At 41.2% G+C, this 57,671-nt stretch carries 50 protein-coding genes, 20 tRNA genes and 3 rRNA genes (1 of these 73 running past the window's edge); 3 read left to right on the top strand and 70 right to left on the bottom strand.

What is annotated here, in order from left to right; translation table 11 throughout:
* The 6 genes from RIN70_RS00365 to RIN70_RS00340 form a co-directional block, all read right to left on the bottom strand.
* Nucleotides 1–1,076 carry the 5' portion of an SIS domain-containing protein gene (locus RIN70_RS00365; protein ID WP_313790593.1) on the bottom strand. The gene continues 94 nt to the left of window position 1, outside the view, so 1,076 of the gene's 1,170 nt are visible here — the first part of the coding sequence; it begins with the start codon at nt 1,074–1,076; its stop codon lies beyond the left edge, outside the window.
* 82 nt (nt 1,077–1,158) lie between these two features.
* Nucleotides 1,159–1,563 carry a PTS sugar transporter subunit IIA gene (locus tag RIN70_RS00360; protein ID WP_003002366.1) on the bottom strand — a complete coding sequence of 135 codons (405 nt, stop codon included), beginning with the start codon at nt 1,561–1,563 and terminating at the stop codon, nt 1,159–1,161.
* An 11-nt stretch (nt 1,564–1,574) separates the two neighbouring features.
* A complete protein-coding gene (locus tag RIN70_RS00355; protein WP_023920055.1) occupies nt 1,575–2,393 on the bottom strand; it encodes a PTS system mannose/fructose/sorbose family transporter subunit IID in 819 nt (272 codons plus the stop codon).
* Nucleotides 2,380–3,294, bottom strand: a complete 915-nt coding sequence (locus RIN70_RS00350) for a PTS mannose/fructose/sorbose/N-acetylgalactosamine transporter subunit IIC (RefSeq protein WP_049483971.1) — start codon at nt 3,292–3,294, stop codon at nt 2,380–2,382. The genes RIN70_RS00355 and RIN70_RS00350 overlap by 14 nt, the downstream gene beginning before the upstream one ends.
* 26 nt (nt 3,295–3,320) lie before the next feature.
* Nucleotides 3,321–3,797 carry a PTS sugar transporter subunit IIB gene (locus tag RIN70_RS00345; RefSeq protein WP_003009322.1) on the bottom strand — a complete coding sequence of 159 codons (477 nt, stop codon included), beginning with the start codon at nt 3,795–3,797 and terminating at the stop codon, nt 3,321–3,323.
* The gene (locus RIN70_RS00340; RefSeq protein WP_049483972.1) at nt 3,794–5,581 is read right to left on the bottom strand and encodes a glycoside hydrolase family 35 protein; all 1,788 of its coding nucleotides are present in this window, start codon (nt 5,579–5,581) and stop codon (nt 3,794–3,796) included. The genes RIN70_RS00345 and RIN70_RS00340 overlap by 4 nt, the downstream gene beginning before the upstream one ends.
* 132 nt (nt 5,582–5,713) lie before the next feature.
* On the opposite strand from RIN70_RS00340, the gene RIN70_RS00335 reads away from it, so the two are divergent.
* Complete coding sequence (locus tag RIN70_RS00335; RefSeq protein WP_070594681.1) at nt 5,714–6,430, top strand: GntR family transcriptional regulator; 717 nt, start codon at nt 5,714–5,716, stop codon at nt 6,428–6,430.
* Nucleotides 6,431–6,764: 334 nt separating this feature from the next.
* On the opposite strand, the gene purB is transcribed toward RIN70_RS00335, so the two are convergent.
* The 8 genes from purB to purD form a co-directional block, all read right to left on the bottom strand.
* The gene (purB, locus tag RIN70_RS00330) at nt 6,765–8,063 is read right to left on the bottom strand and encodes an adenylosuccinate lyase (protein ID WP_313790592.1); all 1,299 of its coding nucleotides are present in this window, start codon (nt 8,061–8,063) and stop codon (nt 6,765–6,767) included.
* Nucleotides 8,060–9,589 carry a hypothetical protein gene (locus RIN70_RS00325; RefSeq protein WP_221161400.1) on the bottom strand — a complete coding sequence of 510 codons (1,530 nt, stop codon included), beginning with the start codon at nt 9,587–9,589 and terminating at the stop codon, nt 8,060–8,062. Before RIN70_RS00325 ends, purB begins: the two co-directional genes overlap by 4 nt.
* Nucleotides 9,590–9,713: 124 nt before the next feature.
* Nucleotides 9,714–9,941, bottom strand: coding sequence for a phosphoribosylaminoimidazole carboxylase (locus tag RIN70_RS00320; RefSeq protein WP_313790591.1), 228 nt, complete (start codon nt 9,939–9,941; stop codon nt 9,714–9,716).
* A 9-nt stretch (nt 9,942–9,950) separates the two neighbouring features.
* A complete protein-coding gene (locus RIN70_RS00315) occupies nt 9,951–10,901 on the bottom strand; it encodes a ketopantoate reductase family protein (RefSeq protein ID WP_313790590.1) in 951 nt (316 codons plus the stop codon).
* A gap of 97 nt (nt 10,902–10,998) precedes the next feature.
* Nucleotides 10,999–11,262 (bottom strand): hypothetical protein, encoded by a 264-nt coding sequence (locus RIN70_RS00310; RefSeq protein ID WP_002931759.1) that lies wholly within the window; start codon nt 11,260–11,262, stop codon nt 10,999–11,001.
* Between the two features lies 1 nt (nt 11,263).
* Nucleotides 11,264–12,355 (bottom strand): 5-(carboxyamino)imidazole ribonucleotide synthase, encoded by a 1,092-nt coding sequence (gene purK / locus RIN70_RS00305; protein WP_313790589.1) that lies wholly within the window; start codon nt 12,353–12,355, stop codon nt 11,264–11,266.
* On the bottom strand, nt 12,342–12,833 hold the full coding sequence (purE, locus tag RIN70_RS00300) for a 5-(carboxyamino)imidazole ribonucleotide mutase (protein ID WP_313790588.1): 492 nt from the start codon (nt 12,831–12,833) through the stop codon (nt 12,342–12,344). Before purE ends, purK begins: the two co-directional genes overlap by 14 nt.
* Nucleotides 12,834–13,017: 184 nt before the next feature.
* Nucleotides 13,018–14,280 carry a phosphoribosylamine--glycine ligase gene (gene purD / locus RIN70_RS00295; protein ID WP_313790587.1) on the bottom strand — a complete coding sequence of 421 codons (1,263 nt, stop codon included), beginning with the start codon at nt 14,278–14,280 and terminating at the stop codon, nt 13,018–13,020.
* 184 nt (nt 14,281–14,464) lie between these two features.
* On the opposite strand from purD, the gene RIN70_RS00290 reads away from it, so the two are divergent.
* Nucleotides 14,465–15,478, top strand: a complete 1,014-nt coding sequence (locus RIN70_RS00290) for a GBS Bsp-like repeat-containing protein (protein ID WP_313790586.1) — start codon at nt 14,465–14,467, stop codon at nt 15,476–15,478.
* A gap of 51 nt (nt 15,479–15,529) precedes the next feature.
* On the opposite strand, the gene purH is transcribed toward RIN70_RS00290, so the two are convergent.
* The 53 genes from purH to ychF all read right to left on the bottom strand — a co-directional run bounded on the left by purH (nt 15,530) and on the right by ychF (nt 54,102).
* Complete coding sequence (gene purH / locus RIN70_RS00285) at nt 15,530–17,077, bottom strand: bifunctional phosphoribosylaminoimidazolecarboxamide formyltransferase/IMP cyclohydrolase (RefSeq protein WP_313790585.1); 1,548 nt, start codon at nt 17,075–17,077, stop codon at nt 15,530–15,532.
* A gap of 1 nt (nt 17,078) precedes the next feature.
* On the bottom strand, nt 17,079–17,543 hold the full coding sequence (locus RIN70_RS00280; protein WP_313790584.1) for a GNAT family N-acetyltransferase: 465 nt from the start codon (nt 17,541–17,543) through the stop codon (nt 17,079–17,081).
* A 43-nt stretch (nt 17,544–17,586) separates the two neighbouring features.
* Nucleotides 17,587–18,138, bottom strand: coding sequence for a phosphoribosylglycinamide formyltransferase (purN, locus tag RIN70_RS00275; RefSeq protein ID WP_313790583.1), 552 nt, complete (start codon nt 18,136–18,138; stop codon nt 17,587–17,589).
* Nucleotides 18,135–19,157: a phosphoribosylformylglycinamidine cyclo-ligase gene (purM, locus tag RIN70_RS00270; protein ID WP_313790767.1), complete on the bottom strand. Its 1,023-nt coding sequence runs from the start codon at nt 19,155–19,157 to the stop codon at nt 18,135–18,137. Before purM ends, purN begins: the two co-directional genes overlap by 4 nt.
* Before the next feature lie 30 nt (nt 19,158–19,187).
* Nucleotides 19,188–20,627, bottom strand: a complete 1,440-nt coding sequence (gene purF / locus RIN70_RS00265; RefSeq protein WP_313790582.1) for an amidophosphoribosyltransferase — start codon at nt 20,625–20,627, stop codon at nt 19,188–19,190.
* Between the two features lie 12 nt (nt 20,628–20,639).
* Nucleotides 20,640–24,365: a phosphoribosylformylglycinamidine synthase gene (locus RIN70_RS00260; RefSeq protein ID WP_313790581.1), complete on the bottom strand. Its 3,726-nt coding sequence runs from the start codon at nt 24,363–24,365 to the stop codon at nt 20,640–20,642.
* Between the two features lie 63 nt (nt 24,366–24,428).
* Nucleotides 24,429–25,136 carry a phosphoribosylaminoimidazolesuccinocarboxamide synthase gene (purC, locus tag RIN70_RS00255; RefSeq protein WP_049475212.1) on the bottom strand — a complete coding sequence of 236 codons (708 nt, stop codon included), beginning with the start codon at nt 25,134–25,136 and terminating at the stop codon, nt 24,429–24,431.
* Between the two features lie 150 nt (nt 25,137–25,286).
* Nucleotides 25,287–25,535 carry an acyl carrier protein gene (locus RIN70_RS00250; RefSeq protein ID WP_024054589.1) on the bottom strand — a complete coding sequence of 83 codons (249 nt, stop codon included), beginning with the start codon at nt 25,533–25,535 and terminating at the stop codon, nt 25,287–25,289.
* A 3-nt stretch (nt 25,536–25,538) separates the two neighbouring features.
* Complete coding sequence (gene plsX, locus RIN70_RS00245; protein WP_003009280.1) at nt 25,539–26,534, bottom strand: phosphate acyltransferase PlsX; 996 nt, start codon at nt 26,532–26,534, stop codon at nt 25,539–25,541.
* On the bottom strand, nt 26,531–27,310 hold the full coding sequence (gene recO / locus RIN70_RS00240; RefSeq protein WP_049490644.1) for a DNA repair protein RecO: 780 nt from the start codon (nt 27,308–27,310) through the stop codon (nt 26,531–26,533). Before recO ends, plsX begins: the two co-directional genes overlap by 4 nt.
* Complete coding sequence (locus RIN70_RS00235) at nt 27,294–28,475, bottom strand: pyridoxal phosphate-dependent aminotransferase (RefSeq protein ID WP_070594692.1); 1,182 nt, start codon at nt 28,473–28,475, stop codon at nt 27,294–27,296. The genes recO and RIN70_RS00235 overlap by 17 nt, the downstream gene beginning before the upstream one ends.
* 154 nt (nt 28,476–28,629) lie before the next feature.
* Entirely contained in the window at nt 28,630–29,478 is an 849-nt protein-coding gene (gene srtB / locus RIN70_RS00230) for a class B sortase, LPKTxAVK-specific (RefSeq protein ID WP_070594693.1), read from the bottom strand.
* 88 nt (nt 29,479–29,566) lie between these two features.
* Nucleotides 29,567–30,172, bottom strand: a complete 606-nt coding sequence (abpA, locus tag RIN70_RS00225; protein WP_070666592.1) for an amylase-binding adhesin AbpA — start codon at nt 30,170–30,172, stop codon at nt 29,567–29,569.
* A gap of 246 nt (nt 30,173–30,418) precedes the next feature.
* Nucleotides 30,419–31,093, bottom strand: a complete 675-nt coding sequence (locus RIN70_RS00220) for a hypothetical protein (protein ID WP_254728422.1) — start codon at nt 31,091–31,093, stop codon at nt 30,419–30,421.
* Between the two features lie 215 nt (nt 31,094–31,308).
* Nucleotides 31,309–31,449 (bottom strand): hypothetical protein, encoded by a 141-nt coding sequence (locus RIN70_RS00215; protein ID WP_173018797.1) that lies wholly within the window; start codon nt 31,447–31,449, stop codon nt 31,309–31,311.
* Nucleotides 31,450–31,498: 49 nt separating this feature from the next.
* Entirely contained in the window at nt 31,499–32,473 is a 975-nt protein-coding gene (locus RIN70_RS00210; protein WP_049490632.1) for a ribose-phosphate diphosphokinase, read from the bottom strand.
* A 178-nt stretch (nt 32,474–32,651) separates the two neighbouring features.
* Nucleotides 32,652–33,893 (bottom strand): peptidoglycan hydrolase PcsB, encoded by a 1,242-nt coding sequence (gene pcsB, locus RIN70_RS00205; protein WP_070594695.1) that lies wholly within the window; start codon nt 33,891–33,893, stop codon nt 32,652–32,654.
* A 93-nt stretch (nt 33,894–33,986) separates the two neighbouring features.
* On the bottom strand, nt 33,987–34,487 hold the full coding sequence (gene mreD, locus RIN70_RS00200; protein ID WP_313790580.1) for a rod shape-determining protein MreD: 501 nt from the start codon (nt 34,485–34,487) through the stop codon (nt 33,987–33,989).
* 1 nt (nt 34,488) lies between these two features.
* On the bottom strand, nt 34,489–35,307 hold the full coding sequence (gene mreC, locus RIN70_RS00195; RefSeq protein ID WP_070594696.1) for a rod shape-determining protein MreC: 819 nt from the start codon (nt 35,305–35,307) through the stop codon (nt 34,489–34,491).
* Between the two features lie 61 nt (nt 35,308–35,368).
* A tRNA-Ser gene (locus RIN70_RS00190) sits at nt 35,369–35,456 on the bottom strand.
* A gap of 4 nt (nt 35,457–35,460) precedes the next feature.
* Nucleotides 35,461–35,534, bottom strand: a tRNA-Ile gene (locus RIN70_RS00185).
* Between the two features lie 33 nt (nt 35,535–35,567).
* Nucleotides 35,568–35,638 (bottom strand) — tRNA-Gly (locus RIN70_RS00180).
* Nucleotides 35,639–35,654: 16 nt separating this feature from the next.
* A tRNA-Phe gene (locus RIN70_RS00175) sits at nt 35,655–35,727 on the bottom strand.
* A 3-nt stretch (nt 35,728–35,730) separates the two neighbouring features.
* Nucleotides 35,731–35,804 (bottom strand) — tRNA-Met (locus RIN70_RS00170).
* Nucleotides 35,805–35,813: 9 nt separating this feature from the next.
* Nucleotides 35,814–35,903: transfer RNA gene (locus RIN70_RS00165), tRNA-Ser, on the bottom strand.
* Between the two features lie 10 nt (nt 35,904–35,913).
* Nucleotides 35,914–35,987, bottom strand: a tRNA-Ile gene (locus tag RIN70_RS00160).
* A gap of 16 nt (nt 35,988–36,003) precedes the next feature.
* Nucleotides 36,004–36,077, bottom strand: a tRNA-Met gene (locus tag RIN70_RS00155).
* Nucleotides 36,078–36,083: 6 nt separating this feature from the next.
* A tRNA-Pro gene (locus RIN70_RS00150) sits at nt 36,084–36,157 on the bottom strand.
* A 19-nt stretch (nt 36,158–36,176) separates the two neighbouring features.
* Nucleotides 36,177–36,250, bottom strand: a tRNA-Arg gene (locus RIN70_RS00145).
* Between the two features lie 36 nt (nt 36,251–36,286).
* Nucleotides 36,287–36,360, bottom strand: a tRNA-Arg gene (locus RIN70_RS00140).
* Nucleotides 36,361–36,379: 19 nt separating this feature from the next.
* Nucleotides 36,380–36,465: transfer RNA gene (locus RIN70_RS00135), tRNA-Leu, on the bottom strand.
* Nucleotides 36,466–36,472: 7 nt separating this feature from the next.
* Nucleotides 36,473–36,544, bottom strand: a tRNA-Gly gene (locus RIN70_RS00130).
* 23 nt (nt 36,545–36,567) lie between these two features.
* Nucleotides 36,568–36,640 (bottom strand) — tRNA-Thr (locus RIN70_RS00125).
* A gap of 17 nt (nt 36,641–36,657) precedes the next feature.
* Nucleotides 36,658–36,739 (bottom strand) — tRNA-Leu (locus RIN70_RS00120).
* A 6-nt stretch (nt 36,740–36,745) separates the two neighbouring features.
* A tRNA-Lys gene (locus RIN70_RS00115) sits at nt 36,746–36,818 on the bottom strand.
* A gap of 24 nt (nt 36,819–36,842) precedes the next feature.
* Nucleotides 36,843–36,915, bottom strand: a tRNA-Asp gene (locus RIN70_RS00110).
* Between the two features lie 2 nt (nt 36,916–36,917).
* A tRNA-Val gene (locus tag RIN70_RS00105) sits at nt 36,918–36,990 on the bottom strand.
* A 34-nt stretch (nt 36,991–37,024) separates the two neighbouring features.
* Nucleotides 37,025–37,140 (bottom strand): 5S ribosomal RNA (gene rrf, locus RIN70_RS00100).
* A 79-nt stretch (nt 37,141–37,219) separates the two neighbouring features.
* Nucleotides 37,220–40,120, bottom strand: a 23S ribosomal RNA gene (locus RIN70_RS00095).
* A gap of 123 nt (nt 40,121–40,243) precedes the next feature.
* Nucleotides 40,244–40,316: transfer RNA gene (locus RIN70_RS00090), tRNA-Ala, on the bottom strand.
* A 53-nt stretch (nt 40,317–40,369) separates the two neighbouring features.
* Nucleotides 40,370–41,917 (bottom strand): 16S ribosomal RNA (locus tag RIN70_RS00085).
* The 16S, 23S and 5S rRNA genes sit together here with 19 tRNA genes alongside, the layout of an rRNA operon.
* A 243-nt stretch (nt 41,918–42,160) precedes the next feature.
* Entirely contained in the window at nt 42,161–42,640 is a 480-nt protein-coding gene (locus RIN70_RS00080; RefSeq protein ID WP_003009261.1) for a sigma-70 family RNA polymerase sigma factor, read from the bottom strand.
* A 155-nt stretch (nt 42,641–42,795) separates the two neighbouring features.
* Nucleotides 42,796–42,867 (bottom strand) — tRNA-Glu (locus RIN70_RS00075).
* 91 nt (nt 42,868–42,958) lie between these two features.
* Nucleotides 42,959–44,932, bottom strand: a complete 1,974-nt coding sequence (ftsH, locus tag RIN70_RS00070) for an ATP-dependent zinc metalloprotease FtsH (RefSeq protein WP_049473251.1) — start codon at nt 44,930–44,932, stop codon at nt 42,959–42,961.
* Nucleotides 44,933–44,942: 10 nt separating this feature from the next.
* Entirely contained in the window at nt 44,943–45,485 is a 543-nt protein-coding gene (gene hpt, locus RIN70_RS00065; RefSeq protein ID WP_003018402.1) for a hypoxanthine phosphoribosyltransferase, read from the bottom strand.
* A 4-nt stretch (nt 45,486–45,489) separates the two neighbouring features.
* Complete coding sequence (gene tilS / locus RIN70_RS00060) at nt 45,490–46,764, bottom strand: tRNA lysidine(34) synthetase TilS (RefSeq protein WP_272144719.1); 1,275 nt, start codon at nt 46,762–46,764, stop codon at nt 45,490–45,492.
* Entirely contained in the window at nt 46,764–48,029 is a 1,266-nt protein-coding gene (locus RIN70_RS00055) for a serine hydrolase (RefSeq protein ID WP_390897816.1), read from the bottom strand. Before RIN70_RS00055 ends, tilS begins: the two co-directional genes overlap by 1 nt.
* Nucleotides 48,022–48,150, bottom strand: a complete 129-nt coding sequence (locus RIN70_RS00050; protein WP_003009253.1) for an SP_0009 family protein — start codon at nt 48,148–48,150, stop codon at nt 48,022–48,024. Before RIN70_RS00050 ends, RIN70_RS00055 begins: the two co-directional genes overlap by 8 nt.
* A 3-nt stretch (nt 48,151–48,153) precedes the next feature.
* Nucleotides 48,154–48,522 carry an FtsB family cell division protein gene (locus tag RIN70_RS00045; RefSeq protein ID WP_003009251.1) on the bottom strand — a complete coding sequence of 123 codons (369 nt, stop codon included), beginning with the start codon at nt 48,520–48,522 and terminating at the stop codon, nt 48,154–48,156.
* Nucleotides 48,515–48,781, bottom strand: a complete 267-nt coding sequence (locus RIN70_RS00040) for an RNA-binding S4 domain-containing protein (protein ID WP_003002258.1) — start codon at nt 48,779–48,781, stop codon at nt 48,515–48,517. Before RIN70_RS00040 ends, RIN70_RS00045 begins: the two co-directional genes overlap by 8 nt.
* Nucleotides 48,782–48,849: 68 nt before the next feature.
* Nucleotides 48,850–52,344 carry a transcription-repair coupling factor gene (gene mfd / locus RIN70_RS00035; protein WP_024056450.1) on the bottom strand — a complete coding sequence of 1,165 codons (3,495 nt, stop codon included), beginning with the start codon at nt 52,342–52,344 and terminating at the stop codon, nt 48,850–48,852.
* A gap of 4 nt (nt 52,345–52,348) precedes the next feature.
* On the bottom strand, nt 52,349–52,918 hold the full coding sequence (gene pth, locus RIN70_RS00030; RefSeq protein ID WP_003009246.1) for an aminoacyl-tRNA hydrolase: 570 nt from the start codon (nt 52,916–52,918) through the stop codon (nt 52,349–52,351).
* A gap of 68 nt (nt 52,919–52,986) precedes the next feature.
* Nucleotides 52,987–54,102, bottom strand: coding sequence for a redox-regulated ATPase YchF (gene ychF, locus RIN70_RS00025; protein WP_003010773.1), 1,116 nt, complete (start codon nt 54,100–54,102; stop codon nt 52,987–52,989).
* 177 nt (nt 54,103–54,279) lie between these two features.
* On the opposite strand from ychF, the gene RIN70_RS00020 reads away from it, so the two are divergent.
* Nucleotides 54,280–54,777: a DUF1307 domain-containing protein gene (locus tag RIN70_RS00020; protein ID WP_031574824.1), complete on the top strand. Its 498-nt coding sequence runs from the start codon at nt 54,280–54,282 to the stop codon at nt 54,775–54,777.
* A 35-nt stretch (nt 54,778–54,812) separates the two neighbouring features.
* Here RIN70_RS00020 and RIN70_RS00015 read toward each other — a convergent pair whose 3' ends face one another.
* From RIN70_RS00015 to dnaA, 3 genes are all read right to left on the bottom strand, one after another.
* The gene (locus tag RIN70_RS00015; RefSeq protein ID WP_003002008.1) at nt 54,813–55,004 is read right to left on the bottom strand and encodes a DUF951 domain-containing protein; all 192 of its coding nucleotides are present in this window, start codon (nt 55,002–55,004) and stop codon (nt 54,813–54,815) included.
* 12 nt (nt 55,005–55,016) lie between these two features.
* The gene (gene dnaN / locus RIN70_RS00010) at nt 55,017–56,153 is read right to left on the bottom strand and encodes a DNA polymerase III subunit beta (protein ID WP_021154169.1); all 1,137 of its coding nucleotides are present in this window, start codon (nt 56,151–56,153) and stop codon (nt 55,017–55,019) included.
* 159 nt (nt 56,154–56,312) lie between these two features.
* Entirely contained in the window at nt 56,313–57,671 is a 1,359-nt protein-coding gene (dnaA, locus tag RIN70_RS00005; protein ID WP_003009237.1) for a chromosomal replication initiator protein DnaA, read from the bottom strand.

Genomic DNA, 57,671 nt, shown 5'->3' with positions numbered 1-57,671 from the left:
AGCGAAGTCAAAAGAGAAATCAATTGACCATAGATAATGTAAGGGAAGGCACGGTAGATATCTAATGAGTCTGCTGATGCTTCCACCAACACTTCCCGTACATGCTCGATCCCTGCAGCTTGATCAGCCAAGAGAACGACCTGACGGGCAATTTGATCTCCTGCAACTTCGCGAACCAAGTCCAGATCATACTGACGGGTATAAGAATCAATGGAGCCAAATACCAGGACCAGAGTCTGGTCATTGATGAGGGATTTCGGACCGTGACGGAATCCGACAGGACTTTCATACATGGTTGCAATTTTTCCTGCTGTTAATTCCAAAATCTTGAGCTGGGCTTCATGGGCTAGGCCAAAGAAAGGTCCTGCTCCCAGATAGATCACGCGCTCAAAGTCTAGATCGACCACTTCCTTGACCGCACGGTCCTTCTCCAAGATTTGCTCAGATAGATGAACCAGCTCTTCTACTCGTTTTTCCTTGATCTCTTCCTCGCTTGGATCAAAGACCAAGAGAGCTGTCAAGAGCATGGAGGTGAAGCTGGATGTCATGGCAAAGCCGGCATCATTGGTTTCTTTAGGTTGGAGAAGCAAGAGATTGCGCTCATCCCCGTGGGCTTGCTGGGCCAGTTTTCCTTCTTCGGCACAGGTAATAGTGATCTGATAGAGTTCATCAACCAGATCTTGGGCCAACTGCACGGTGGCGACACTTTCTGGCGAATTACCACTCCGGGCAAAGGATACTAAAACCGTCGGAACCTCTTTTTTCAAATAGGTTTGAGGATGAGCTACGATATCCGTCGTCGCAATGGATTGGAAATTCCAGTGGCGTTCATCATGCACTTCCTGCAAGTAAGGAACCAAGGTATCCCCCACATAGGCTGAGGTCCCTGCCCCTGTCAAGATGACCTTGATATAGTCATGCTCTTGTCCAATCTTTTCTAAGAAAGCTTTTATTTCCGCTTTTCTTTCTTGGTACAAGCGAGCCGTTTCTTTCCAAACCCTTGGTTGTTGGTAAATCTCACGTGTTGTGATCTCTGCTCCTAGCTCCTGCAAGTCTTCTTTTGTATAGTCTAACATAGAAACTGTTGTTCCTTTCTACAATCTAACATTGATAAATGGGAAAGGAGCCTGAGATGATACTCCCAGACTCCCTACCAACCTACTCATCTTCATCATCATCAAGGTTTGACAAGAGGTCATTGACCTTGACAATACTTTCTTTTGCACGTTCAGGGTAGTCCCCTTCATTACCAGTCAGGCTACTATTGATGAATTCGATGACCATCGGAAGATTCATCCCTGCGTATAAGTCAATCGCACGTCCTTCAAGGATCAAGCGACTCACAGTGTTGCAAGGAGTTCCTCCCAAGAGATCGGCAAATACAATATAGTCTTCTAGACCTTGGACTGTTGCTTCAAATTTAGCGGTAAAGTCTTCTGGCCCTTCTTCTGGTAAGAGTGCAACCGTATGGATGGATTCTTGTGGCCCCATAATCATCTCTGTGCTCGCTTTGAGCTCTTCACAAAAGCGACCATGGCTGACCAATACTAACTCTTTTGCCATACCTTACTCCATTATGCCATTCCAAAGAAGAAGTGGCCAAATGCTGAGAATGCGATTGCTGCAAGGATGATGAGCAAGATAGCTTTTGTAGAGTTCATACCCTTACGTCCAAGCAACCAGTAGATTACACCTGTGATGATAGCTGGTACCAAACGTGGGAAGATAAGGTTGAGCATATCTTGAATTTCAATCGCTTTGTCCCCAATGTGTGGAGTCCAAGAAACTTCAACACCAATCATGCTGGCAATCAAGGCACCAACCATGAAGATACCCAGAACGGCAGCTGCGTCGATCAAAGCTGTCAAGGTACTTTGCATATTGTTGATGAGGTTAACCCCTTCTTTATAGGCAAATTCCAACTGTTTCCAACGGAAAATGTCATAAGCAACTGCCACAGCGATCCACAAGAAGATACCGGCTGGGTTTCCTGCAATAGCCAAAGTTGCTGCGATTGAACCCATAATAGCTGGTACCAATGATCCAAAGATTGAGTCCCCAAGAGGAGCGAATGGTCCCATGAGACCTGTCTTGATCCCGTTCACCGCATCTTTTGATTTGACACCATCTTTTTCTTCCAAAGCAAGGTCAAAACCAGTGATAATGGTGTGGAAGAATGGTGAAGTATTGAAGAATTGCGTATGCAATTTCATCATTTCTTTCAATTCTGGAGTGCCATCACCATACATTTTACGCAACTGAGGTAAAAGCATATAAAGGTAACCAGAAGCCTGCATCCGTTCGTAGTTCCAACCCAATTGGAAGGTGAAGAGGCTACGTTTGTTGATTTGTTTAAAATCTTCTTTTGTTAGTTTGTAATTAGAATTCGTCATCTTCAATTTCCCCGCTTTCTACATTGCTTGCTGGAGCAGCTACGACTGTACGTTGACTGTTTTTGAAGTGTTGTACTGCAAGGAAGATACCGATAATGGCAATACCAATCATAGATACACTCTTGAAGTTGTTAACAAAAGTAATAGCTTGTTCTTTTGGAAGTTTAGCGAACACATCAGAACCAACAATGCTAGACACTGCAGCACCAAGGCTTTGAACATTGCTATAAAGCACTGTCAACATTGCTGTTAAGCCAAAGCCAAGTGCTAAGTAGTGAAGGTTACGACGAACAGGAAGGTAACGAAGCAAGATCGCAAATCCAAGACCTGGAAGCATTTGACCTGCAAGTTTCAGACCGTTTGCCAACCATTGTACATTAGCAAGACCTGTAACAACAGTTTCTACGAAAGAACCACCAAAGGCAAGCGCGAAGAAGACTGGAAGGGCACGAGAAAGAGCCCAAGGAACAGCACCAAGAAGGTAGTTGCGTTCAATTCCTTTATAGTCGTAACGTTCGATCGCAGCATCTACACGGTGAGCGAAGTAAGTTGTAGTCATACGACCAAGAATATCAAAGTAGGTCAACAAAGTTGCTACCGGCACAGCGATTGTAGCAATAGCAATCTCTGGATCAATCCCTTTTGCTACTGAGAAGGCAGTCGCAAGAACGGCACCAGATGTTGCGTCAATACGAGAAGCTCCACCGAAAGTACCTACACCGAGCACTGTCAATTGAAGAGAAGCTCCGATAAATAGACCTGTCTTTAAATCCCCCATGACAAGTCCTGTAATGAAACCAGCAAAGACTGGTGATCCTGCTGATGAAACAATCGTCAACTCATCACAGATTTGATAAGCTGAGTACAAAGTAAGTAGTAAAATTTGCCACCATTGTATCATGACAATTTCCTCCTAAAAATTTTCTTTTACTTTAATAACTTCATAAAGTCTTCTGCAGTGTCGTTTGGCACCATCTGAGACGTAATCTTTACACCTTTTTCGTGGATCTTGTTGAAGTCTTCCACGTCCGCGTCCACCACATTGATCGAGCGGGTAATCGCACGTGTCTCATCAGATTGAGACATATTGCCGACATTCAGCGTTTCAAGCTGAACGCCTGCTTCGATCAAACGAAGGAAACGATCAGGTTTGCGAGCTACGATAAAGAGTCGTTGGCTATCATATTTTCCAGCCAAGATATTTTCCGCAGCCTTTGCGACTGGCAAGATACTGAGCTTAACACCAGGTGGTGTCGCTAGTTTCAAGCCACTTTTTTCAATATCATTTTGAGCGACTTCATCATCGATCACCATGATACGTGAAACATTTAGTTTGGTAGTCCAAAGATTGGCTACCTGCCCGTGGATCAAACGTCCATCGATACGGCATCCTACAATAGTCATAAGTTTTCCCCCTTTACTTCTTTGAATGTAGGTTGTTGAACAAGTTGAAGTGTCTCTTGGTAACGCCCTTCTGTCTCAAAGACGATCAGGCTATTGGCTCCTTCTTTGAGGAAACCATGAGGCACATAAAGTGAAGTGGTCGGTCCGACCTCCCAGAAGCGGCCAAGGTTGTGGCCGTTGACAAAGACGACCCCTTTCCCAAATCCTGTCATATCCAGATAAGTGTCAAGGTTGTGGTCCAGCTGAAAATCATATCGGTAAAAGGCTGGAGCACCTGCCTGCCATTCCTTTGAAAAATCGAGCTGACTGAGATCTTGTAAATCCAGTGGGTACTGCTTCCAATGAAGGTGGAAGTGCAAATCCACACAGACACCTGTGCGAATGCCCTTGTGCTGGCTATCAGCTAAGAGCTTGTGACCATAGTTGACACGGCCCATATTCTCAAGCAAGATTTTTAAATTCGTAACCGCTTTCTTTTTTCCTTTGATAAAAAGATCTTCACCGATCTCTGTTTGGTATTGTGTTGCTACATGTTGATCATCCAGGTAAATTTGTACCCGATCCCGACCATCAATGATGCGCAATTTTTCTTCTTCCGCATCCAACTCAAGGTCTGTCTCATATAGTAGATAACCTGTGGTTTGCCCCAACTCTTCCATCTTTTCAGGATAAAGGCTGGTCTCGACTTGAGCCAAATTATCCAGATTCCCAAAAAGACTAGTCTTGGCTGCCAATTGCAAGGTTTGTTCTGGCAAACACTCTTTGATGAGTGGTTCTTGCTGTGGGTATTCCGGATAATAGGTCGCCATCATTTTTTGAATAGCATAATACTTCTCCGTCGGATTGCCCTGCTCATTGAGCAAAGCCCCATAGTCATAGGACGTCACCTGTGGCAAGTCTAGCGTTCCCCGAGCTGAGCAACCATTCATGAAGCCGAAATTGGTTCCGCCATGAAACATATAGAGGTTGATGGAACCAAGCTCCAAGACCTCATGGACAGCTTCTGCCAACTCCTCTGGGTCCCTTTGAATCACGGGTTCCTTCCAGCGGGTAAACCAGCCATCCCAGAATTCCATACACATCAAGGGCCATTTCTTGCCGTATTCGTCAAAGAATTCTTTCATCTGACCAAAGTTATAGGCTGCTTTGGAACCGAAGTTTCCTGTCACGAAGAGGTCTTCTTCGATCAAGGTTCCTGCTCTTAGCGTTGCTCGCCATGGACCATCTGATGTAAAGAGAGGACAGGTCACGCCTTTTCCCTTCATCAAATCCCGAATGGCACGAAGATAATCCTTATCTTCTCCATAAGAGCCGTACTCATTTTCCACCTGCATCATAAGGATTGGACCACCCCGATCCACTTGGTAGGGTGTCAACAACCCAAGCAAGCGATCATAATAACGATCCACCGCTTCGATAAAGGCTGGGTCTGATGAGCGGATTCGCAGGTCTTCTTCTAAGAGCCAAGCTGGCAATCCACCAAATTCCCACTCTGCACAGATAAAGGGCGACGGCCTTACAATCATGTAAAGTCCTAGGGACTGGGCTGTTTGAATGAAACGCTCTAGATCCAATCGGCCACTAAAGTCAAACTGCCCTTTGCGGGGTTCATGCGCATTCCAAGGAACATAGGTCTCAACCGTGTTAAAACCCAAAGCTTTTAGATTATACAAGGAATGATACCAGTCTGCTGGGTCAATACGGAAATAATGGATTGCTCCGGATAAAATCTTAAAGGGTTGACCTTTTAAATAGAAAGCATCGCGAATCTCAAAAACTCCCATAAACGCCCCCCTTTCTTATATGTAACCCTTTTCATTTATTAATATAATAAATTATTTGAAAAATGTCAACACTTTTATAAAAAATATGTTAAAATAGGGTTAAATAAGAGAAATCTAAAGAGAGGTAGCACTATGGCAATTCCAAAGTACCAACACATCAAAGATGATTTGAAGCAGCAAATTATCTCAGGAAAATTTGAAAATGGAGATAAATTTTATACGGAAGCTGAACTCATCAAAATTTATGATGTCAGCTCTATCACCGTTGTCCGTGCTTTGAACGACCTCGCCGCCGATGGCTACATTGTCCGTCAGCAAGGAAAGGGAACCTTTGTTTCTCGTGCTCGAAAACACAAACTGGTAGAATTTTCAGATGTTGAAACCTTCCCAATCCAAAAGGCCAAAGTCAAAGTTCTCTCTATTAAACGTGGAAATACCTTGAGCATCCTAGACAAACTAGGCCTCAACCCAACGCAGTTCTACTATAAGATCGAACGGACTCGCCAGACAGGGGATGATACCTATATCTTCCACCAAACCTATATTCCTGAACAATACATCAATCCAAACTATCCAAATTTGGAATACTACAGCTCTATCTATGATCGCTTCAAAGAAGACTATCACATTCATATGAATGATGAGCACTTCGAAGAAGTCAACGAAATCGTCTTTCCTACACCAAGCAAGGTTGCTAAAGTATTGAAGATCGACGAAAATTTCCCAACGGTCAAACAAGTGAAGACGACCAAGCTAGAAGCGACTGGCCAAATCCTTGAATACACGGAAACCTATAAACGCGGTGACTACTACAAGATCAAGTTCATCTCCTGTGACCGCGATCACTAAGAACCAAAAAGACTGAGACATCTCGGTCTTTTTTATAGCTCCAGTATAGCATGTTGAAAACGATTTCTAAAGACCTCTTTAAAAATATATATAATTAGTGATAGTTTAGCTATAAAAAGTTTAAAAAGGGAGTGGGAAAGAACTCCGACTAGTTAAAAAGAGTTCGTCTTCCCCACCCCCGCACAGTTGATTAGGTCATCTTTGGAGCTTCATAAGCGAACAAAGATACCAATCAACCACTGCGTCTTGCAGTTAGTCTTATCAAACATCAAAGGCTGGACAGTTTTTGCCCAGCCTCTTTCGTCTATTTTTCAAATTCCCTTTTTCGTTGCGATTAGTCACCCAAACCGATGCGTTCGAAGATTTCATCCACTCGTTTGGTGTAGTAAGTTGGGTTGAAGATTTCATCGATTTCTTCTTGAGTCAAACGTGATGTTACCTCTGGATCTGCTTCAAGAAGTGGTTTGAAGTCTACTTGATTATCCCATGATTGGGCCGTCTTCGGTTGAACAAGGTCATAAGCTTGCTCACGCGTCATACCTTTTTCAATCAAGGTCAACATGGCACGTTGGCTAAAGATAAGACCAAACGTAGAGTTCATGTTGCGGATCATGTTTTCTGGGAAGACCGTCAAGTTCTTGACGATGTTGCCAAAACGGTTGAGCATATAGTCAATCAAGATGGTCGTATCTGGCGTGATGATACGCTCAGCTGACGAGTGAGAGATATCACGTTCGTGCCAAAGGGCTACGTTTTCATAAGCTGTTACCATGTGACCACGGATAACACGCGCAAGACCTGTCATGTTTTCAGAACCGATAGGATTGCGTTTGTGAGGCATTGCTGAAGACCCTTTTTGACCTTTAGCAAAGAACTCTTCCACTTCGCGTTGTTCTGATTTTTGCAAACCACGAATTTCAGTCGCCATACGCTCGATAGAAGTCGCGATACTAGCAAGAACTGCAAAGTACTCAGCGTGAAGGTCACGAGGAAGCACCTGTGTAGAGATTTCTTGAGCACGGATACCAAGCTTGTCGCAGACATATTGCTCTACGAATGGTGGGATGTTGGCAAAGTTACCAACCGCACCAGAAATCTTACCAGCTTCCACACCAGCAGCCGCATGTTCGAAACGCTCGATGTTCCGTTTCATTTCGCTGTACCAAGTGGCCAATTTCAAACCAAAAGTTGTCGGCTCAGCGTGCACACCGTGGGTACGACCCATCATGATGGTGAACTTGTGCTCCTTGGCCTTGTCAGCGATGATGTTGAGGAAGTTTTCAAGGTCACGACGGATGATATCGTTGGCTTGTTTGTAGAGGTAACCATAGGCCGTATCTACCACGTCAGTAGATGTCAAACCATAGTGAACCCACTTGCGCTCTTCGCCAAGCGTTTCAGAAACCGCACGTGTGAAGGCCACCACATCATGACGAGTTTGCTGCTCGATTTCCAAGATACGGTCGATGTCAAAGTCTGCCTTCTCGCGAATCAAAGCCACATCTTCCTTAGGGATTTCTCCCAACTCAGCCCATGCCTCGTCAGCCAAGATTTCCACCTCAAGCCAAGCACGGTATTTATTTTCTTCACTCCAAATGTTCGCCATTTCTGGGCGAGAGTAACGTTCGATCATTGTTGTTTCTCCTTATGCAAGTTATTGATATAAAGATTATAACTTTGTAATGAATTAATGAAGTTCTCAAAATTATTTTTATATTTCTGATCTTGTAAAAATTTTGTTAACGGTTCCGCACCAAATCCAATTAAATAATCTATAAAATCACTATATTGGTCTCCAGTAAACTTAGAACGTATTTTTTCTAACATTTCTTTAAATTTAGTTATACATAAAGAATAATTCAATTTCTGGTTAATTTCTATTTCAAAAAATGATAATAAAGCCAGTTCTGCTTCTTCTTTTGTAAATTTATTAATTAAATCCAAATAGTATGGTTGAGCATTCCAAGCCTCTCCAAAACCATTTGTTAGAAAACAATTTACAAGCGTAGTTACATACTTAAACTTTACTTCCTTTGGAATCCCAACTCCAATATTAGAAGTAACTAAAATTAATTGTTGGACGACAACTGGCTCACTATAGAAATTCCCGCCTGATTTATGTGCATTCTGTAATTCTTCTAATATACTATCTATTTCTGCCGCCCTAAAAACATCTGGTATATAAGCCTTGCCTTTTACAACTTCTAAAAACGCTTCTGCTCTCTCAGACTCCTGTGTTGTTCCATTAATTTTTATCTGAGCGTAATTTAAACCTATTTTTGTTTTTACAGACTCATCAACTACTGTCCATAATGTAGGCGCTAATTCATGTATATTTTCCATCGTATCTTGCGACACTATATCATCAGTATATATCCCAAAAAAACCTTGAATCAGACCATTAGCTTTATCTCTAGGTAAATCTGTCATAATCTGTCTTCTAGTATTTAATTCAGTTGCATCTAATCTTCTACTCTTAATATCTCGTAATAGTGTACTAATCTGTAAACTAAAACTAGAAACTTTCATGTTAAATACTATCTTAAAGCATTGATTTAAATAGCTTATTAAAGTTGGTCCGTCTAAAATAACTCTAGTTGGATGAGCGGCACTACTCCAGTTTCTCATATAATTTATATGTAACAACTGTTGATACTCTGTAGCATTAATAAAGTCCATTTGCTTAATACCTTGTAATAGCTCACTCTCTGATACTTTAGTAATATCAGATTCATTTTTATAATTTTTTCTAAGTTTTGCATCTGAATAAACTAAATCATAAAAATAAACTATATCATACTCAATAACTTTTTGCCTTAAAACTTCTACTGTGGCATTCCACAAATAATTTAATGCTGCATCAAATAATCCATCAGCGCATGCATGAACAAAACGAGATAAATATAGCTGATTTTGAGGTTTTTCTTCTAAAGCGCCGAATACAAATAGTAAATTTGAATAAACATATTCGCGTTCACGTACTTCGGTCACAACATCCGTAGTCGGTAAATTTAAATAGTTTAAAACATTATTAACTTGTATATCTAAATTGGTCATTGTTTCATTGATTTTTGAAACATCCTCATTGAAATCTTTTTTTATTAAACTATAATCCATTTTTTTACTCAAAAACTCCAGTTCTTTTTTCAACACTATCATATAATCTAGCTTACATTTGCATTCCGCCTCTACTTTATATATGTAGTCTATATATTGATTCTATTCTATATTTTATGATGATATTCTTTTGATATTTCACATCAGTTAGCAACTGACAATCACTTTATTCAAATTCTTCTTTCCCAATCCACACAGATGGGTAGTGATCTAGTGTATTCAAATCCGTATCCAGCGGGGCATCATAGATAGCCAAATAGTTATCAGGATATTGTGCAACTAGCTCTTCATACTTCGCTTTCACTTTTTCGTGATCGCTACTAGCATACAAGACTTCGACGACTGCTCCCGTTTTTTCTTTTTCAACAAATGCGTTGACAATGAGTTGAATCATAAAAACCTCCTAAATCGAAATGCCCTTCATATTTGCTTCCAGAATAGGCATCTTCACACCTAACTCCTGACCAGTCTGATAAACACTTTGACAGCAATAGAAGATGTCCTGTTTATCATTGTGCAAAGTCATGATTTTTCGGGTCAGCTCATTTTTCGCAAACATGACTTTCATGGCTTTTCCTGCAATCCAAGCGGGAATTTTGTAAGGTAAGAGTTCAGCTTTATAAAGCTTCAAATTTACACCACATGCTTCTACGACTTTCAAAGCCTCTCGAATGGCCTTGATGGCCAATGACAATTCTGAAGAACTATTCATCAAGTTCAGAGCCAGCTGTTCTGGATTTTCCAAATTTCCCGAGCGAGCAGCTGTCGAAGTAACACCCGCATTAATCGCCATGTGAATCCAAATCCACTCGACCATATCATGAGGAACTTCCCACTTCAAATCTGCAGAAGTCAGTAAAGTCGTCAAATCAGCATAGTTAGAAATGTGTGCTTTTTGCTCAACTTCTAGCATTAAATGGTCAAACAAGACGCCATCTAAATGGTTCTCCTGCATATGACCACCCGCTGTCGGAAAAGCCAGAATATAGTCGTAATCTCCTGCCCACTCTTGGACCTCTTTTCGAGTATTCCAGAAATTGCAGAAGAAAACGAGAGTGCCTTTGATATTATTTTTTCGCAAGGTTTCCACAGCTTCTTTGACAAACCCATGACGCACACTCAGAAAAATAAAATCATATTCCGAATCAGCTTCTGCCACACGAACCTCATAGGTATCGTGTTTGTTTTCACCTTTGGAATAATAGCGACCATCTAGCAGATCAACCGACAACTCCTTGGGAGCATTGTTTTTCTTACTATCTCTCAGTACGTGTTCCACTTGATGACCTGCTTTTTGAAAAGCATAGGCATAAGTAGTCCCGATGACTCCAAGTCCTAGAATCGCTATTTTCACTTAAAAATCAATTCCTTTCCAACAGTAGTCATCTGCTTCTCTCGTTTAACAAAAGCGTTGACAATAATTTGAATCATAAACTGGTCTCCATTTAGCTTTAAAGATTATCATTTTCTGAGTCTTCATGTATAGAAAATTCAAATGAAATTCTCTCAGGATGTCTAGGCAGGCCGTAACTACTCAGATAATCCTTAACTTCCTTCACGGAACAAGAATATTCTAAGACTAGCTGATTGCCAGCTCTTTCTAAAATATGAATCCCCTCTCTATCCGCAATCTCTGGAACAATCAAATCGTCCGTATAAGTCAGTGTTACGGTCGTTATTTCATCATCTAGCAATTCATCAAATTCTTCTGTCATTTTAAAAATCAATCCCTCTCCCAAACTCAACCACACTATCTGGCACATCGCTAAACAAAGTCACATGTCCCATTTTGCGGTTGTGCTTTGCTTCTAGTTTACCATATAAGTGGAGGTGAGCGCTTGGATTTTCTGTCACATATGTTTCAGCAACCTCGACGTGTTGGCCGAGAACATTGAGCATGACAGCAGGTGCATGGAGGCGAATAGCAGGAAGTGGTAATCCGAGAACGCCCAAGATATGAGTATCAAACTGGGAGAAGTCACAAGCTTCAATCGAATAATGCCCTGAATTGTGTGGACGAGGCGCGATTTCGTTGACGATGATGTCATCAGCTGTCGCAAACATTTCCACGCAAAGAGTTCCAGAAAGGTTCAGTTGTTCTGCGATTCGCACTGCCATCGCTTTGGCTTTTTCAGCTAGACTTTCTGAAATGCGAGCAGGCACAATGGTTTTTGAAAGAATGTTGTTGCGGTGGATATTTTCCTGAACAGGGAAGACTGTCACGTCCTTTCCATTTCCAGACACGATGACAGAAATCTCCAAGTCGAAATTGACAAATTCTTCCAAAACGCAGTCGGCTGAATCCGCTAGTGCATAGGCTTCTTCTAAATCTTCCGCTGAACGAATAACCTTTTGACCATGGCCATCATAGCCACCTGTCGCAGTTTTGAGGACATAGTTTTTCGATAGGTCAATATCTGCCAAGTCTTTGCTAGAAGTCACGACCTTGTAAGGTGCCACAGTGACTTGGGCCTTGTTTGACAAAAAGTCCTTTTCAAAAATCCGGTTTTGGGAGATGCGAAGCAGGTCTGTCCCTTGTGGGAGCTGTCCTTCTTTGATAACGGCGTCAAAGCCATCAGCATCAACATTTTCAAATTCATAAGTGAGAATATCACAGCGATCTGCCAACTGACGAAGAGCATCCACGTCGTCGTATGGGGCCACGATGATTTTCGCCACACGAGAGGCCGGGCAATCCGCTGCAGGATCCAGCGCGATGACCTTGTGCCCCATGTAGATAGCAGAAATAGCCATCATCTGACCCAGCTGACCACCACCGATAATTCCGATTGTTTTAGATGAGCTCATTTGTCGACTCCTCTGCGATTTTTCCTTGTTCTTCTGCGAAATCCGCTAATGCTGTCGCAATAGTCTGGTCCTCTACTGAAAGGAGACGAAGGGCAAAGAGGCCAGCGTTAGTCGCACCTGCTTCACCGATAGCCATGGTCGCAACAGGTACCCCACCCGGCATCTGAACGATGGAATAAAGCGAATCCACGCCACTAAGGGCCCGTGACTTGACGGGTACCCCAATAACTGGAAGAGTTGTTTTAGCAGCAACCATCCCTGGCAAGTGAGCAGCTCCACCTGCACCCGCGATGATGACCTTGATGCCACGGCTACGTGCTTCTTCCGCATGTTTGAACATGAGGTCTGGTGTGCGGTGGGCAGAGACAACCTTCTTTTCGTAGACTACACCGAAGCGGTCTAGGACTTCTGCTGTTTTTTGCATGGTTGCCCAGTCGGATTTGGAGCCCATGATGATGGAAATAATTGGTTTAGTCATAATTTTTCCTTTTCTTCTTTTTGATAATGGTCTTAGGTGGTGGGGGACGGAAGTAAACCTTCGGTTTCATTCCTAAAATTTGAGCCTAAGGTCTCAAATTTTCCCTAGACCAGAACAGTTTCTGTTCTGGTCTTTTCACCACGGCGACCATTATCGTGTTTGGCGACTTCGCCGCTTTTAAAATTTATTTATTCGCCTTGCTTCCGATATCTGTTCGGTAAAAGAGGCCTTCTGTGTTTTGTTTGTTGAGTTCGTTGTAGATGATATTTTGACCGTCTTTGACGGTGTCTGCTGTTGTGACCAGCATGTAAACACGGCCTCCGTTTGAAAGAAGGTCTTGCCCATTTTCAGCAAATTTAGCTCCTGCATAGTAGGTGATGATGTCACCCTCTGTCTTAGCTGGAAGCTTGACACCCTTCTCATAAGCGAGTGGGTAGCCGTTTGATGCTACAACCACACCTAGTGTCACACCCTTGTCCGTCCAAGTGATGGCTGGCTCTTGGCCATCCAAAATGTCCGTGATGTTTTGTGCAAAGTCAGATGTCAAACGAGGCAAGATGATTTGCGTTTCAGGATCTCCGAAACGAGCGTTAAACTCGATAACTTTAGGTCCATCAGCTGTCAAGATAAGCCCCGCGTAAAGGACACCAAGATAGGGGCGTCCTTCTTTAATCATCCCTTCGAGAACTGGCTTGACAATGGTGTCAACCGCTGTGTCAACCACGCTCTGTGGCAAGTGAGGAACTGGCGCATAGGCACCCATCCCACCAGTGTTAGGACCTTTGTCGCCATCGTAGGCACGTTTGTGGTCCTGAGCCGTTGGCATAATGTAGAACTTGTCTCCATTGACAAAGGCAAAGAGAGAGAACTCTTCTCCATCCAGGAATTCCTCGATGAGCACACGCGCACCTGAGTCACCGAATTTATTGTCCAACAGCATCTCATGAGCAGCTTCGACAGCTTGCTCAACCGTTTCAGCAACGACGACACCTTTCCCAAGGGCCAAGCCGTCTGCCTTGACGACGATTGGAGCGCCTTTTTCTTCGATGTAGGCCTTGGCTTCCTCAAAGTCGGAAAATGTTCCATAGGCTGCTGTCGGAACATCATATTTGACCATGATTTCCTTAGCAAAATCCTTAGACCACTCCAGCTCAGCCGCAGCTTTGGTCGGGCCAAATGCTTTGAGACCAGCTGCATTGAAATCATCCACGATCCCAGCCGCAAGGGCATCATCTGGTCCAATGAAGGTCCAAGCAATATCGTTGACTTTTGCAAAATCAATCAGCTTAGAATGTTCGGAAATTCCGATATTGATCAAATCTAGACCATCTAATCGCATTCCGTCATTACCTGGAGCCACAAAAACCTGTTCAACGTCTTTAGACTCCAACAATTTCTTAGCAATCGCATGCTCACGACCGCCAGATCCAACAACCAAAAGTTTCATCTCGAACCTCTTTTGCGAATTATTTTATTAAATTATACCACATACGTTCGTTTTGTTCTAATGTTTCAAGGATTATCCTATGATTTTCGTTAGAAAACAAACTTTTTTCATTATTTTTAAAATTTCTGCTCCTTTTTACGAATATTATAATTGAGACCTCTAATATTTTAAAAAAAGGAGTTTTATGCAAGGGATTAAAAAACTACTCTTGGCAGCTTGCCTTTTCTGGGCAGGGGCTTCACAAGTTGCAAGAGCAGAGCAAAATGTCAATTACATCTACAAGGAAAAGGGACAATTAGTTGTTCACCTCGGGACCATTCCAGACCGCTTCCAAAGCGTTAGCATCCCCATTTGGTCCGAGCAAAACGGCCAAGACGACCTTATTTGGTATCCTGTTCAACAAGGAGAAAATGGATTTGATTTGCAAGTACCACTGACCAATCATTTGGATCAAGCAGGACTTTATCACATCCATGTCTACGGCATCCATTCTAACGGAAACCTTGAAGGACTATTTCCACTACAGACAATCGTTGAGAAAAAAGACCTCGCATCTTCCCAACCTAAGATCACAGTCCGGCCTAGCGGTGCGCAGCTATTTGAGATCCAACTCCAGCTCTTTGAAGATGTGGAGGAAGTCCTCTTTCCCATCTGGTCTGAACAAGGTGGCCAAGACGACTTGATCTGGTATCCCGCAAAAAAAACGGCACCTGGTCGCTACCAATTGTCCTTCAACGCCGAGAAACATACAGGGAAAGGAACCTTTCATCTCCATGTTTACCAGAAAGACAAGGGACACTTAAAAGGCCTGCTCGCCACAGAATTTCAGGTCGAGCGGGCTAAAGCTACTCCACTGGTCACCCAACCGGATAATTACTATCCCGTTGGTGAATGTACCTGGGCAGCAAAAGAACTGGCTCCTTGGTCACAAAACTGGTGGGGAAACGGTGGCATGTGGGCTACTAGTGCTCGCGTTGCAGGCTTCCGGACAGGAAATACCCCTGAGGTCGGCGCTATCGCCTGTTGGGATAATGGAGGCTATGGCCACGTTGCAGTCGTGACGGAGGTCGAACATAACCAAAAAATCCAAGTGAAAGAAGCCAATTATAATGGAAATCGGACCATCAACAATTTCCGTGGCTGGTTTGACCCCACGAATGCTGTCTGGGGAACGGTCAGCTATATCTATCCAAATTAAAGGTCGCTTGATTAATAAAGGCACTCATCTATCGATGAGTGCCTTATTTGATTAATGTCTGAAGTGACGAACACCTGTAAAGATCATGGTTAAACCGTATTTATCAGCTGCTTCAATAGATTCTTGGTCACGGACCGAGCCTCCTGGCTGGATGATCGCTTTGATTCCTGCTTTGGCGATTTCTTCCACGTTATCTGCAAATGGGAAAAAGGCATCTGAAGCAAGAACAGCTCCGTCAAGACGGTCTTTCGCTTGATCAATGGCGATACGGACGGAAGCCACACGATTGGTTTGACCAGGGCCAACACCAAGTGTCATGTGATCGTTGGTCACGATAATCCCGTTTGATTTGACATACTTGATGGCTTTCCAAGCAAACTCAAGAGCAGTCGCTTCTATATCAGTTGGTTGGCGTTTGGTCACCACTTGCCAGTCAGCGGGACTTTCTTTCACCACATCTTGGTTTTGAACGAGAAGGCCACCAACAACACCTGTGTACTCAGCCTCTACTTCACTAGCATCTTGAGCGTCAAATGGCAAGGCAAGGATCCGCAAGTTTTTCTTTTTATTAGTCAAGATTTCAAGTGCTTCGTCTGTGTAGCTTGGCGCGATGATGATTTCAAGGAAAACACCATGCATCTTCTCAGCTGTCGCAGCATCTACCTCACGGTTGAGAACGACGATACCACCAAAGATAGACACCGGATCAGATTCATAAGCGTAGTTCCAAGCAGTCTCGATGTCATCAGCCTGACCGATTCCACATGGATTCATGTGTTTCAATGCCACAACGGTTGGACGGTCTTTAAAATCGCGAATGATACGAATCGCAGCATCCGCATCACGGATATTGTTGAAGGACAACTCTTTCCCGTTGAGCTGTTTAGCCGATGCAATAGAGTAATCCGTCGGCAAAGCTTTTTGGTAGAAATCAGCGTCTTGTTGAGGGTTTTCCCCGTAACGCATAGCTTGTTTGAGATCATAGGTCAGAGTGAGTTTTTCAGGTTTGCTTTCACCCACTTGAGCTGTGAAGTATTCCGCAATCAAGGCATCATAGGCTGCTGTGTGACGGAATACTTTTGCTGCTAAACGTTGACGAGTTTCGTAAGAGGTTTCGCCGTTTGCTGACAATTCGTCAAGAACAACAGCATAGTCAGCAGGGTCTACAACAACTGTTACGCTAGCGTGGTTTTTAGCTGCTGAACGAAGCATTGATGGACCACCGATATCGATGTTTTCAACGGCATCCGCATAAGTCACGTCTGGTTTGAGAATGGTTTCCTTGAATGGGTAAAGGTTAACCACCACAAGGTCGATGAGCTCGATCTGATTGTCCTTAGCAGCCTCTAGGTGACTATCGAGGTCGCGACGAGCAAGAAGACCACCGTGGATATTTGGATGGAGGGTCTTCACACGACCGTCCATCATTTCTGGGAAACCAGTCACATCATCGATAGCAATGGTGTCTACTCCGGCATTGTCAAGGGCAACTTTGGTACCACCTGTTGAGATGATATCCCAGCCCAGAGTTTTCAGCTCTTTCGCAAATTCTACAATGCCTGTCTTATCTGAGACACTGATTAAAGCTTTTTTCGTCATTCTATTCCTCTTTCTTTAGGTCCAAGCGCATAGCGATTTCATTATTTTCTTCTATAAATCCTGTTTCCCGAAAACCCAGACTAGTCAGCAGGTGCTTCATTTTTTCATTTCCGACTACATAATCTGCGATAATATGATTGCAACATCTATCCATCTGAGCCTCTTTGATTAGAACTTCCAAGGCTTTTCGTCCATAACCTTTTCCTTGGTACTGCTGGCCAATCATTATCCGCCAGATAAAGTATTCTGCTTCATCCTTATCTATTTCCAGCAGGAGAAAACCAACTACTTGCTCATTCCAATAGATTGCCATTGGAAACACATCCCCATTCTCTCGGTAGAGCCATGCGTCAGCTAAAGAGCGCACATTTGGAGCTACGAAACGTGCTCGTTTATCAGCATCAGATATTTTCAAATCCAGCACTACCTGAAAACTGCTCTCATCTACTAATTTCAGATTAATCATTTTTCTCCTACCAAAATTACACAATCAAAACTTGATTTCCTTCTTATTTCCTCTCCACTCCCAAAAGTTCCAATACTTCTGGATAGAGTTTGTACTCTGTTTCGTGGATGCGGGTTTCGAAAGTGTCAAGGGTATCCCCTTCAAGGCGTGGTACACGGACTTGTTTGATGACCTTACCGGTATCCACGCCCGAGTCCACCCAATGAATGGTCACACCAGACTGCTCAACACCTGCATTCCAAGCATCCTCAATACCATGAGCGCCTGGAAATTCAGGGAGATAAGCCGGGTGAATATTGATAATACGGCCTTCATAAGCCGCTAGCAAGGTTGGACCGACGATTTTCATATAACCAGCCAAACAGACTAGGTCAATCTCGTGCTCATCCAAGAGCTCGACAATGGCTCCTTCGTAGTCTGCTTTGCTCTCAAATTCCTTGAGTTCAAAAGCATAGGAAGGAACTCCAAGCTTTTCGGCACGCTCGAGCACATAGGCATCACGATGGTCTGAAAAGACAAACTCCACTGGAAATTCTTCAGCAATCACCTGAAAATTTGAGCCATTACCAGAGGCAAAAACCGCTATTTTTTTCATTTGATGATAACACTTTCGTTTTCTTTCTTGACGATACGACCGATTTCATAAACAGGTTCGTCAAGAAGTTCTTTGACACGTTCAACATGTTCTGGTTTAACTGCAAGCATGAGACCAATACCCATGTTGAAGATTTCAAACATTTCTTCGTGTTTGATTTGTCCATATTTTTCAAGGGCTTTGAAAATTGGAAGAACTGGAACCTTGCTTTCGTCAATTTCAGCAGCCAAGTCATCTGAGAACATCCGTGGGACATTTTCGATGAAACCACCACCTGTGATGTGGGCAATCCCATTGACCAATTCTTCTTTGATAAGAGGCAAAACAGCTTTGACGTAGATACGAGTTGGTTCCAAAAGGACGTCTTTGAGTTTTTTACCTTCCAACTCAGGCAAAACTTCTTCGCCTGTGTAATCCGCAAAGACACGACGAACAAGGGAGTAACCGTTTGAGTGGATACCGCTTGAGGAAAGACCAAGAAGCACATCACCTGCTGCTACTTTTGAACCGTCGATGATTTGAGATTTTTCCGCAACACCAACAGCAAATCCAGCCAAGTCATAGTCGTCTTCACCGTACATACCAGGCATTTCAGCCGTTTCCCCACCGATGAGGGCTGCGCCTGCTTGCACACACCCTTCTGCAACACCAGCAACCACTTGTTCTAGCTTAGCTGGTTCATTTTTCCCAGTTGCCACATAGTCTAGGAAGTAGAGGGGCTCCGCGCCTGCAGCAATGATATCATTGACACACATAGCTACACAGTCTTGACCAATGGTATCGTGCTTGTCGTACTTGATAGCTAGCATGAGTTTGGTTCCGACACCGTCTGTCCCTGAGATCAAAACTGGCTCTTTGACACCTGTTTTTGAAAGGTCAAACATGCCACCGAATCCACCAAGAGCTCCCATGACACCTGCACGCTCTGTACGTGCTACGTGTTTTTTGATCCGTTCAACAACTTCATAACCCGCTTCAACATCCACACCAGACTGCGCATAAGCATTTTTATTCGTCATTTTATTCATTCCTTTTCTTTTGCACTGTTCTTAATAGAAAGAAGTGTGTTCTTTCAAACTTTCTACATAGCGTTCTTCGTAGTCATATAAAGGCGTTGGGTATTTCCCATCGAAGTAAGCAACACAAAGACCACCGTTTGGTGCATCGGTATCAATGCCAATAGAATCAATCAAGCCATCAATGGACAAGTAAGTCAAGCTATCCGCACCGATAATCTCACAAGTTTCCTCCACTGTATGATTGGCTGCGATCAGCTCCTCACGGCTCTGAATATCAATTCCATAGAAACACGGATAAGCCAGAGCTGGGCTGGCAATTGCCACATGGACTTCTGTAGCCCCTGCTTCTTTCAACAATTTCACAATTCGACGAGAGGTGGTTCCACGCACGATAGAATCATCAATCATGACGACCCGTTTGCCTTTTACGACACCAGATACGGCAGAGAGTTTCATTCGCACTCCTTGTTCCCGTAATTCCTGAGTCGGTTGGATAAAGGTCCGTTGGATATACTGATTCTTGATCAAGCCCATTTCATTTGGCAAACCAGATTCTTCCGCAAAGCCCATGGCAGCACTAAGTGATGAATTAGGTACACCGACCACAATATCTGCTTCATGTTTAAATTCACGTGCCAATTGAGCTCCCATACGTTTACGAGCTGTATGGACATTGACCCCTTGGATATTGGAGTCCGGACGGGCAAAGTAGATATACTCCATCGAACAAACAGCCAATTGGGTGTCCGTTGTATAGTTATCGTAAGTGATGCCATTATCATCAATGATCACGACTTCACCCGGATTTACATCGCGGATCCACTCTGCTCCAACCACTTCAAAGGCACAAGTTTCAGATGAAACCACGATAGCTCCATTGGCCATTTTCCCAATCGAAAGAGGACGGAAACCATTTGGATCCAAGGCCGCAATCAGCTTATCTTCCAGCATGAGAAGGTAAGCAAATCCACCTTTCACCGTATTCAGGGCTTCTTTCACCTTACCCATGAAAGAAGGGTTGTGGCTCCGACGAATCAAGTGGGCCAAGATTTCTGAATCAGAAGTTGAGCTAAAGATCGCCCCGTTATTTTCCAACTCCCGTTTGAGGGACTTGGCATTGGTCAAATTCCCGTTGTGGGCCAGTCCAAACTGGGTATCATGAAAGCGAAAGAGGAAGGGCTGGATGTTATCCACCGAAGCTTCCCCAGCTGTCGCATAGCGAACATGGCCAATCGCTCCCGTTCCTGTTAACTTATCCAAGTTAGCAGGATTTCGAAATACTTCTGAGAGAAGACCCGTATCACGATACCGTTTTAGTTGACCCGCATCATTCGAAAGGATCCCCGCCCCTTCTTGACCACGGTGTTGAAGACTGTGTAATCCGAAATAAGTCAGTTTTGCAGCATCTGGGTGTCCCCAGATCCCAAAAATACCACATTCTTCATTAAGAGATTTAACTTCGTATGTCATTTTGTATACCTTTTATTTTCCAGTAAAGTATTGAACCGCTGATGCAAAGAGATGTTGGTCTTTATTTCCTGGAATATTTTGGAAGAGACCATCTTCGAAACGTTCTGAGTGACCCATCTTCCCAATAATTTGACCGTTCTTACTTGTGATACCTTCGATAGCATTTACAGATCCGTTAGGATTATATTTAGAATCCATGCTTGGTTTACCTTCGAAGTCAACATATTGGGTAAAGATTTGACCATTGTCACGAAGCTCTGCGAATTCCTCAGCTGTCACGACAAACTTCCCTTCACCGTGTGATACTGGAATGGCATGGATGTCACCAACTTCTACTCCGGCAAGCCATGGTGAGTTGGTGTTGGCAATCCGTGTTTCAACCATCTTAGCCACGTGTTGGTTGGCATCATTGTAGAAGAGGGTTGGACTGGTGCTACTTGCATCTTCAAAGTTACCGTATGGAAGAAGACCTGATTTAACAAGAGCTTGGAATCCATTACAGATACCGATGATCAAACCACCTCGTTCGATGAAGCTATCAATGGCTGCACGTACTTTTTCATTGAGCAAGATGTTCACGATAAATTTAGCTGATCCATCTGGTTCATCCGCTGCTGAGAAGCCACCTGCAAAGAAGATAATGTTAGCTTTTTCGATATTGTCAACCATAGTGTCAACAGACTTGACAATAGCTTCTTCATTCAGTGTGACAAATGGTACCAAGTTGACTTTTGCACCTTCTTTTTCAAAGGCCTTAGCTGAATCGTACTCAGAGTTAGTACCTGGGAATACTGGGATGTAAACCACTGGTGTATCAACTGTTTCTTTAGCTTTGATCACAGCATCTGATGCCACAGCTGGTACTTCTTCCAACTCAGTTGCCTGTGCAAATTCCGTTGGGTAAACTTCTTCCAATTTACCTTGGAAAGCACTGTCAAGTTTGTGTCCATCAAGCGTTACACCATTGACAGTAAGTGTAAAGTCAGCTGCTGTTTTTCCGATCGTAGCAACACCTGCAATTTCTTCAGGCGAAGTGAAAACGAATCCACCCAATTGGGCTGTCAAGCTAGTGTCAAGATTATCTAATTCAACATTAGCTCCGATATGGTTACCAAATGTTGCAAGGGCAAGAGCTTCAACCACACCACCATATTTAACAGCTGATGTTGCTGTCACTTTGTGGTTAGTTTGGATGGCTTCAAATTGAGCAAAGTTAGACTTGATGAGATCAAAGTCAATTTCTTGTGCCAAAGCTTGACCTGGGATGTAATATATATTTTCACCAGCAGCTTTAAATTCTGGAGAAAGAACCTTACGGCTATCCGCAGTTGTTACCCCAAAAGCAACCAAGGTTGGTGGTACTGTCAATTCTTCAAAGGTACCAGACATAGAGTCTTTTCCACCGATAGATGGCAAACCAAGTTGAATCTGAGCTTCGATTGATCCAAGGAGAGCTGAGACTGGTTGACCAAAACGCTCTGCTCGTTTATCCATACGCTCGAAGTATTCCTGATAAGAGAAACGAGCCTTAGACCAGTTTGCACCAGCAGCAACCAAACGAGCTGTGGCTTCGATGACCGCATAAGCAGCGCCATGATATGGAGACCATTCTGCTACATAAGGGTTGAATCCTTGCGCCATAACAGATGCAGTTGTTGTCACGCCATGTTGGACTGGCAATTTCTGTACAGAAGCTTCCGTTGGTGTGATTTGGTAGCGACCACCAAGTGGGTGATTGACTGTTGAACGACCAACCGAGCTATCAAAGATGGTTTGTAAACCTTTTTGACTGGCATGGTTCAGGTCAGCCAAGACTTCAAGAGTATCCGCTTCAAGGGTTTCAGCAGATGTTTGACGTTCTTCTGGAAGCTTGACATCCTTGTCAACCACCTTAGCATCTACAACCACACGTACACCGTTTGTATCAAGGAAACGACGTTCCAAATCAACGATGGTTTCACCATTCCAGTGCATGACAAGATTTGGTTTTTCAGTTACTGTTGCAACGACAACAGCATCAATATTTTCTTTGTTACATTCAGCAACGAAAGCATCTACATCTTCTGGACGAACCACTACAGCCATCCGTTCTTGAGATTCTGAGATAGCAATTTCTGTACCGTTCAAACCTTGGTATTTCAATGGCACTTTGTCTAGATCAATTTCAAGACCATCTGCCAATTCACCGATCGCCACACAGACACCACCGGCACCAAAGTCATTTGATTTCTTGATCAGACGGGTCACTTCTCCATTACGGAAAAGACGTTGAATCTTACGTTCTTCGATGGCATTCCCTTTTTGAACCTCAGCACCAGCTGTTTCAACAGATTCAACCGTTTGAACTTTAGAAGAACCTGTCGCACCACCGACACCGTCACGTCCAGTCTTACCACCAAGCAAGATAATCACATCACCTGCTTCAGGTTTTTCACGAACCACATTTTCTTTAGGAGCCGCACCGACAACTGCACCTAGCTCCATACGCTTAGCAACAAAACCTGGGTGGAAGTATTCACGAACATAAGTTGTCGCCAAACCAATTTGGTTACCGTATGAAGAATAACCGTGAGCCGCTGTTTTAGAAATCACTTGTTGTGGCAATTTACCAGCGCGAGTTTCTGAAATTGGAGCTGTAATATCACCAGCACCTGAGATACGCATGGCTTGGTAAACGTAGGAGCGCCCTGACAATGGGTCACGAATGGCACCACCGATACAAGTAGCCGCTCCACCAAATGGTTCGATCTCCGTTGGGTGGTTGTGCGTTTCGTTCTTGAACATGAGAAGCCATGGTTCTTTGACACCATTGACATCCACTTCAATTTCAACAGAGCAGGCATTGATTTCATCAGACACTTCCATGTCATCCAAACGACCATTAGCACGCTCATAACGGCCAAAAATAGTTGCCATATCCATCAAGGTTTGAGGTTTTTCTGTACGTCCCAACTCATCACGCATGGCAATATACTTGTCATAAGTCGCTTGCAATTGTTTTTTAAATTTAGAAGCTGAGAAGTCGATGGTTTTCAACTCAGTTTCGAAAGTCGTGTGACGACAGTGGTCAGACCAGTAAGTATCCAAAACCTTAAGCTCAGTCTCAGTTGGTACACGTTCAATAGATTTGAAGTAATCTTGAATGAAGAGAAGGTCATCCACTTCCATTGCCAATCCTTGCTCAGCCTTATACTGTGCAAAATCTTCTGCCGTATAAGTTTCAAAGAAATCCAAGCTTGGAATGGTCTTGTCAGACTCAGAGAAATCCTGTTTCGCAATACCAACAGTGATATCTTTGAAACGAGAATCCACTGGGTTCAAAAGGTAGTTTTTGACAGCTTCCAACTCATTCGCATCAATATCCTTGTTAACCAAGTACAATTGCGCTGTATTCACTGTTACATCATTTGAACTACCAAGCAAAAGCAAAGCTTCTTGTGAAGATGCCGCACGTTGGTCAAATTGACCAGGCAAGCTTTCGATAGCAAAGAAAGCATATTTCTCAAGATCAGCCTGAACCTCAGCTTCATCTAAAACAGTATCAGTCACTTGCTCAGAGAAGATATGTTTTTCCGCACGCGCAAACAAGTCCTCTACCAAACCAAAGACATCGTAAACCTGAACAATCCGAAGATCATTCAACGTTTTCAACTGAAGATTATGCTGTAATTCTTTTACTAAAGAGTCCGATTTCACACGAAAATCAGCTTTTTTCTCAACGAAAATACGTTTATCCATTTTATTTCCTTTATTTCTATTCAAATAGGTTATCGAAGACGAAGGTTTTCTATTTCAAAAAGATCACTTCAAACCTTGCAATTTTTCCAATACAACCTGATATACATCCGTTAAACTGCCCAAATCTCTACGGAAAACATCCTTGTCCATATGGTGCCCTTCAGCATCCCAAAGGCGGCAGTTATCTGGAGAGAATTCATCCGCCAAGATGATCTTGCCATCCTTATCAAAACCAAATTCCAATTTGAAGTCAATCAAGCGAAGACCAATTTGTGCAAACCAATCCTTCAGCAATTCATTGATACGACGCGTTTCTTCCTTAATATAAGCAATTTGTTCATCATTGGCAATATCCAAAAACTTCACATGCTCATCATTGATGAATGGGTCATCCAACTCATCGTTTTTATAGTAAAATTCAACGATTGGAGTTTTCAAGTCCAAGCCTTCCTCCACGCCAAAACGTTTAGAAAAGGAACCCGCAGTCACGTTACGAAGAACAACTTCCAAAGGAATAATTTTTACTTTCTTGTTGAGTTGTTCTGTGTCAGAAATACGTTCGATAAAGTGAGTAGCTACACCCGCAGCATTCAATTTTTCAAAAATAAGAGACGAAATCTGATTATTTAGCACACCTTTTCCTTTAATAGTCTCTTTACGAGCCCCATTTAGCATGGTTGCCTGGTCCTTGTAGACCGACTTAATCACATGTTCGTCCTCAGTAGTATAGATATCCTTAGCTTTTCCAGTATAAATCAGTTGATTGGTCATGACTTTGTTCGCCTTTCGTATTTTATCACCTTCATTCTATCACATACAAAGTGTATTTTCAATAAAATTCCGTACAATATAAGCAGAATCCGAATAAAAAGGACAGAAAAAAAGATCATCCAGAATAATCTCTGAACGATCCCTTTTTCATTAGTGACCAGCAGTTCGTTTTTCGATATAGTCGACAACATCCCCTACTGTGTTAAATTCATCAATAGCCTTGTCCGGAATCTCAATTTGGTATTCATCCTCAAGATTGATAATAAATTCCATCAATTCAACAGAATCCGCCTGTAAATCCTTACGTAAGTCAGATTCCAAAGATACTTGAAAATCTGGTCCCTTGCGGTCTTTGAGAAATTCCTCAATAGTAGCTAAAATTTCGTTTTGTTTACTCATACATTACCCTTCCTTCGATAATTCCTTCACTGATTTTCCAACAACATCTGTCTCTAACATAGTCCGAATCTGACGAATCGTGCTATAGACAGCTTTGGCATCACTCGAACCATGCGTTTTAACAACAGGTGCTTGAAGGCCAAACAAGACCGCTCCTCCAACATCTGAGAAATCCAAGGTTTGCTTCAATGATTTCAAACGGTCCTTGAGCAGAAAAGCTCCCAATTTCGCCTTCCAGTTTCCTGTGGCAATTGCTTGTTTCAATTGCTTCAAGATCCCAAAAGCCGTTCCTTCCATCGTTTTCAAGACAGCGTTTCCTGTAAAACCATCCGCCACAACGACATCAGCAACGCCATCCATCAAGTCACGCGCTTCCACGTTTCCAACAAAATGAATCGACTCATCCTCAGATAACAATTGGTAGGTTTCCTTGCGCAAAGGATCTCCCTTACTAGCTTCTGTCCCATTGTTCAATAGACCCACACGCGGTTTTTGAATCCCACGAACATTTTCAGCATAATAAGACCCCATCACAGCATACTGATGCAAGTGCTCTGGTGTATTTTCCGCATTAGCACCCAAATCTAACATGTCATACCCACGACCATCAACCGTTGGAAGTGTCGACATCAAACCTGGACGTTCCACGCCCTTGATGCGCCCAACAATAAAGAAACCTGCTGCCAACAAGGCACCTGTATTTCCCGCAGATAGCATGGCATCCACCTCACCAGCCTTCACATCCTTGGCAGCCAAGACCATCGAAGCCTGTTTCTTCCGACGAATGGCACGCGTTGGCTCATCATCTGAATCAATTTTTTCTTCCGTGTGCACAATCGATACACGTTCGGTTGCGGTTAAATAGTCTTTGATTTTTGCCTCATCGCCATATAAGACAATCTCAATATCATCAAAATCACGAATGGCTTGATTCACACCTTCTACCAAGGCTTGAGGTGCATTATCGCCCCCCATTGCATCTACTGCAATTTTTTTCATGTTTCACCTCCAGATGAATCTTTCATAATCGCTCCCCAGTCACTCAAGGAATCGATAAACTTTTTAGCTTTTAAATGGATCCCTACATACTCCTCATACAACTGATCAATTGCCTGACGCAGAGCTGTTTTCATCTCCGCTTGTAGGGAAATCGTCTCTAACTCACTGAATCGTACTGCTTGAAACTGATCCAATAAATAGAGAACATTCGGATGCCAGTGAGCACGTCTCTCATCCTGATCATAATGATCCGGACAAAGGACCCCACTATAGCGAAAAGAGTAATCAAAAGGAAGTCCAACCCGATGACAGAAACAGCATTCATGCAGATTCAAGACAACTCCAAATCGTGATAGAATCTGAATCTCAAAAATATTGGTTAAAACCTCATAATCCAGTCCCTCTTCCATCAAAGACAAGGTCTTTTCCAAAAAAGCAAACAGGGCCGGATCCACCTGATTATCCTGAATACTTGCATCTGCAAGCGCCAGAACATAGGTCGCATAAGAAAGGGCAAAAAGATCTGCATTAATTTTCTTATAAATCTGCACATCTTGAAAATCATCAATATAACTCAACCCATCATCATTGATTTTCAACAACATATCTGCCGTTACCAAAGGTTGCAACATGGGATTCAACCGTGATTTTCCCGCATGTTTCACAAAAAACATCCGCTTCCCTGACTTCTCTGTGAAGATTTTGACCAGCTTGTCATCCTCACGAAACTCCCGATTATACAGGACAATTCCCCGGGTCTCAATTGACTCCAGCATGTTCTTCCATATACTCCTTCAAGCGTTTCATAGCTTCCTTGATAACCTCCATGCTGGCTGCATACGACAAACGCACATAGCCTTCACCATATTGACCAAAAGCAGCACCAGGAATGAAAGCAACCGCTTTTTCACGCGCAAAATCCTGCAAGAAAGCAAAGGAATCTTGATTATAACCAGCTGGGATTTTAGCAAAAATATAAAAAGCTCCATCTGGCTTAATCATCTCAAACCCAAGCGCGGACATCTGTTCAATAATATAATCGCGACGCTTCACATATTCCTTCTTCATCGGCTCCGCATCATCCCGACCAGCAGTCAAGGCCTCAATCGCAGCATACTGGTTCATGGTTCCAGCAGCCGTTACCAAATACTGATGGCTCTTGATGAGTTGGGCCGTCAATGCAGCAGGCGCAAAGATAAAGCCAAGCCGCCAGCCTGTCATAGCATGAGACTTAGATAAGCCATTAATAACAATGGTCTGTTCAGGAATGAAGGATGCCATAGAGACATGCGCGTCTCCAGTATAAGTCAACTCTGAATAGACTTCATCACAAATCACAAAGACTTCATATTTTTTTAAGACAGCAGCCAATTCCGCCATCTGTTCGCGCGAATAAGTAACACCCGTTGGATTAGCTGGATAATTGAGAATAACAGCCTTCAATTTTTCACCCTGCTCTAAAATAGCCTTTTCCAACTTTTCAGGAGTCAAGACAAAACGATCTGCTGTCGTATCAATTTCGACAATCTCAGCCCCAACCAAATTTACAATCGGTTCATAACCCGGATAAGCTGGCGCCGGAAGAAGCACTACATCTCCAGGTTCCAAGATCGCTGTCAAGGTTGCAGATAGGGCTTCAGTCGCACCGATCGTCACCAATATCTCATCTTCAGGACGATAGTGAATACCATATTTATCAGTCACAAACTGACTCGCAGCCTCACGCAAAGCCAGCAAACCACTCATCCCAGTGTAATGGCTAAAATTCGCATCAATGGCAGCCTTTCCTGCTTCTTTTACATGTTCAGGAGTTGTAAAATCCGGTTCCCCTAAAGTCAAACGCAAGACACCAGGAATGGAAGAAATTGATTGATCGAACTGACGAATCAAAGAAACTTCGATCCGATTCAGATTTTTATTAAAACGTTTCGTTAAATCCATAGAACACCTCCAAAACACTTATATTCATTATACTATAAATAGGACCCCATCGCAAAAGAACAAGCCAGATCCCCATCTTTTGCTCATCATCAAAGGATATTTCAACAATCCTTCCATGCAAAAAAGACTTAGCAATGCTAAGTCTTTCAAGTCATTATTGTTGGCCACGTGTTGCCACGTATTTCAATTGATCCGCATGTTTTGCCACAAAATCCTTCATTTCTGAATCAGGAATTTGACGAAGGTAGAGGTTAGAACGAATCGTTTCATCCTCTTCACGACAAGTTGACAATACTAAATACTTATCAGATGCTTTGATCTTGATATTAGGGTTCTTCGTACGAGCTGACTCATAGATATTCTTCAATTGTGTAGTAAAATCATTGTCATCAGTAAAGCTTGTACGGTAGAAAGCAGTGTCCTCTGGGACAATGACCAATCCCATTACTTCATAGTAATATTTCCGCTCTGGTGTCTCGATCACAACATACGGATGTTGGTCCAAATACTCTTGTTTGTCATAGTAGTTGACATCATTAAACATGCGATGATCGCCGACCTTACTACCACGAGCATGACCAAACAACCAAGTCAAACGATCACTGAAGTCTTTCTTGTTGTCCATATCCATGAAGACTGTCCCCATGTATGGTTCATTTCCACCATCAAACGTCTTATTCAAATAAGTTTCATTGTCAGTGGTTTGTACAACAGGTTCATCCAACTCAGTACCCGGTGCATAGACATAAGCAATTGCCTCAGGGTTAACAGCTGTTAACTGAGCAAAACGATTTTTCAAGTAATCTTTTTCTTCTTGACTTGGTTCATATTTAGTTTCTTGCTTGGTTGAACTTGTTCCAGTTGTTTTTTTAGCCGTGCTAGATGACTTAGTTCCTCCAAATGGATTAAAGAAAATAAATCCAGCAACAAGAACAACAACTGCAACAAGAGCAGCAATCACAACACCCAATTTATTTGAACTTTTTTCCCCAGCTCTTTTCATTGATCGATCTCCTCTTGATGATTTTTTCTAAAAAATAACACTGAACCCGAAGGTCCAGTGATATTTTACGAGCTAATTAATAATCAAATTATTTAACTGCGCTTGTTTTTGGAAGAGCTTTACCAGCTTGTTTTGAACCAGCTTTACCAGCTTTAGCTGCGTCTCCACCTTTATTTTCGTTAGATTTAGCTTCGTTTGTAGCTTGACCGTTAGCGTTAGCATCAGCTGCATCAGCAGAACCACCATGGTTAAGAGCTTTATCTTCTTGATCACGCATGTCTTTTGTTTTGTTGTCTTGAACGCCAGTTGGGTCGTTCCAGTATTTACCTTCACGTTGAGCTGCTGCACGGTATTGATCTTGAAGGTTAGCTACATATTTGTTGCGTACAACATTACGTGCTTCAGTGCGAGCTGCTTCAAGTTTAGCAACGTAATCGCCGTAAAGGTGACCTGATCCGTATGCTTCAAGAGCTTGTCTTGCTGCTACAACTGTTGGATAGTTTTCAGCTTCTGCGTTGATTTCAGCTTCGTGTGCTGCTACTTGTGTGTTTGCTTCGTCAGCGATATCGCGTTCTGAAACGTAGTGTTTTTGAATCAATGCATTTGAGCTATATGAATTGTCAGATGCAAATGCTGGAGCTGCTGCAGCAAATACTGCAAGAGCTGCTACTGATGATAATAAAACTTTTTTCATTGTTTTATCTCCTTTTTTTCTTTTCAAAAATTATTCGTTACTTCGTAACTATGACTAGTATACTAGGATATTCTGCCTATGTCAAGACTTTTCTTAGTTTTTTTAAAAAAACTATCAATTTTTTTTCTATTTCAAATAACTATTTTTTTCATATAGCAAATTGAATTGCTCAATTTATATCTTAGTTTATGTTATCGAATGTATAAAAAAGAGGGCAGTTGCCCTCTAAAAATTATATCCAATCTATTATTGGTTTACTACTGAAGAGTAGTTTGTGCTAACAAATGTTTCAACAGTCTTGAATGTTTCGTATTGTTGACCATCTTTAGCAGTTTCTTCTTTTTGTGAAGCAGAACCATAACGAGAATTTGGATCAACAGTCACAAGACGTTTACCATCGTCATATGAACCATTATAAGAATAGTTAGTGTTTCCGTATGTTTCTACAGCTTTGAATGTTTCATATTTTTGACCATCTTTAGCTGTTTTTTCTGTTTGTGAAGCAGAACCGTAACGAGAGTTAGTTGTTCCAGTTACATTTTCTTCTGAAGGAAGGTCTTTTTTAGCTGTAACTGCAACTGGTTTTTTAGGTGCAGCTGGAGTAGATACTTCTTGAAGAACACCATCTTTTTTATCACCTTTTGGTTGTTGAACTTGTACCACTGCAACTGGTTTTTTAGGTGTAGCTGGTGTAGCTGGTTTTTCTGGTGTAGCCGGTTTTTCTGGTGTAGCTGGTGTAACTTGAGTTGGTTTTGAAGGAGCTTCTACCTTGTTTCCAAGTCCAAGATAAGTTTGAGCGTAGTATGATCCAAAACGGTTATTTGGATTATCTTTGCTATTTGCCAATGTTGAAGCAAAAACAACTGAAGTTGCTGCTACAGCTGAGAGAACGACTGCACTTGATAATAAAACTTTTTTCATAATAGTTTTATCTCCTTTTTCATATTTAATATAGATTGCTCTACAGTGAACATTTTATACATATATGTTGGGTTTGTCAAGTGTTTTTTCAACAAAACACTGTAATATCAAGAAATTAATTTTAAATCATGGTCTATTTGATACCAAAAATTACGATATTGAGATAATTCTACAAAAAGAAAAAGAAATGATAAAACTTCTTCTTTTTCTTCAAACTATTTTACCACCCCATTTTTTGGCAATCGTTTCTTGGGCAAACTAGGATCAGCCTTTGCTTCTAGTTCTTTAGCTGCTTGAACCAGTTTTTTCCGTTTCTTTTCTTTTTTTAGATTTTCCAACCATTTTCTGATTTCCATTTGTATATCCTCCTAAATAAAAGAGGCCAGTTACCCAGCCTCCTTATTGTTAACATTTTTTGGCATTTCCGATTTCAAATAGAGGAGAAAGAGGGCGATTTTCGTGAATGCGAACAATGGCCTCTGCAAGGAGTTTCGCAATCGAAATTTGCTCAATCTTATCAATCAATCGATCTTCCGGTAGATAAATCGTATCCAACACCACCAACTTCTTAATGGCTGATTTTTGGATGTTGTCCATCGCTGGTCCTGATAAAACAGGGTGAGTACAGCTTGCATAAACTTCAACAGCACCTGCTTCTGCAAGGGCATCCGCCGCATGACAGATTGTACCAGCTGTATCAATCATATCATCAATCAAAATACAAGTCTTGCCTTCAACACTCCCAATGATATTCATCACTTCACTCGTATTCATCTTATCGACACTTCGACGTTTATCAATAATCGCAATCGGTGTCTTCAAAAATTCAGCTAATTTCCGAGCACGAGTCACACCACCATGGTCTGGACTGACAACAACATAGTCTTTTCCAATCATCCCGCGACGTTCAAAAAAGTCGGCGATCAAAGGCGCACCCATCAAGTGGTCAACAGGAATATCAAAGAAACCTTGAATCTGAGCGGCATGCAAATCAATTGTCAAGAGGCGATCAACTCCAGCAACCTCAAGCATATTGGCTACCAACTTAGAAGTGATTGGTTCACGAGCTCGAGCTTTCCGGTCTTGACGAGCATAGCCGTAATATGGCATCACCACATTAATGGATTGCGCACTAGCACGTTTCAACGCATCTACCATAATCAAAATTTCCATTAGATTATCGTTAACCGGCGAGCTAGTGGATTGCAAAATATAAACATCTTTCCCACGGATTGATTCTTCAATATTAACCTGAATTTCTCCATCAGAAAATTGACGAACCGTTGACTTTCCAAGCGGTAGTCCCATTTCTCGAGACACACGTTGAGCCAATTCTTGATTTGACGACAAAGCAAAGAGCATTAAATCAGAAAATGACATGATTTCCTCCAGTAAAATCTAAAACCATATTGTACAGTCAGCACAAATTTCTCCTGTAATCATTTTATCGCTTTTTAAGCAAATATTCAAATATTAATTTATGGAAATTACAAAATCTATCACTACCTAAATTCTATCAAAAAAGAAGCAGAACAAATGTTCTGCTTCAGTGTAATTCTTAGTTTGGATAGATATAAGTAACAGTACCTTGTGCTGTTGTTGGGTTAAACCAACCACGGTAGTTACCAATACTACGGATACCATTATAGTTAGACTCAGAAACTTGGATGCTTGTTGTAGATTGAACGGCTGTAACAACTGCTACGTGTCCATATCCACCATCATTCCAACATGCAATGGCACCAACTTGTGGTTGAGATCCTGTACGGAATCCTGCTGCTGCTGCACTTGCTGCCCATTGTCCACCATTACCCCAGTAATCACCAGCCCATGGAGCCAATGTCTTCGCACCCCATGTACATTCACCAACTGGATAAGATGATGCAGATGTACTATAAGTTGGACGAGAAGTAGTTGCTACTGGTGCTGCAGCTGCTTGAGTTTGAACAGTAGGTTGAGCTGCTGCTTGAGTTTGTGCCGCCGCTGGTGTTGCAGCAGGTGTTTGAGCTGCCGCTTGAACTTGTGCTTGAAGAGTTGTATTAGCAGAAGCTTTTACAGCTGCTTGTTGTTCTTTTTGTTTTGCACGGTAAGCTGCTTCAGCTGCTGCCGCTGCTGCTGCTGCTTTTTCAGCTTCCGCTTTTTGTTGCAACAAAGCATTTTTTTCGTTTTCAGCAGTTGATTTTTCAGCAGCCAAGTTCAATTGTGCTACTTTCAACTCAGCTTCTTTTGTTGACAAAGCTTGCGCATCATCTTCTAATTGCTGTTTGTTTGCAATGACAGTATTGATAGCATCGTTGTTTTCTTTTTGTTTTTGTGCAATCTCTTCTTTATCACGTTTTTGCTCTTGCAACATTTTGTTGTTAGCATCTGCAATTTCGTTCATAGCAGAAATACGTGAGATAGCTTCTGTCAAAGATCCAGAGCTAACAATCGCATTAATATAGCTTGTTGCAGTCCCAGTTGTTTGAGCACTACGTGCTTGATTTGCAAGTGATTCTTGACGAGCAACAATATTTTTTGACAACTCATCGATCTCAGCTGACAATCGTTCAGATTCTTCATTCAAACGGTCATTTTCAGCTTGAAGATTTTCTTGTTGTTTTTTAATTTCAGATACCTGACCTTGAATTTGATCTACCTGAGCTTGTGCACTTTGTTGTTGTTGATTAATACTATTGATTTTGTTATCTTGAGCAGCAATCTTATCATCTGTTGAATCAGCTGATACACCAGCTACGACAGCACCTTGTGATAAAGCAACTGTACTCAATAAGATTGTGGCAAATAATTTTTTCTTCATTAGATAAATTTTCCCTTTCTAATAAGACACTAACTAGTATAACAAATTTTTTAAAAATTTATATTACGCTATTGTTACATTTTTATTTCGAGTTTATAAATAAATCTTTTCAAGTAAAGGCTGTAATACTATTAATAGAAGCACATTCAAAATTAAACTTGGAAAAATTTGGTAAATAATTAGTGTAATCCAGTTAAATTTTATACTGATAAAAAGAATCAAAAGAAGATTTGTTAAAATCTGAAATAATAGAATCGTTAATAAAAATGTAAAAAAACGAGTCAATCGATTGACCAAAATAATCTGATTACACCGATAAAAAATCACCTGTAGTATAGGAAATACTAGGAAGGCAATTCCTAGAGTGTGTAAAAAATACACATCAAAACAAAAACCAAAGAAGACTCCCCACCAAATACTAGCTATCTCAGAGAAATAGAGACTCAATAACATAAAACCATATAGAAATAAAAATGAAGTAGGTTCAAAGGAGTTTGGACAGAAACGAGAAATAAGAAAAGAGATCTGCCCGTCAACAAATAAAGATAAGAATAAGATTAAAGGGAAAAAATGGTACTTACGTATGACTTTCACACTACTCTCCAATCAATAGTACATAACGATTGACATCTAAATTAGCCTTTGGTTTCACACGAATTTCTTGCCCTAACTGATCAGATGCCTTTTGAGTAGAAGTTACTGTACCAAGAGGTAAGTCACTACTCTTATATTTTCCTAAACCACTTGTTGAAACCAGAGATCCTTTTTTAATTTCAACTGGATCTCCAATTTGCAACAACCGAAACTCACCTGTCTTCTCGTCATAACCATTTAATAAAGCAAAAATAGATTGACCTTGACTCTCAATTTTAAACGTCAGGTGTTGTGAAGAAATAGTATCTTCGACTAATAATTTCACTTTGCTAGAATTTTTCTCTATACTTTCTACCACACCAATGACGCCACCAGACGAAAGAACAAACATAGAATCAGAAATTCCATCTGAACTACCTTTATCAATAACAAATTCCTGATCCCACGAACCATAATTACGGTCAATAATCTCACTAACGACTTGTTTAGAACCCGATACAGAATTCTTGATTGACATCAAATCCTTTAATTCTCTATTTTCTGATTCCAAACGGTTAAGTTTTGACTGGTCAATATCCTTTTGATAAAGACGTGATTTTAACGAACGGTTTTCATCATTCAATTCAGATAAATTCTTTAAATCCTTTGCCTTAGATTCCACAACAACAAATGGTTCCGATACTGCCTTATCAACAATAGATAATAGATCAGAAGATTTTAAAACAATAGAAGTTCTAACAGATGGAAAAAGAAATAAAATTCCTGAAACAGTTAAAACAAACACAAAACTAAAAATTTTAAAGAATCGATTCAAGAACATAGACAAAACCTTCAAAATATAAAAAATAGTTTGAGATGACATCTCAAACTTGGAAATTATACGGAGAATGGGGGATTCGAACCCCCGCGCCGGTTACCCGACCTAACGATTTAGCAAACCGTCCTCTTCAGCCTCTTGAGTAATTCTCCAAAATGGGCACGAGTGGACTCGAACCACCGACCTCACGCTTATCAGGCGTGCGCTCTAACCACCTGAGCTACGCGCCCAAGTTAAAAACTTGGTAAAGAACCTATGTTCAAAGCGGGTGACGAGAATCGAACTCGCGACAACAGCTTGGAAGGCTGTAGTTTTACCACTAAACTACACCCGCTTATTATTAAAAGAAATGGCGCGAGACGGAATCGAACCGCCGACACATGGAGCTTCAATCCATTGCTCTACCAACTGAGCTACCGAGCCAAATTGCGGGAGCAGGATTTGAACCTACGACCTTCGGGTTATGAGCCCGACGAGCTACCGAGCTGCTCCATCCCGCGTTAATATTAAGGAGGATGTGGGATTCGAACCCACGCACGCTTTTACACGCCTGACGGTTTTCAAGACCGTTCCCTTCAGCCGGACTTGGGTAATCCTCCAAGATAACAATGGACCTTGTAGGACTTGAACCTACGACCACTCGGTTATGAGCCGAGAGCTCTAACCAGCTGAGCTAAAGGTCCAACAAGATCAACAATATAGCGGCGAAGGGGATCGAACCCCCGACCTCCCGGGTATGAACCGGACGCTCTAGCCAGCTGAGCTACACCGCCATAATATCGGGAAGACAGGATTCGAACCTGCGACACCTTGGTCCCAAACCAAGTACTCTACCAAGCTGAGCTACTTCCCGATCTAAAGCTACCGCTTTATGCACCCTAGAGGAGTCGAACCTCTAACCGCCTGATTCGTAGTCAGGTACTCTATCCAGTTGAGCTAAGGGTGCTCGTTTCTATTCAATTATTACATAGCCTTGCGACCATGCACCCTAGAGGAGTCGAACCTCTAACCGCCTGATTCGTAGTCAGGTACTCTATCCAGTTGAGCTAAGGGTGCTTCTTTCAACCTTTGTCTATGCCGAGGACCGGAATCGAACCGGTACGATCGTTACCAATCGCAGGATTTTAAGTCCTGTGCGTCTGCCAGTTCCGCCACCCCGGCCTCCTCAAGCGAACGACGGGATTCGAACCCGCGACCCCCACCTTGGCAAGGTGGTGTTCTACCACTGAACTACGTTCGCATTGCTTTCTTTATATAAAAAAATGCCGGCTACATGACTTGAACACGCGACCCTCTGATTACAAATCAGATGCTCTACCAACTGAGCTAAGCCGGCTCATTATTATTCTCTTATGCGGGTTAAGGGACTTGAACCCCCACGCCGTAAAGCGCCAGATCCTAAATCTGGTGCGTCTGCCAATTCCGCCAAACCCGCAAAATATGACCCGTACTGGGCTCGAACCAGTGACCCATTGATTAAAAGTCAATTGCTCTACCAACTGAGCTAACGAGTCTTAAAATAATTTTCATTATCTTAACGGTCCCGACGGGAATCGAACCCGCGATCTTCGCCGTGACAGGGCGACGTGATAACCGCTACACTACGGGACCTATGGGAGTTAACGGGATCGAACCGCTGACCCTCTGCTTGTAAGGCAGATGCTCTCCCAGCTGAGCTAAACTCCCAAATGAGCCTAGTATCTACTAGGCTCAATCTCTTGCTAAGCGACTACCTTATCTCACAGGGGGCAACCCCCAACTACTTCCGGCGTTCTAGGGCTTAACTGCTGTGTTCGGCATGGGTACAGGTGTATCTCCTAGGCTATCGTCACTTAACTCTGAATGATTAAACATTCAAAATTGAACATCTATATTCTAACAAGTTAACCTTTCGTTGTCAATATCTTCTGACTCTTTGGATAAGTCCTCGAGCTATTAGTATTAGTCCGCTCCATTGCTCACACAACTTCCACTCCTAACCTATCTACCTGATCTTCTCTCAGGGCTCTTACTGATATAAAATCATGGGAAATCTCATCTTGAGGTGGGTTTCACACTTAGATGCTTTCAGCGTTTATCCCTTCCCTACATAGCTACCCAGCGATGCCTCTGGCGAGACAACTGGTACACCAGCGGTAAGTCCACTCTGGTCCTCTCGTACTAGGAGCAGATCCTCTCAAATTTCCTACGCCCGCGACGGATAGGGACCGAACTGTCTCACGACGTTCTGAACCCAGCTCGCGTGCCGCTTTAATGGGCGAACAGCCCAACCCTTGGGACCGACTACAGCCCCAGGATGCGACGAGCCGACATCGAGGTGCCAAACCTCCCCGTCGATGTGAACTCTTGGGGGAGATAAGCCTGTTATCCCCAGGGTAGCTTTTATCCGTTGAGCGATGGCCCTTCCATACGGAACCACCGGATCACTAAGCCCGACTTTCGTCCCTGCTCGAGTTGTAGCTCTCGCAGTCAAGCTCCCTTATACCTTTACACTCTGCGAATGATTTCCAACCATTCTGAGGGAACCTTTGGGCGCCTCCGTTACCTTTTAGGAGGCGACCGCCCCAGTCAAACTGCCCGTCAGACACTGTCTCCGTAGATGATTAACCTACCGGGTTAGAGTGGCCATAACACAAGGGTAGTATCCCAACAACGCCTCCATCGAAACTGGCGTCCCGATCTCAATGGCTCCTACCTATCCTGTACATGTGGCACAGACACTCAATATCAAACTGCAGTAAAGCTCCATGGGGTCTTTCCGTCCTGTCGCGGGTAACCTGCATCTTCACAGGTACTAAAATTTCACCGAGTCTCTCGTTGAGACAGTGCCCAAATCATTACGCCTTTCGTGCGGGTCGGAACTTACCCGACAAGGAATTTCGCTACCTTAGGACCGTTATAGTTACGGCCGCCGTTTACTGGGGCTTCAATTCATACCTTCGCTTACGCTAAGCACTCCTCTTAACCTTCCAGCACCGGGCAGGCGTCACCCCCTATACATCATCTTACGATTTAGCAGAGAGCTGTGTTTTTGATAAACAGTTGCTTGGGCCTATTCACTGCGGCTGACTGAAAGCCAGCACCCCTTCTCCCGAAGTTACGGGGTCATTTTGCCGAGTTCCTTAACGAGAGTTCTCTCGCTCACCTGAGGCTACTCGCCTCGACTACCTGTGTCGGTTTGCGGTACGGGTAGAGTATGTTTAAACGCTAGAAGCTTTTCTTGGCAGTGTGACGTCACTAACTTCGCTACTAAACTTCGCTCCCCATCACAGCTCAATGTTATAGAATTAAGCATTTAACTCAATTCACACCTCACTGCTTAGACGTGCACTTCCAGTCGCACGCTTTAGTTAGCCTACTGCGTCCCTCCTTCACTACATACTCTAGTACAGGAATATCAACCTGTTGTCCATCGGATACACCTTTCGGTCTCTCCTTAGGTCCCGACTAACCCAGGGCGGACGAGCCTTCCCCTGGAAACCTTAGTCTTACGGTGGACAGGATTCTCACCTGTCTTTCGCTACTCATACCGGCATTCTCACTTCTATGCGTTCCAGCGCTCCTCACGGTACACCTTCTCCACACATAGAACGCTCTCCTACCATACCTATAAAGGTATCCACAGCTTCGGTAAATTGTTTTAGCCCCGGTACATTTTCGGCGCAGGGTCACTCGACTAGTGAGCTATTACGCACTCTTTGAATGAATAGCTGCTTCTAAGCTAACATCCTAGTTGTCTGTGCAACCCCACATCCTTTTCCACTTAACAATTATTTTGGGACCTTAGCTGGTGGTCTGGGCTGTTTCCCTTTCGACTACGGATCTTAGCACTCGCAGTCTGACTGCCGACCATAATTCATTGGCATTCGGAGTTTATCTGAGATTGGTAATCCGGGATGGACCCCTCACCCAAACAGTGCTCTACCTCCAAGAATCTCAATGTCGACGCTAGCCCTAAAGCTATTTCGGAGAGAACCAGCTATCTCCAAGTTCGTTTGGAATTTCTCCGCTACCCACAAGTCATCCAAGCACTTTTCAACGTGCCCTGGTTCGGTCCTCCAGTGAGTTTTACCTCACCTTCAACCTGCTCATGGGTAGGTCACATGGTTTCGGGTCTACGACATAATACTAACTCGCCCTATTCAGACTCGGTTTCCCTACGGCTCCGTCTCTTCAACTTAACCTCGCATCATATCGTAACTCGCCGGTTCATTCTACAAAAGGCACGCTCTCACCCATTAACGGGCTCGAACTTGTTGTAGGCACACGGTTTCAGGTTCTATTTCACTCCCCTCCCGGGGTGCTTTTCACCTTTCCCTCACGGTACTGGTTCACTATCGGTCACTAGAGAGTATTTAGGGTTGGGAGATGGTCCTCCCAGATTCCGACGGGATTTCTCGTGTCCCGCCGTACTCAGGATACTGCTAGGTATAAAGACTATTTCGAATACGAGGCTCTTACTCTCTTTGGCTGACCTTCCCATGTCATTCTTCTATAATCTTTAAGTCCACATTGCAGTCCTACAACCCCGAAGAGTAAACTCTTCGGTTTGCCCTCCTGCCGTTTCGCTCGCCGCTACTCAGGCAATCGCTTTTGCTTTCTCTTCCTGCAGCTACTTAGATGTTTCAGTTCACTGCGTCTTCCTCTACCTATCCTTAACAGATAGGAGTACTAGCCATCAGCTAGTGGGTTCCCCCATTCGGACATCTCTGGATCGTCGCTTACTTACAGCTCCCCAAAGCATTTCGTCGTTTGTCACGTCCTTCTTCGGCTTCTAGTGCCAAGGCATCCACCGTGCGCCCTTATTAACTTAACCTTATTTTTGGTCTTGCGACCTAAACTCTTTAAATATTTACAGCGTTTCGGTTTATTTTCTTGTTACTATTTGATATAGATATTCAATTTTCAATGTTCAATCTTAACACCCTTACAGTGTTAATGGAGCCTAGCGGGATCGAACCGCTGACCTCCTGCGTGCAAAGCAGGCGCTCTCCCAGCTGAGCTAAGGCCCCACAAGACCTCTCAAAACTAAACAAGACCAACGTACAGGTTTCCATTTCCTTAGAAAGGAGGTGATCCAGCCGCACCTTCCGATACGGCTACCTTGTTACGACTTCACCCCAATCATCTATCCCACCTTAGGCGGCTGGCTCCAAATGGTTACCTCACCGACTTCGGGTGTTACAAACTCTCGTGGTGTGACGGGCGGTGTGTACAAGGCCCGGGAACGTATTCACCGCGGCGTGCTGATCCGCGATTACTAGCGATTCCGACTTCATGTAGGCGAGTTGCAGCCTACAATCCGAACTGAGACTGGCTTTAAGAGATTAGCTTGCCGTCACCGACTCGCGACTCGTTGTACCAGCCATTGTAGCACGTGTGTAGCCCAGGTCATAAGGGGCATGATGATTTGACGTCATCCCCACCTTCCTCCGGTTTATTACCGGCAGTCTCGCTAGAGTGCCCAACTGAATGATGGCAACTAACAATAGGGGTTGCGCTCGTTGCGGGACTTAACCCAACATCTCACGACACGAGCTGACGACAACCATGCACCACCTGTCACCTCTGTCCCGAAGGAAAACTCTATCTCTAGAGCGGTCAGAGGGATGTCAAGACCTGGTAAGGTTCTTCGCGTTGCTTCGAATTAAACCACATGCTCCACCGCTTGTGCGGGCCCCCGTCAATTCCTTTGAGTTTCAACCTTGCGGTCGTACTCCCCAGGCGGAGTGCTTAATGCGTTAGCTACGGCACTGAGTCCCGGAAAGGACCCAACACCTAGCACTCATCGTTTACGGCGTGGACTACCAGGGTATCTAATCCTGTTTGCTCCCCACGCTTTCGAGCCTCAGCGTCAGTTACAGACCAGAGAGCCGCTTTCGCCACCGGTGTTCCTCCATATATCTACGCATTTCACCGCTACACATGGAATTCCACTCTCCCCTTCTGCACTCAAGTTAAACAGTTTCCAAAGCGTACTATGGTTAAGCCACAGCCTTTAACTTCAGACTTATCTAACCGCCTGCGCTCGCTTTACGCCCAATAAATCCGGATAACGCTCGGGACCTACGTATTACCGCGGCTGCTGGCACGTAGTTAGCCGTCCCTTTCTGGTAAGTTACCGTCACAGTGTGAACTTTCCACTCTCACACTCGTTCTTCTCTTACAACAGAGCTTTACGATCCGAAAACCTTCTTCACTCACGCGGCGTTGCTCGGTCAGGGTTGCCCCCATTGCCGAAGATTCCCTACTGCTGCCTCCCGTAGGAGTCTGGGCCGTGTCTCAGTCCCAGTGTGGCCGATCACCCTCTCAGGTCGGCTATGTATCGTCGCCTTGGTGAGCCGTTACCTCACCAACTAGCTAATACAACGCAGGTCCATCTCTTAGTGATGCAATTGCACCTTTCAAGTCAACATCATGCGATGTCGACTTTTATGCGGTATTAGCTATCGTTTCCAATAGTTATCCCCCGCTAAGAGGCAGGTTACCTACGCGTTACTCACCCGTTCGCAACTCATCCGCTCGGTGCAAGCACCAAGCTTCAGCGTTCTACTTGCATGTATTAGGCACGCCGCCAGCGTTCATCCTGAGCCAGGATCAAACTCTCATTAAAATAATTGTTTGTCTTAAACTCATTCTGTCACTGACAGATTTATTGTTTTTTTATTGTTCAGTTACTATAACCTTAGTTATAGCGCCCTGCACATTGGTTCGTCTTGTTCAGTTTTCAAAGGTCTTTGTCGCTCTCGCGCGACAACTATATTAGTATATCATGACCTACCCTTACTGTCAATACTTTTTTCCAAAAAAATTTATTTTTTTGAAAGTTCATTTATTCACTGGCAACTTTCAGTTTTTAAATTGAATTTTTAAAATCCTTTAGATAGTTCTCTAATTTCTTTTTCATTTTTGTTTTTCCTAGACATCTTCTGTTTGCTAGTAATGCTTCATATTGTTCTTTTTCTTTTACGGTTAATTTTTCTTTAAAACGTTTTAATGCATCTCTCAGAACAACCAGCTCATCTAAATATATTTTTCTTGATGAAATTCTGTGACTAATTTCTCCAATTTCAATATATGGAAGTCTATTAATTTTTCTCTTATCACTTTCCTGTTGTCTTATTTTATCTTTAATATGATTTCTAAATTTTGTTTTGAAATATGTATAAAGTAATTCTTCATTTGTTTCAATTTCAGGATTTTTTTGATAAAGTTCAAAGAGTGTTAGCTGTCCTTCTTGTTCCCAATCATCTTTTTCCCATAATTGAATATAATATTCTTTTTCACATTTTCTTACAATATATTTTACTTTTTGATACATTTTATTAAATTCCATAAGTTCTCCTTTATTTTTATCTGTATTTTATAAAAATAAAGAAGCCCATTGGACTTTTTTTCTATTCTGCTCGTTTTTTTAACTATTTGGTTATTATTTTTAACTATTTTTTCCAAATACACAAAAAAAACTGCCACTTGGTGACAGTTCATCGATAGTCCGTACGGGATTCGAACCCGTGTTACCGCCGTGAAAAGGCGGTGTCTTAACCCCTTGACCAACGGACCATTTTTACAACATATTCTATTATACAGAATATTTTTACTCTGTCAACACTTTTTTAATAAAAAAAGAAGGAAATATTTTCCTTCTTTTGAATTAGTTATTTTCTTCTAATTTTGACTTAATCTCATCATATGATAGAGGTTTTGCTTCTTCTTCTAATTCATGCTCTGAATTTTCAGGCATTTTTCCTGTTTCATATAATGATTTAATTTGAACACTATCCAAGGTTTCATATTTTAATAGAGCTTCCGCAATTAGTTTATGCGTTTCTCTATTTCCTTGAATAATTTCTGCCGCTTTATTACGGGCTTCATTCAACAGACTACGAACTTCTTCATCAATTTCGTAAGCTGTTCGTTCTGAAATCATTTTTTGTGGGCTTTGAGCACCAAACATTGCATGATTTCCTTCATATTGGACCGGTCCAAGTTTTTCACTCATACCATATTCTGTCACCATTGCACGCGCCATTTGGGTAGCTTGTTCAAAGTCATTTGAAGCACCCGTTGTTTGCGAATTGAAAATAATTTCTTCGGCAACACGTCCTCCCATGAGCCCAGCTAATTGTTCTTTCATATCTTCTTTAGAAAGTAACATTTGATCTTCTTTAGGAAGGGCAATCATGTAACCGCCTGCACGACCACGTGGAACAATCGTAACTTTATGAACTACACGAGCATTTGATAAGACCAAACCAACGATTGTATGACCAGCTTCGTGATAAGCAACCATTTCACGTTCTTTTTGTGAAATCGTCCGATCTTTCTTAGATGGACCTGCAATAACACGATCTTCTGCTTCATCGATATCAGCAGCATCAATTACTTTTTTATTTCGACGAGCTGCAACCAAGGCTGCTTCGTTCAAAACATTTTCGAGATCAGCACCGACAAATCCTGGTGTTTGTTGAGCAACTAATTTCAAGTCCACATCTTGAGCAAGTGGCTTATTCTTAGCATGAACACGAAGAATTGCCTCACGACCTTTCACATCTGGACGTCCAACCAATACTTTACGGTCAAAACGGCCAGGACGAAGAAGGGCAGGGTCAAGGACATCAGAACGGTTAGTTGCTGCGATAACAATGATTCCTTCGTTGCCTTCAAAACCATCCATCTCAATCAAGAGCTGGTTAAGGGTTTGTTCACGTTCATCATTTCCACCACCAAGACCTACACCACGCTGGCGCCCAACAGCATCAATTTCATCGATAAAGATAATGGCTGGTGCTGCTTTTTTAGCATCTTCAAAAAGTGAACGAACCCGGCTAGCACCGACTCCGACAAACATTTCAACGAAGTCAGAACCAGAGATACTGAAGAATGGCACTCCAGCTTCACCAGCTACTGCTTTTGCTAAAAGGGTTTTACCAGTTCCGGGAGGGCCTTCAAGAAGCACACCTGCTGGGATTCTTGCACCCAATTTAGTAAAGCGTTTTGGATCTTTTAAAAATTCAACAACTTCAACAAGTTCTTGTTTTTCTTCTTCAGCTCCTGCTACATCTGAAAAACGAACTTTAATATCTTCTTTATTAGCAGCGCGGGCTTTATTACGACCAAAGTTCATGGCACCTCTGGCACCTCCGCCACCGCCTTGGTTCATCATTGAGAAGAAGAAGAACATGACAATAACAAATGGAACAATTGAAGTGAGAATTGTTATCCACATGCCACTTGAGCTCTCACGCTTAATGGTGATTTCTGCTTTGTGGTCAGCTGCTAATTTTTGTAATTCATTGACAGTGATATCAGATGGAAGGATGACACTAGTAAAGCGAGATACTTTTTGAACACTTGGGGTAAAAAATTGAATTCCTGTATCTTCTTTTGATTCTTTTGCTTTATTATAGGTACCTGCAATTTCAATCACACTACCATTTGGTTGGTAACTGATCGTTTTTACATTATCATTTTTAATTTCTTTGACCAATTCTGTGTAGTTGATTTGCTGACTTTGACCAACCCCATTACCCGCAAAAAAGTACTGGAATCCTGTCACAGCCGCTACAATAATCAACAAATACAGAAATGGATTTCGGACAAAACCGTTATTTTTTCTGTTATTCATCTAGTCTCCTCTATTTTGAGTACACTTCCTCTTTTAATACACCAACATAGGGTAGGTTACGATAATTTTCATCATAGTCTAAACCATATCCTACAACAAACTCATTTGGAATCGTAAAGCAGGTGTAATCTGCTTCAATCTCAACCAAACGTCCTTCAGGTTTATCCAGTAAGGTAGCAATCTTCACAGATGCTGCATTTCGTTCTTCAAAGAGTTCTTTTAGACTCTTGAGGGTTTTACCTGTATCGATAATATCTTCTACAAATAAAATATCTCTACCAGTAATATCTTGGTCGATATCCTTGATAATATTAATAATACCTGAGCTTGCCGTACCACCATGATAACTTGAAACCAGCATAAAATCCAATTCAATATGTGTATCCACGTGGTTGATCAACTCTGCCATAAATGGAACAGAGCCTTTCAAAATTCCAACAAAAATTGGATTTTTCCCTTGGTACTCTTTTGTTAGGGTTTCACCCAATTTCTTTGCTGCTTCTACAATTTCATCATGTGAAACCAATACTTTTTTTATATCTTTTTCTAACATGTTTTTACCTATCTATTTTTTGAATATAAAGACTATCTTTCATTATACCACTTTTTGAGGGCTTACTCAAATCACTCGTTACCAATCCCACTACAGAAAGAATATTATGATTCTGTTCTATAATGAGAGCTTTTTGCCGAAGCGAAATTGGAATTTTATGGTTGATAAACCACCGTCTTAATTTTTGATGGTGGCCATTAACAAGCAGGTGATCTCCTTCCTTTCTCCCTCTAATTAAGATGGGAGTTTCGCGTGAAACAGAAAGAATTTCTACATTTTCCCCTACTAATGGTTGTCCAAAAGATAGTTTATAATTTGCAATATCAAAGATATTCCCAAATTCTAACAAAAAAGGAAGGGGTTGGTCATCCGACTTTTGACTGATTTTTCGTATTTCAAAGAAATCATATTCTTGATGTAGTTCATAATTCGACTTTAAATAATGAATGCAATTTCTTTTTTTTCGCAGTAAATCTAATAATTCTTGAAACTGGGCCCTACCAAGTTGCAAATCTGGAAATTGTGCCAAATACTCTTCTAATAAGAATGATTGTACAGAATGAGAATACTTTCTAAAAGAAGCTAAATCTTGAATGCTTAACTTGCTAGTCAATTCTTTTAGTGCTTGGTGCCAACGATTCACTTCCTCTGCTAAATAGCGAAGACTTGCTTGCATTTGGGGATTTTCTTTTTCAAATTCTGGAAGGTATTGATGGCGTACACGATTTCGAAAATAGTCCTGTGAGTCATTGCTACTGTCTTCAAAGTGAGGGATTTTCATCAACTCATCTTTGGTAAAAGTTAACAAAGGACGGATTAACTCACCCTTACCAAATGGTTGGCGTACAGGAATACCACTTAAATGGCGTAATTTTGTTCCTCGTATCAAGCGCATGAAAGTTGTTTCGGCTTGATCGTTTGCATGATGACCTGTTACTAAAGCGGTGCAATCCTCTTTCTCCATAATCTGTTTAAAAAAATCATAACGAAAGGTACGAGCTTTTGCTTCTGTAAAATCACCCGAATAGTGAGCCACATGGATACGTGTCTCTCGCCTATCAGCTAGCGTTCGAAGTTCACTTTCTTCTAAATCCGATTCTGGTCTTTGTCCATGATTGACATGAGCGAGTACCAGATGGATTTTCAATCGTTCTTTATTCTTATATAAAAGTTCATACAGATTCATTGAATCCAATCCACCAGATAAGGCAACTAAAACACGGCGATGGGGAGTAAATAGATATTGTTTTTCACAAAACTCTAAAAATCGCTTTTCCATTATTTCAATACCTCATAGATATCTTTTGAAATGTTGGAAATCGTATCATAATTCGAATGATCTGTAAAAATGGCTATTACATAGGGTGAATTTGTGTATACAATCGCAACATCATGTCTGAAATCATAGGCATCTCCAATTTTATGAGCAACTTTTACTGGAAGGTCACGCGCAATCCGTTGATCATCATATTTTGTAGAGGAGAGCGCATCAATAATAGAGCCATTTTGTTGATAGACAGCCTCCATGACATTGCCAGCCATTTCAGCGGATGCTTCTCTTTTTTCAACATCCCAATGTTTCTTTGCAATCCTATCCAAAGTTTTTTGGAAGTCTTGATCTGATTGATGAGTGACATAATAATTCAAGATATTATGTCCAACATTATCTGATTCTTTTGCAATCTTATCTACCAACTCTTGAACACTGTATTCTTTTCCATCGGGTGTTTTTGAAAGACTACCACTTCCTTCTGGTTCATAGCCTCCTTTGAAATCATTTACTTCTGGAATATATTTGTAGGTTGTAGTTGGGGAAATGGCTTTTTTATTGAGCTGTTCTTGGACGTAGTACAAGTATGGTAATTTCGTTACACTGGCAGAATACATTTCTTTTTGCGGATTGATTCCAGCAGTATTTCCAGTCTCTAATTGTTTTACATAGATTCCATACGAAGGAGAATTGTATTTACTATTTAACAAGTCCTGAACTTTTTCCATTCGATTATCTTTTTCAGTAACGAATGCTTTGTTCACCCAGCCCTGACCTTCAATCTCCACAAACTCATCTCGTAAAGTCTTAGCTGTACGTAAGACTGTCACTTTTGTATAAGGAGAAAGAGGTGTACTTTTTTCTTTTGCACCATTTATTAAGGGTCGGTCGTACACTTTAAAACCAGGTTTTAGCCACATTTCTTGTTTTTTTTCTTGTGTTTCTTGCACAACATCAGAAAAAATGACAGAAGAATCTGCTAATACATATCCTTTATCTGCTATTTTAAATACAGCTTTCCCTTCATCATTTACAAAGAGTTGTTCGATTGTAAACGGTGTGTTGGGAAGAATTTCTCCTTTTGCTTTTTTCAACTGAGGATCAGAAAAAACAGAAATTTTGCGATAGACATTAGGATTCGCTGGAATTGAAGAAAAATAAAGTTCTGATGGATGAGCCATTGTCTGAGAAAACTCAGACTGCTCGATACTCGCTGCTTGAGACCCAATAAATAAAATTGGAACTAACAATAGGAGCAGAAATCGTTTAGACACCTGTATTCCTTTCCTTTTCATCCTTTTGAAGTTTGATCATTTGGTTTTTCTTTTTTAATTCCTCTAATTTTTCATCTGAAAATTCAAGAAATTGTTTAACTGTTTGTAAGATATTTTCCATCGGTTATTGGGGGAGTAAATCTGGGATGGTATAAACATATTCACCATCTTTTGAAAAAGAATACTTTGCGCGTGCATATTTTGTTGCATAATCATCGTCTTTTAATTTTTTAGCGATGTCTTGTTGGTATTCTTTTTGTTCACTTGTTTCTTTATACTCTTTTTCCAACTGTTTGTATTGTTCTTTTTTATCTTGTAGCGATTGATAGCTCTGGGCTAAATTATAAGTTGGAAGAATAAACAGTAACATGACCAATATCAAAACGAGCCCTAGAAAACGATTGCGTTTTTTTCTTTCTTCTTCTAAAAAACGTTTTCGCTGACTTTCGTCTTTGATATATTTATTGTTCATTTGAACGATATTTTTAGGCATCTTCTTCTATCCTTGTTTCACTAATTATTTCGTACATTTTGGATGCATCTTCTTTTTTTGTACTATCCAACATTTCCAAGACTTTAACCGTCAATACTTTATTTCCAAAACGAACTTCAATTTGATCATTCACTTTCAAATCCGTTGAACTTTTGGCTAATACTCCATTGACTTTGATCCGCCCTTTATCTGCAACTTCCTTTGCAACAGGACGACGCTTAATAATGCGAGAAACTTTTAAATATTTATCTAATCTCATACTGTCACCTCTAACATAGTATTGTATCATTTTTTATCCATAAAATGCGAAAAATGAGCTAAGAACTTCTAGTCCTCTTCTTTTTCCTGTTTAATTTCCAATAAGGTTTGACCAAATTGCTTCAGAGCTTCCAAAATTTCAAAATCTTTCTTATTTCGAATATCGAAGATCACTTCAATCAATCCCTTTTCTTCTGCAATCTGTGCCTTTAACTGTGTCATTGACAGAGCTTTGAAATAATCCTGTGTTAAAAACAGTTGTTTGGCAATAGGTTCAAATTTCACTGTCACTTTTTGTTGTTTTCTCTCAACAAGACGGACAAAGACTTGATCCAAGTAAGCTTTCACTAAACCAATTTCAAGTAGGTAGGCCACAACATCTGGGTATTCTCCAAAACGATCGATCAATTCATCTTGCAAATATTCATAGTCCGTCGCAGAATTCATTTCACGAATTTGTTTGTAAATTTCAATTTTTTGACGTTGATCTGAAATATATTCATTAGGTAAATATGCATCTATTTGAAGGTTCAACTCTGCATTGCTCTTTTGCCTACGATGCTCTTGGCCTTGTTTCTTAGCAATAGCTTCTTCTAACAATTGAGAATACATTTCAAAACCAACTGAATCGATGAAACCAGATTGAGAAGCTCCAAGGATATTCCCTGCTCCACGGATCGATAAATCTCGCATAGCAATTTTAAATCCAGACCCCAACTCAGTAAAACCTTTAATAGCTTCTAAGCGTTTTTCAGACACTTCTGTAAGAGATTTGTCTGGACGATACATCAAATAGGCATAAGCAATTCGATTGCTTCGTCCCACACGACCTCTTAATTGATAAAGCGTTGAAAGTCCCATATGATCCGCATTTTCAATAAAGAGTGTATTAGCATTTGGAATATCCACACCTGTCTCAATAATGGTTGTCGTCACTAAGACATCGTATTCGCCATTAATGAAATCCAACAGGGTATTTTCCAGGCGAACTTCACTCATCTGGCCATGAACAAAGCCAATCGAAGCCTCTGGAATCAACTCTTTTAATTCAGACACCTTTTGTTCAATTGTATCTACCTTATTGTAAAGATAATAGGCCTGTCCTCCACGATCCATCTCCCGCAACACAGCATCTCGAATAATAGTTGGATTGGTCTCTAGTACAAAAGTTTGCACAGGATATCGATTGGTAGGAGGTGTTTCAATGACAGACAAATCTCTAATTCCTAGCATAGACATATGAAGAGTTCGAGGTATAGGGGTAGCTGTCAAGGTAAGCACATCCACCTTTTTTTTCAATTCTTTCAAGGTTTCTTTGTGCTTCACTCCAAAACGTTGTTCTTCATCTATCACGATTAAGCCTAAGTCTGAAAAAACAACATCTTTGGACAAGAGCCGGTGAGTTCCAATAATAATATCCACTCGTCCTTTTTTCAACTTTTCAAGCGTTTCTTTCTGCTCTGCCTTACTCTGGAAACGACTTAAAACAGCAACTTCTACTGCAAAAGATTCAAAACGCTCCTTAAAATTGGCATAATGTTGTTGGGCAAGAACAGTGGTAGGAACCAGCACTGCTACTTGTTTATGATCATTTACTGCCTTAAAAGCTGCTCGCATAGCGACCTCTGTTTTCCCAAAACCGACGTCTCCAACCAGCAATCGGTCCATCGGACGATTCGATTCCATATCTTTTTTAATTTCTTCAATGGAACGTAATTGGTCATCTGTTTCAATATATGGAAAATCTTGTTCAAAAGCCTCTTGGTTTTCATCATCTTGGGAATAGGCAAAGCCTTCTAATTGACTACGCTCCGCATAAAGTTTTATCAAATCATCCGCAATGTCCTCCACCTGGGTCTGAACCTTTTGCTTCGTTCTTTGGAAACGCCCATCATTTAACTTGTTAATTTTTGGCGTTTTTCCATCACTTGCAACGTATTTGGACAACATCTGAATCTGATCGACAGGAATCGAGATGCGATCTCCATTTTGATATTGAATTGAAACATAATCACGATGGACACCCGAAATTTCAATCGTTTCAATTCCCAAATATTGACCAATACCATGAACTTGGTGAACAACATAGTCCCCTTTTTCCAGTTCATTATAATTTTTTAGGCGTTCTGCATTGGAAATATTTTGCCTGCGAATCTTTCGTTTGATCTTTTTCTGATAAATCTCTGATTCTGTAATGTAGACAATTTTTTCATCAACAAATTGAAAACCGTGAGCTAGTCCTCCAACAACTAATTGACTAGCTTGAGGAATGATCGTATCCCCATCAATATAATCTAATCGAATCCCATACTCTTCTAAATTTTTATGGAGCTGTTGAAGATTGTGATGAGAAGTTGCTTGGATAATAACTGTATAGTTTGATTTTCGATACCGTTCAATTTCCTCTTTTAGTAAATCAAATTGTCCAAAAAACTCCTGCATGGGATATTGATTGAATTGATACAAATGATCAAACTTCAGATTTCCTAATCCTTTTTGAAAGTTTGAAAAATAAGTTGCAGGCGTATATTTTCGTAATGTTGTACTGGTGTCTGCAAAATACACTTGGCGAGAAGAAGCTCTATTTTTATGTAAATCTTCCGTCAAGAGATTAGCTGTATCTAGTTCAAATCTCGCTATTTGATCTGCTATTTTTTGATAATCATCCAGAAAAACAGGAGTGTGTTTAGGGAGATAATCGAATAGGGTATATTGCTTCTCGTAAAAGAAACTAATAAATTTTCTAAGATCCGGATGAAGTTTCCTTTGAGAAATATCTCCTAAAATTTCTGCTAGATAAGATTTAAATTCTTCATTCGCGCTCTGTTCTTGCAATTGTTCGATTTGCTGCTGACCACGGATGAAATCTTCCTCTTGCAACAATAGATCACTCACTGCCTTCAGTTGAACTTCTTCAACATTTTCAACAGAACGCTGACTTTCTGGGTCAAAGATTCGGATTCCATCAATCTCATCTCCGAAAAATTCAATCCGATAGGGTTGGAGTTGGTCGATCTCAAAGATATCTAAAATATCTCCTCGTAGACTAAACTCTCCCTGTTGCAAAACTTGGCTCACCTTTTGGTAGCCAATCTTCTGTAATGTTTCACTCAGAGTAGTTAAGTCTATTTCTTGATCGACCTTCAATTGAAAAATGCTAGATGCAAAAACTTTAGGAGAAGGTAATAGTAGTTTTATACCACTCACATTGGTCACAAGGATGCCTTGACGATCCTCTTGACATAAAAAGTTCAAAGCCTCTAATCGTGAAAATTGCCTTTCTTGTGAAGCAAAAACAAATTCTGCTAAAGGGTTATCATCTCCCAAAAATGTATGGACTTTCTCTTCTCCAAGTAAAGCAATAAAATCACTAGCCAATCGTTCTGCTTCGTTATAACTGGAAGTAATGAGGACTGCTTTTTCAATAGAATCAAAGGCTGAAGCCATTACAATAGCCTTTGTGGTCGCAGATAATCCTAAGATCAATTCCCTATTATTTTTTTGCAAACCTTGTTGCCAGGATAGAAGGTTGGAGTTTTGACTCACTAAATCAATTACATTCATCTACTTACCCGTTGTATTTCTGCATGCTTCTTTCAAAATTTTCTTCTACCAAGTAATCGTTAACCGCTTCTTCTACTCGATCGATTGTTTGTAGAATAGTGATGTAATCGTCTTTATCAAATTTTCCTAATACATGATGAACAACTGACATGCCCTGCTTAGGTCTTCCAATTCCAATCTTAATTCGATAAAAAGTCTGAGTTCCAATATGATTAATAATCGATTTGATTCCGTTATGACCTCCAGCTGATCCTTTAGCTCGAAGACGAATCTTACCAACTTCCATATCTAAATCATCGTAAATAACCAAAAGATCTTCAATATCCAGACCATAATAAGTCAGAAGGGCATGGACTGCTTTTCCACTCTCATTCATGAAAGTGGTTGGCTTTACAAAATAGACCTTTTCGCCATTTAAAAATGTTGAGGCAATATCAGCTTGAAAAATTTTATCATGGGAGAAAGTAAGATTTAAAGACTTTGCCATTTGATCAACTAACATAAAGCCTACATTGTGTTTCGTTTCAAAATACTTATCACCTGGATTTCCCAATCCAACAATTAATTTCGTCATCTCTTTCCTTTCAAAACACTAAAAGGGTTGGAAATATTTTTTCCAACCTTTACATTTTTTTAACTTTCTTATACATTAAAACGGAATTCCATGATATCCCCATCTTGGACAACATATTCTTTTCCTTCTTCGCGCAAGCGTCCTGCTTCTTTTACAGCCTTTTCAGAACCGTATTTAACTAAATCATCATAGGACATGGTCACGGCACGAATAAATCCTTTTTCAAAATCAGAGTGGATGATTCCAGCAGCTTGAGGAGCTTTCATACCACGTTTGAAGGTCCAAGCACGCACTTCTTTTTCACCAGCTGTGAAATAAGTGCCAAGTCCCAACAAGTGGTAAGCTGCACGCGTGAGTTTATCAACTCCAGACTCTGTTAGGCCAATTGCCTCTAAAAATTCTTGTTTATCTGCATCATCTAGCTCAGAAATTTCTTCCTCAGCACGCGCAGAAATCACCACGACTTCCGCGTTCTCTGTTGCCGCAAAGTCACGAATTTGCTTCACATACTCGATAGAATCTGGATCTGCAACAACGTCTTCATCCACATTTGCTACATAAAGAACTGGTTTGGTAGTCAAAAGGAAAAGTCCTTTCACCACTTTTTGTTCTTCCTCAGTGAATTCAATGGTCCGAGCTGATTTACCATCTTCAAGAACTGGTTTGATTTTTTGTAGAACATTAAATTCCGCAACAGAATCCTTATCTTTTTGTGTACGAGCGATTTTTTCTACACGCGCGTAGCGTTTATTGACAGACTCTAAGTCGGCTAAAATTAATTCTAAATTGATGGTATCAATATCTGCTAGTGGATCAACAAAGGCATCTTCACGACCTTGCTCCCGCATGACATTTTCATCATCAAAAGCACGCACTACATGGACAATGGCATCTACTTCACGGATGTTAGCCAAGAATTTATTACCAAGTCCTTCCCCTTTAGAAGCTCCTTTCACAATCCCAGCAATATCTGTAAATTCAAAAGTAGTCGGAACTGTCTTCTTAGGAGTAATCATTTCCGTCAATTTTTGGAGGCGTTCATCTGGAACTTCTACCATCCCAACGTTTGGATCAATGGTCGCAAAGGGATAGTTTGCGGCCTCTGCTCCTGCTTTTGTAATTGCGTTAAATAGGGTTGATTTACCAACGTTTGGTAAGCCAACGATACCTGCTGTTAATGCCATTTTTCTTTTTCTCCGTTCAAATTTCAATCTCTTTTATTATAACATAATTCAAAAGACAAGTGATGAAAAATGAAATATTTCATCACCTTTGAAACTAGATTTTTTCATCAAACTGTAACGTTCTAAAAAGATAAAAATGGTATACTATATTTAACAATGAACAAAGGAGTTTTTCAGATGAAAAAACAAACATGGAAATCTATTTTTCTTTCTTTAATCGCTATCTTTACTCTCTTTCTTCTTGGAGCTTGTGGACAACAATCTGTTCAAAAATCCTATCTTCAGGCAATCAACCAAGAAAAGAAAACAGATGTTCGTATTACACTAGAACATAAAGGTGATAAAGCGATCAGTAACCAAACCACCACTACTATTTATTACAAAGAGGCGGGAGTTACGAAAGATCAATTAAAGGAAATGATCGATAAATATGATGAAGAATACAAAGATGTCAAAGGATTTACACATTCTGCTGAATATAAAGATGATTATATGGTTGAAAAAACAACACTAAATTATGAAAAGGCAGACTTAGATCAGCTAATTGAAAAGAAATTAGTAACGACACAAAAAGATAAAAAAGTCGACTATATCAGCTTCAAATCAACTTTTGATATGATGAAACAGGGTGGTTTCAAAGAAGTTAAAAATGGAAAATTTGAAGAATTAAAATAATCGAAAAGGTTCGGTCACATAAGTGACTGAACCTTTTATAGTACTTTCTTCATTTTCTGTTCAAAATCATGGCGACTCATCATGACCACATGATCACAATTGCTACACTTGATTTTTATGTCTGCACCAAGTCGCGTAATTTCCCAACGATTTGCCTTCTTGCCTGTTTCTTTAATCACACAAGCGTGAGGCTTTTTCATTTCTACAAAATCACCTAACGTATACATGATTCACCTTTGTTAATTTGTGCGAACTGGCGTAATCAATTGAATGAACCCTTGTTCATTTCCTTCTGGAACCAATGTAAACGGTCTAACAGAAGAAATAAAACGAATAACAACTTGTTCACTGTCAATAGCTTTGAGCGCTTCAATCAAATAAGTTGGATTAAAGCTAATAGACAAATCCTCTCCTGAAACGGCGCTCGTATCGATCTCTTCATTTACTCGCCCAACTTCTGGTGAATGAACGTGGGAAGAAACCACTCCATTTTTGAACTCTAATTTAACCGTTCCGTTTTGAGTCGCATTTGAAAGAAGACGAGCACGCTCCATTGCAAATCGAAGGTTGGCCACATTGAAGGTTGCCTCTGTATTGAATTCTGTTGGAATGAGACGGTCTGTATCAGGATAATTTCCTTCTAGCAAACGGGTATAAAAACTAATGTGTTCACTTCTAAAGAGAATTTGATTGTTAGCAAAGAAAACCTCAACTGTTTCAATATCATCAGAAAAAACAGAGGTGAATTCACGAAGAGAGCGACTTGGGATGACAACATCAAAGTTGTCTCCATTTTTCTCCAGTGTAATCACTTTTTGACTCATACGGTGAGAGTCTGTTGCTACTGTTTTTAGCTCTTTATTATCCGATAAAACAAAGTGAACACCTGTCAAAATTGGACGACTTTCTTGTACACTTGCTGCAAATGCTGTTTCATTAATTAATTGTTTTAATAATTTTGTTTCCAAAACTAATGGATTACTTGCAGCAATTTCTTGAATACGTGGATATTGATCTGCATCTTTTCCTTTAAGTGTAATTTCTGATTTTCCACTTGTTAAAAGAACCTGTTTTTGTTCAATCTCTTTAAAATCTAAAGTAACATCTGGTAAACTTGAAACCACATTAATAAAGAAAGTTGCTTCCAATAAAATAGAGCCTGGAGAGGTCACCAATAAACCAGCATTTTCATCTTTGATAGAAATAAAGTTTTCAATTGAAATTTGGCCATTCGATCCAGATAAGGCAACTCCTTCTGGAGTGACATCAATTTTAATCGTGGAAAGGATTGGGATAGCATTTTTTGAACTGATCGCTCTTTTGGTAGTATTTAATGCTTGTAAAAATAAAGTTTTGTTAATAGAAAAATTTATCATGGTCATTCCTTTTATTTATTTTATGATTAGTAAGTTAATAGTAATAGTAGATTGTGTGGAAGTTGTGGAAAACTCTCAGAATCCTGTCTATGACTTGAAAAGTTACTTGTTTAAAAATTGTGCATAACCCCTAGAAGTTTAGAGGAAGTTATCCACAGATTAATTTAACTTTTTCTTGATACTTTGAATTTCGAGTCGTAGATTATCATCTGTGTCGACCATACTTTTAATTTTTTCATAGGCATGAATGACAGTCGTATGGTCTTTCCCACCGAATTCTTTTCCGATTCGAGGAAGTGAGTTGTCCGTCATCTCTCTTGAAAGATACATGGCCACTTGTCGTGCTAGGACAATATTCTGAACTCTTCGAGAACCTTTGATTTCTTTTACACTGACTCCATAAAAGGCTCCAACTGCTTCCTGAATTTTTTCAATGGGGATGACAAGCGTCTTGCTATTATCGTTTTTACGAGCTCGAATAGCTTCAGCTGCAACATCGATCGTAATTTCTTTTAGTTTCTTAACCTTCGCCATTAAAGAAATATCATTTAAGGCACCTTCTAAGTCTCGGACATTTGAATCAAACTGACCAGCTAGATATTCTAGTGTGTCATTAGGAAAAATATAGTCTAGATCTTCAATTTTATTCCGTAAGATAGCAATCCGAGTTTCAAAATCAGGTGGTGTTATATTTTGCGTTAGTCCCCATTTGAAACGAGTAACCAGCCGCTCTTCAAGACTATCTAAATGATCCGGACTTCGATCGCTTGTTAGAACAATCTGTTTGTTGTCGCTATGGAGGGCATTAAAGGTATTAAAAAATTCCTCTTGAGTCGTGACTTTCTTCCCACCAAGTGACTGGATATCATCGATCAGTAAGAGATCAAGACTTCGATAGGTATTCTTGAACGTCTTCATTTCTCCTAATCGAAGGTGTTCTAAAAATTCATTAATAAAGGTTTCTGCTGGGACATACTTAACCCGTGCATTTGGAATATTTTCTAGGATTTGATTTCCAATTGCGTTCAATAGGTGAGTCTTTCCAAGCCCTGGTCCACCATAGATAAAGAGAGGGTTGTAAGTTGTTGCAAGATTTTCAGAAACTGCAAGCGCTGCTGCTTTCGCCCAAATATTTCCATCCCCTTGCACAAAATTATCAAAGGTGTACTTTGATTTCAGACCTGTATCAATTTTAGGCAACGGTTCGGTTGTTAAGCTACCTGAAGATAATCTCCTATTCTCACTGCTATGACTACTAGGAATTTCTTCGGTATCTTCAAAAACGAAATGGAACTTCAAATCTGTATTGTAGACTTCAAAGCTGGCTGTGATCAAAGCATTTTTTAGATTTGTTTCCCAAAATAATTCTTTATAATTCCCATCAAGATAAATGGTAGCCGTCTCTCCATCGATTTTGACTAATTTTGAATCGGCGACAAAAAAATCATAGGCACTATCTTTTAGTTGTAATTGGGCTAATTCTAAAAAACGAGACCAAAATTGCTCTTCTTGTGACAC

The sequence above is a fragment of the Streptococcus parasanguinis genome (assembly GCF_032163505.1).
GTDB lineage: Bacteria > Bacillota > Bacilli > Lactobacillales > Streptococcaceae > Streptococcus > Streptococcus parasanguinis_V.
Note: the sequence above shows the minus strand (reverse complement) of the source record. Positions and strands in the feature narration are given on the sequence as shown.

Coding starts and splice junctions, on each gene's coding strand:
- RIN70_RS00360 (WP_003002366.1), bottom strand. CDS start 1,563: ATGGCAAAAGAGTTAGTATTGGTCAGCCATGGTCGCTTTTGTGAAGAG.
- RIN70_RS00355 (WP_023920055.1), bottom strand. CDS start 2,393: ATGACGAATTCTAATTACAAACTAACAAAAGAAGATTTTAAACAAATC.
- RIN70_RS00350 (WP_049483971.1), bottom strand. CDS start 3,294: ATGATACAATGGTGGCAAATTTTACTACTTACTTTGTACTCAGCTTAT.
- RIN70_RS00345 (WP_003009322.1), bottom strand. CDS start 3,797: ATGACTATTGTAGGATGCCGTATCGATGGACGTTTGATCCACGGGCAG.
- RIN70_RS00340 (WP_049483972.1), bottom strand. CDS start 5,581: ATGGGAGTTTTTGAGATTCGCGATGCTTTCTATTTAAAAGGTCAACCC.
- RIN70_RS00335 (WP_070594681.1), top strand. CDS start 5,714: ATGGCAATTCCAAAGTACCAACACATCAAAGATGATTTGAAGCAGCAA.
- purB (WP_313790592.1), bottom strand. CDS start 8,063: ATGATCGAACGTTACTCTCGCCCAGAAATGGCGAACATTTGGAGTGAA.
- RIN70_RS00325 (WP_221161400.1), bottom strand. CDS start 9,589: ATGATAGTGTTGAAAAAAGAACTGGAGTTTTTGAGTAAAAAAATGGAT.
- RIN70_RS00320 (WP_313790591.1), bottom strand. CDS start 9,941: ATGATTCAACTCATTGTCAACGCATTTGTTGAAAAAGAAAAAACGGGA.
- RIN70_RS00310 (WP_002931759.1), bottom strand. CDS start 11,262: ATGACAGAAGAATTTGATGAATTGCTAGATGATGAAATAACGACCGTA.
- purK (WP_313790589.1), bottom strand. CDS start 12,355: ATGAGCTCATCTAAAACAATCGGAATTATCGGTGGTGGTCAGCTGGGT.
- purE (WP_313790588.1), bottom strand. CDS start 12,833: ATGACTAAACCAATTATTTCCATCATCATGGGCTCCAAATCCGACTGG.
- purD (WP_313790587.1), bottom strand. CDS start 14,280: ATGAAACTTTTGGTTGTTGGATCTGGCGGTCGTGAGCATGCGATTGCT.
- RIN70_RS00290 (WP_313790586.1), top strand. CDS start 14,465: ATGCAAGGGATTAAAAAACTACTCTTGGCAGCTTGCCTTTTCTGGGCA.
- purH (WP_313790585.1), bottom strand. CDS start 17,077: ATGACGAAAAAAGCTTTAATCAGTGTCTCAGATAAGACAGGCATTGTA.
- RIN70_RS00280 (WP_313790584.1), bottom strand. CDS start 17,543: ATGATTAATCTGAAATTAGTAGATGAGAGCAGTTTTCAGGTAGTGCTG.
- purN (WP_313790583.1), bottom strand. CDS start 18,138: ATGAAAAAAATAGCGGTTTTTGCCTCTGGTAATGGCTCAAATTTTCAG.
- purM (WP_313790767.1), bottom strand. CDS start 19,157: ATGACGAATAAAAATGCTTATGCGCAGTCTGGTGTGGATGTTGAAGCG.
- purF (WP_313790582.1), bottom strand. CDS start 20,627: ATGACATACGAAGTTAAATCTCTTAATGAAGAATGTGGTATTTTTGGG.
- RIN70_RS00260 (WP_313790581.1), bottom strand. CDS start 24,365: ATGGATAAACGTATTTTCGTTGAGAAAAAAGCTGATTTTCGTGTGAAA.
- purC (WP_049475212.1), bottom strand. CDS start 25,136: ATGACCAATCAACTGATTTATACTGGAAAAGCTAAGGATATCTATACT.
- RIN70_RS00250 (WP_024054589.1), bottom strand. CDS start 25,535: ATGAGTAAACAAAACGAAATTTTAGCTACTATTGAGGAATTTCTCAAA.
- plsX (WP_003009280.1), bottom strand. CDS start 26,534: ATGAAAAAAATTGCAGTAGATGCAATGGGGGGCGATAATGCACCTCAA.
- recO (WP_049490644.1), bottom strand. CDS start 27,310: ATGCTGGAGTCAATTGAGACCCGGGGAATTGTCCTGTATAATCGGGAG.
- RIN70_RS00235 (WP_070594692.1), bottom strand. CDS start 28,475: ATGGATTTAACGAAACGTTTTAATAAAAATCTGAATCGGATCGAAGTT.
- srtB (WP_070594693.1), bottom strand. CDS start 29,478: ATGAAAAGAGCTGGGGAAAAAAGTTCAAATAAATTGGGTGTTGTGATT.
- abpA (WP_070666592.1), bottom strand. CDS start 30,172: ATGAAAAAAGTTTTATTATCATCAGTAGCAGCTCTTGCAGTATTTGCT.
- RIN70_RS00220 (WP_254728422.1), bottom strand. CDS start 31,093: ATGAAAAAAGTTTTATTATCAAGTGCAGTCGTTCTCTCAGCTGTAGCA.
- RIN70_RS00215 (WP_173018797.1), bottom strand. CDS start 31,449: ATGGAAATCAGAAAATGGTTGGAAAATCTAAAAAAAGAAAAGAAACGG.
- RIN70_RS00210 (WP_049490632.1), bottom strand. CDS start 32,473: ATGTCATTTTCTGATTTAATGCTCTTTGCTTTGTCGTCAAATCAAGAA.
- pcsB (WP_070594695.1), bottom strand. CDS start 33,893: ATGAAGAAAAAATTATTTGCCACAATCTTATTGAGTACAGTTGCTTTA.
- mreC (WP_070594696.1), bottom strand. CDS start 35,307: ATGTTCTTGAATCGATTCTTTAAAATTTTTAGTTTTGTGTTTGTTTTA.
- RIN70_RS00080 (WP_003009261.1), bottom strand. CDS start 42,640: ATGGAATTTAATAAAATGTATCAAAAAGTAAAATATATTGTAAGAAAA.
- ftsH (WP_049473251.1), bottom strand. CDS start 44,932: ATGAATAACAGAAAAAATAACGGTTTTGTCCGAAATCCATTTCTGTAT.
- hpt (WP_003018402.1), bottom strand. CDS start 45,485: ATGTTAGAAAAAGATATAAAAAAAGTATTGGTTTCACATGATGAAATT.
- tilS (WP_272144719.1), bottom strand. CDS start 46,764: ATGGAAAAGCGATTTTTAGAGTTTTGTGAAAAACAATATCTATTTACT.
- RIN70_RS00050 (WP_003009253.1), bottom strand. CDS start 48,150: ATGGAAAATATCTTACAAACAGTTAAACAATTTCTTGAATTTTCAGAT.
- RIN70_RS00045 (WP_003009251.1), bottom strand. CDS start 48,522: ATGCCTAAAAATATCGTTCAAATGAACAATAAATATATCAAAGACGAA.
- RIN70_RS00040 (WP_003002258.1), bottom strand. CDS start 48,781: ATGAGATTAGATAAATATTTAAAAGTTTCTCGCATTATTAAGCGTCGT.
- mfd (WP_024056450.1), bottom strand. CDS start 52,344: ATGAATGTAATTGATTTAGTGAGTCAAAACTCCAACCTTCTATCCTGG.
- pth (WP_003009246.1), bottom strand. CDS start 52,918: ATGACGAAATTAATTGTTGGATTGGGAAATCCAGGTGATAAGTATTTT.
- ychF (WP_003010773.1), bottom strand. CDS start 54,102: ATGGCATTAACAGCAGGTATCGTTGGCTTACCAAACGTTGGTAAATCA.
- RIN70_RS00020 (WP_031574824.1), top strand. CDS start 54,280: ATGAAAAAACAAACATGGAAATCTATTTTTCTTTCTTTAATCGCTATC.
- RIN70_RS00015 (WP_003002008.1), bottom strand. CDS start 55,004: ATGTATACGTTAGGTGATTTTGTAGAAATGAAAAAGCCTCACGCTTGT.
- dnaN (WP_021154169.1), bottom strand. CDS start 56,153: ATGATAAATTTTTCTATTAACAAAACTTTATTTTTACAAGCATTAAAT.